The sequence below is a fragment of the uncultured Mucilaginibacter sp. genome (genome assembly GCF_913773635.1).
Classification (GTDB): Bacteria; Bacteroidota; Bacteroidia; order Sphingobacteriales; family Sphingobacteriaceae; genus Mucilaginibacter.
The window spans coordinates 1-57671 of the sequence record NZ_CAJYGQ010000009.1 but is presented as its reverse complement, the minus strand read 5'-3'; the positions used below and the strand labels follow the sequence as shown (position 1 = coordinate 57671).

The 57671-nt window shown below is 41.4% G+C and carries 41 protein-coding genes and 2 tRNA genes (1 of these 43 running past the window's edge); 25 read left to right on the top strand and 18 right to left on the bottom strand.

The annotated features are described in order from the left end of the window. Positions 1–532 carry the 5' portion of an SDR family NAD(P)-dependent oxidoreductase gene (locus QZ407_RS11390; protein ID WP_295771041.1) on the bottom strand. 272 nt of this gene lie to the left of the window's left edge, so the window shows 532 of its 804 coding nt (coding positions 1–532); the start codon lies at positions 530–532; its stop codon lies beyond the left edge, outside the window. A 174-nt stretch (positions 533–706) separates the two neighbouring features. Further along, positions 707–2086: a tRNA uridine-5-carboxymethylaminomethyl(34) synthesis GTPase MnmE gene (gene mnmE / locus QZ407_RS11385; protein WP_295771038.1), complete on the bottom strand. Its 1380-nt coding sequence runs from the start codon at positions 2084–2086 to the stop codon at positions 707–709. Between the two features lie 202 nt (positions 2087–2288). Between mnmE and QZ407_RS11380 the strand changes: the two genes are divergently transcribed. Further along, on the top strand, positions 2289–3044 hold the full coding sequence (locus QZ407_RS11380) for an SDR family NAD(P)-dependent oxidoreductase (RefSeq protein WP_295771035.1): 756 nt from the start codon (positions 2289–2291) through the stop codon (positions 3042–3044). 94 nt (positions 3045–3138) lie between these two features. On the opposite strand, the gene ssb is transcribed toward QZ407_RS11380, so the two are convergent. The 4 genes from ssb to QZ407_RS11360 form a co-directional block, all read right to left on the bottom strand. Further along, positions 3139–3471 carry a single-stranded DNA-binding protein gene (ssb, locus tag QZ407_RS11375; RefSeq protein ID WP_295771033.1) on the bottom strand — a complete coding sequence of 111 codons (333 nt, stop codon included), beginning with the start codon at positions 3469–3471 and terminating at the stop codon, positions 3139–3141. Positions 3472–3717: 246 nt separating this feature from the next. After that, entirely contained in the window at positions 3718–4368 is a 651-nt protein-coding gene (locus QZ407_RS11370) for a response regulator transcription factor (RefSeq protein ID WP_295771031.1), read from the bottom strand. 331 nt (positions 4369–4699) lie between these two features. Continuing rightward, positions 4700–4786 (bottom strand) — tRNA-Ser (locus tag QZ407_RS11365). Between the two features lie 81 nt (positions 4787–4867). Further along, entirely contained in the window at positions 4868–6931 is a 2064-nt protein-coding gene (locus QZ407_RS11360) for an HDIG domain-containing metalloprotein (protein WP_157543028.1), read from the bottom strand. A 144-nt stretch (positions 6932–7075) separates the two neighbouring features. On the opposite strand from QZ407_RS11360, the gene QZ407_RS11355 reads away from it, so the two are divergent. The 5 genes from QZ407_RS11355 (at position 7076) to QZ407_RS11335 (ending at position 11791) form a co-directional block, all read left to right on the top strand. Beyond that, positions 7076–7993, top strand: a complete 918-nt coding sequence (locus tag QZ407_RS11355; RefSeq protein WP_295771030.1) for a hypothetical protein — start codon at positions 7076–7078, stop codon at positions 7991–7993. Positions 7994–8349: 356 nt separating this feature from the next. Continuing rightward, a complete protein-coding gene (locus QZ407_RS11350; RefSeq protein ID WP_295771028.1) occupies positions 8350–10068 on the top strand; it encodes a peptide MFS transporter in 1719 nt (572 codons plus the stop codon). 114 nt (positions 10069–10182) lie between these two features. Further along, positions 10183–10917 (top strand): polyprenol monophosphomannose synthase, encoded by a 735-nt coding sequence (locus QZ407_RS11345; protein ID WP_295771025.1) that lies wholly within the window; start codon positions 10183–10185, stop codon positions 10915–10917. Positions 10918–11168: 251 nt separating this feature from the next. Beyond that, the gene (locus QZ407_RS11340; protein ID WP_295771024.1) at positions 11169–11537 is read left to right on the top strand and encodes an STAS/SEC14 domain-containing protein; all 369 of its coding nucleotides are present in this window, start codon (positions 11169–11171) and stop codon (positions 11535–11537) included. 29 nt (positions 11538–11566) lie between these two features. Beyond that, the gene (locus QZ407_RS11335) at positions 11567–11791 is read left to right on the top strand and encodes a hypothetical protein (protein ID WP_295771023.1); all 225 of its coding nucleotides are present in this window, start codon (positions 11567–11569) and stop codon (positions 11789–11791) included. Positions 11792–11830: 39 nt separating this feature from the next. Here the strand turns inward: QZ407_RS11335 and QZ407_RS11330 are convergent, their stop codons facing one another. Further along, positions 11831–12691, bottom strand: a complete 861-nt coding sequence (locus QZ407_RS11330) for a polysaccharide deacetylase family protein (protein WP_295771022.1) — start codon at positions 12689–12691, stop codon at positions 11831–11833. A 119-nt stretch (positions 12692–12810) separates the two neighbouring features. Beyond that, entirely contained in the window at positions 12811–15105 is a 2295-nt protein-coding gene (locus QZ407_RS11325; protein ID WP_295771021.1) for a GH92 family glycosyl hydrolase, read from the bottom strand. Positions 15106–15191: 86 nt separating this feature from the next. Here QZ407_RS11325 and QZ407_RS11320 point away from each other — a divergent pair, with 86 nt between their 5' ends. Further along, a complete protein-coding gene (locus QZ407_RS11320; protein ID WP_295771019.1) occupies positions 15192–15956 on the top strand; it encodes a GDSL-type esterase/lipase family protein in 765 nt (254 codons plus the stop codon). Positions 15957–15987: 31 nt separating this feature from the next. Here QZ407_RS11320 and ruvB read toward each other — a convergent pair whose 3' ends face one another. Next, on the bottom strand, positions 15988–17010 hold the full coding sequence (ruvB, locus tag QZ407_RS11315; RefSeq protein WP_157543020.1) for a Holliday junction branch migration DNA helicase RuvB: 1023 nt from the start codon (positions 17008–17010) through the stop codon (positions 15988–15990). 189 nt (positions 17011–17199) lie between these two features. Between ruvB and QZ407_RS11310 the strand changes: the two genes are divergently transcribed. Together QZ407_RS11310 and QZ407_RS11305 are read left to right on the top strand one after the other, a co-directional pair. Next, positions 17200–19155 carry a glycoside hydrolase family 97 protein gene (locus QZ407_RS11310; RefSeq protein ID WP_295771017.1) on the top strand — a complete coding sequence of 652 codons (1956 nt, stop codon included), beginning with the start codon at positions 17200–17202 and terminating at the stop codon, positions 19153–19155. Between the two features lie 156 nt (positions 19156–19311). Beyond that, positions 19312–19794 (top strand): tetratricopeptide repeat protein, encoded by a 483-nt coding sequence (locus QZ407_RS11305; RefSeq protein ID WP_295771014.1) that lies wholly within the window; start codon positions 19312–19314, stop codon positions 19792–19794. Positions 19795–19875: 81 nt separating this feature from the next. On the opposite strand, the gene glgB is transcribed toward QZ407_RS11305, so the two are convergent. Then, the gene (gene glgB, locus QZ407_RS11300) at positions 19876–22314 is read right to left on the bottom strand and encodes a 1,4-alpha-glucan branching protein GlgB (RefSeq protein ID WP_365335058.1); all 2439 of its coding nucleotides are present in this window, start codon (positions 22312–22314) and stop codon (positions 19876–19878) included. 487 nt (positions 22315–22801) lie between these two features. Between glgB and QZ407_RS11295 the strand changes: the two genes are divergently transcribed. The 4 genes from QZ407_RS11295 to QZ407_RS11280 all read left to right on the top strand — a co-directional run bounded on the left by QZ407_RS11295 (position 22802) and on the right by QZ407_RS11280 (position 28447). Beyond that, positions 22802–25273 (top strand): glycoside hydrolase family 31 protein, encoded by a 2472-nt coding sequence (locus tag QZ407_RS11295; RefSeq protein WP_295771010.1) that lies wholly within the window; start codon positions 22802–22804, stop codon positions 25271–25273. 118 nt (positions 25274–25391) lie between these two features. Then, the gene (locus QZ407_RS11290; RefSeq protein WP_295771008.1) at positions 25392–26282 is read left to right on the top strand and encodes a glycoside hydrolase family 25 protein; all 891 of its coding nucleotides are present in this window, start codon (positions 25392–25394) and stop codon (positions 26280–26282) included. A gap of 150 nt (positions 26283–26432) precedes the next feature. Further along, positions 26433–27596, top strand: coding sequence for a zinc-dependent alcohol dehydrogenase (locus QZ407_RS11285; RefSeq protein ID WP_295771006.1), 1164 nt, complete (start codon positions 26433–26435; stop codon positions 27594–27596). Positions 27597–27655: 59 nt separating this feature from the next. Beyond that, entirely contained in the window at positions 27656–28447 is a 792-nt protein-coding gene (locus QZ407_RS11280) for an SDR family oxidoreductase (RefSeq protein ID WP_295771003.1), read from the top strand. Positions 28448–28501: 54 nt separating this feature from the next. Here the strand turns inward: QZ407_RS11280 and QZ407_RS11275 are convergent, their stop codons facing one another. The 3 genes from QZ407_RS11275 to proB form a co-directional block, all read right to left on the bottom strand. Next, complete coding sequence (locus tag QZ407_RS11275; protein WP_295771000.1) at positions 28502–29008, bottom strand: SRPBCC domain-containing protein; 507 nt, start codon at positions 29006–29008, stop codon at positions 28502–28504. Positions 29009–29250: 242 nt separating this feature from the next. Further along, positions 29251–30498, bottom strand: coding sequence for a glutamate-5-semialdehyde dehydrogenase (locus tag QZ407_RS11270; protein WP_295770997.1), 1248 nt, complete (start codon positions 30496–30498; stop codon positions 29251–29253). Positions 30499–30501: 3 nt separating this feature from the next. Continuing rightward, entirely contained in the window at positions 30502–31584 is a 1083-nt protein-coding gene (gene proB / locus QZ407_RS11265) for a glutamate 5-kinase (RefSeq protein ID WP_295770993.1), read from the bottom strand. Between the two features lie 388 nt (positions 31585–31972). On the opposite strand from proB, the gene QZ407_RS11260 reads away from it, so the two are divergent. From QZ407_RS11260 to QZ407_RS11250, 3 genes are read left to right on the top strand one after another with little or no spacing between them, the layout of a single operon-like run. Beyond that, positions 31973–36118 (top strand): CshA/CshB family fibrillar adhesin-related protein, encoded by a 4146-nt coding sequence (locus QZ407_RS11260; protein ID WP_295770990.1) that lies wholly within the window; start codon positions 31973–31975, stop codon positions 36116–36118. A gap of 28 nt (positions 36119–36146) precedes the next feature. Beyond that, the gene (locus QZ407_RS11255; protein WP_295770988.1) at positions 36147–37109 is read left to right on the top strand and encodes a type IX secretion system membrane protein PorP/SprF; all 963 of its coding nucleotides are present in this window, start codon (positions 36147–36149) and stop codon (positions 37107–37109) included. Positions 37110–37130: 21 nt separating this feature from the next. Next, positions 37131–39092 carry an OmpA family protein gene (locus tag QZ407_RS11250; RefSeq protein WP_295770986.1) on the top strand — a complete coding sequence of 654 codons (1962 nt, stop codon included), beginning with the start codon at positions 37131–37133 and terminating at the stop codon, positions 39090–39092. Between the two features lie 19 nt (positions 39093–39111). On the opposite strand, the gene QZ407_RS11245 is transcribed toward QZ407_RS11250, so the two are convergent. The 5 genes from QZ407_RS11245 to QZ407_RS11225 all read right to left on the bottom strand — a co-directional run bounded on the left by QZ407_RS11245 (position 39112) and on the right by QZ407_RS11225 (position 42959). Beyond that, the gene (locus QZ407_RS11245; protein WP_295770984.1) at positions 39112–40413 is read right to left on the bottom strand and encodes a HAMP domain-containing sensor histidine kinase; all 1302 of its coding nucleotides are present in this window, start codon (positions 40411–40413) and stop codon (positions 39112–39114) included. 189 nt (positions 40414–40602) lie between these two features. Further along, positions 40603–40845 (bottom strand): Atu4866 domain-containing protein, encoded by a 243-nt coding sequence (locus QZ407_RS11240; RefSeq protein ID WP_295770981.1) that lies wholly within the window; start codon positions 40843–40845, stop codon positions 40603–40605. Positions 40846–40906: 61 nt separating this feature from the next. Then, a complete protein-coding gene (locus tag QZ407_RS11235) occupies positions 40907–41656 on the bottom strand; it encodes an SDR family oxidoreductase (protein ID WP_295770979.1) in 750 nt (249 codons plus the stop codon). Between the two features lie 290 nt (positions 41657–41946). Continuing rightward, positions 41947–42648, bottom strand: coding sequence for an SDR family oxidoreductase (locus QZ407_RS11230; RefSeq protein ID WP_295770976.1), 702 nt, complete (start codon positions 42646–42648; stop codon positions 41947–41949). A 237-nt stretch (positions 42649–42885) separates the two neighbouring features. Beyond that, positions 42886–42959 (bottom strand) — tRNA-Pro (locus tag QZ407_RS11225). A gap of 450 nt (positions 42960–43409) precedes the next feature. Between QZ407_RS11225 and QZ407_RS11220 the strand changes: the two genes are divergently transcribed. The 9 genes from QZ407_RS11220 (at position 43410) to QZ407_RS11180 (ending at position 57240) form a co-directional block, all read left to right on the top strand. Continuing rightward, positions 43410–44915, top strand: a complete 1506-nt coding sequence (locus QZ407_RS11220; protein ID WP_295770975.1) for a GAF domain-containing protein — start codon at positions 43410–43412, stop codon at positions 44913–44915. Positions 44916–44930: 15 nt separating this feature from the next. After that, a complete protein-coding gene (locus tag QZ407_RS11215; protein WP_295770972.1) occupies positions 44931–49778 on the top strand; it encodes a chemotaxis protein CheB in 4848 nt (1615 codons plus the stop codon). Between the two features lie 234 nt (positions 49779–50012). After that, the gene (locus QZ407_RS11210; RefSeq protein WP_295770970.1) at positions 50013–50552 is read left to right on the top strand and encodes an RNA polymerase sigma factor; all 540 of its coding nucleotides are present in this window, start codon (positions 50013–50015) and stop codon (positions 50550–50552) included. Continuing rightward, the gene (locus tag QZ407_RS11205) at positions 50542–51375 is read left to right on the top strand and encodes a HEAT repeat domain-containing protein (RefSeq protein WP_295770968.1); all 834 of its coding nucleotides are present in this window, start codon (positions 50542–50544) and stop codon (positions 51373–51375) included. The genes QZ407_RS11210 and QZ407_RS11205 overlap by 11 nt, the downstream gene beginning before the upstream one ends. Positions 51376–51456: 81 nt before the next feature. Continuing rightward, positions 51457–52227, top strand: a complete 771-nt coding sequence (locus tag QZ407_RS11200) for a DUF4097 family beta strand repeat-containing protein (RefSeq protein ID WP_295770966.1) — start codon at positions 51457–51459, stop codon at positions 52225–52227. 23 nt (positions 52228–52250) lie between these two features. Beyond that, a complete protein-coding gene (locus QZ407_RS11195) occupies positions 52251–52973 on the top strand; it encodes a hypothetical protein (RefSeq protein WP_295770965.1) in 723 nt (240 codons plus the stop codon). Positions 52974–53100: 127 nt separating this feature from the next. Then, positions 53101–53538, top strand: coding sequence for an energy transducer TonB (locus QZ407_RS11190; protein ID WP_295770964.1), 438 nt, complete (start codon positions 53101–53103; stop codon positions 53536–53538). 212 nt (positions 53539–53750) lie between these two features. Further along, positions 53751–56033, top strand: coding sequence for a catalase/peroxidase HPI (gene katG, locus QZ407_RS11185; protein WP_295770960.1), 2283 nt, complete (start codon positions 53751–53753; stop codon positions 56031–56033). 226 nt (positions 56034–56259) lie between these two features. Next, a complete protein-coding gene (locus QZ407_RS11180) occupies positions 56260–57240 on the top strand; it encodes a glycoside hydrolase family 43 protein (protein WP_295770957.1) in 981 nt (326 codons plus the stop codon). Positions 57241–57671: the final 431 nt, after the last annotated feature.

Below are 57671 nucleotides of genomic sequence, written 5' to 3'. Positions count from 1 at the left end.
AAACCTTTACGCTGGTTCCTTTTAGCTGCAATCGCAAGGCTTGAGTATATGCACGCACCCCAGCTTTAGAAGCGCTGTAAACCGGTGCAACAGAGAAAGGCATAAAAGCTATACCTGATGATACATTCACAACCGCTGCCGACCGTTGTTTGGTTAACTGGGGCAGGAATTGATGTGTCATTTGTATGGTACCTGAAAGATTGATATTAATTTCGCGTACAATGTTTTCTAAACTTGGCGAAGCATCCTGCAAATCAATTAATCGCATTTCGCCTGCGTTGTTGATGAGGATATTTAAATCAGGAAATTGTTGGGAAACCTTTTCGTAAAGTGTTTTGATGCTTTCGGGGTCACCTACATCGCTTTGAAAGATGTGGACTTTTGGAAATTGGCGCTGAGTTTTGTTCAGCTTCTCCAAGTCGCGACCGGTAACTATGATAGTTGCACCAATTGTCGTAAGCTGTCTCACCAGTTCTAAACCAATGCCACTGCTGCCACCGGTAATTAATACAGTGCTGTTTTGTAAATCCATGCTTGCCTTTGTATTTGATACAGCAAAGTTGCAGGATGCACACAAGCGACATGTATGCAAAAGTCGCGTCGTTGTAGCCGAAAGTCGGTAATTAGCGTAATTACGACTACTGCTTAAGAATTGTCATCAAATTGTGGAAGGTAATGCCAATAATCTCGAATGGAGGGTGAAAAATTATTTTCCGATACAGAACTTAGAAAAAATATTATCCAGTAAATCGTCTGTGGTAACGGTGCCTGTAATTTCGCCTAAATAGTGCAGGGCTTGTTTTATGTCCATGGCTAAAAAGTCTGACGTTACCTGCATGTCAATACCGCTTAAGGTTTTGATGAGAGCCTGTTCAGTTTTTTGCAGTGCCTCAAGATGTCGGATGTTAGTTACTAGCGTTTCATTGCCGTTTAAGCGACCTTGAATGGTGGTGTCATAAACCAACTGCTTTAGTTGCGAAATGTGTAGTTTCTCCTTTGCTGATATAGCTACAAGGGTTACATCTTCGGGTAAAGCTGCGTTATACTTTTGTTTATAATCAGGTACTATATCTATTTTATTAGCAACCAAGAGGGTAGGGAGTCCGGGTTTATAAAGGTTTTGAATATCCTGGCTTAACTCCTCAGGTGTAATTGATTCCACATCAAATACATAAAGAAGCAATGCTGACTGGCTTATCTTTTCCATCGTTTTTTGCACGCCAATCTGTTCAATAGCATCAGTGGCTTCGCGTATACCCGCTGTGTCAATTAAACGGAAATTTATGCCGTTTATATTCAATGTTTCCTCAATGGTATCGCGTGTGGTACCGGCAATGTGACTTACAATTGCCCGTTCCTCATTTAAAAGTGCATTAAGTAGTGTTGATTTACCAGCATTTGGGCGGCCAGCTATAACAGTGTTAATGCCTTGCTTTACAGCATTTCCTAACTCAAAGGACTGTATAAGCTTGCCTATAACACGCGTTAAATCATGTATAAGTTGTTTCAATTGCGCACGGTTAGCAAATTCTACATCTTCTTCCGAAAAATCAAGTTCAAGCTCAACCATTGATGCAAAGTGCACTAATTGCTCACGCAAATCTTTTAATTCAGAACTGTAGCCACCTCTTAATTGCTGTAAAGCCACCTGTTGTGAAGCTTTAGAATCTGAAGCAATCAAATCAGCCACAGCCTCGGCCTGCGAAAGGTCAAACTGTCCGTTAAGAAATGCCCTGAGTGTGAACTCTCCGGGTTTAGCCGATCGTGCACCCTGCCTGATAAGTAATTTTATGATGCTTTGAATAATATAATTTGAACCATGGCAGGATATCTCCACCACATTTTCGCGGGTGTATGAGCGCGGACCTATGAATATTGAAATCAAAACTTCGTCAAGTACCAGGTCACCGTCGGTAATGGTACCAAAGTGGATAGTGTGGGATGCTTGCTTAGTTAAGTTTTTTCCCTTAAATACACTGTTTGCAATTACAATAGCATCAGGACCAGAAAGCCTGATTACGCCAATTGCTCCAGTACCATTTGGCGTGGCAAGAGCTACTATAGTATCGTGCGTTAAATGATTCATTTTAAAATGCAAAAGTGCTTATAATTATCATCATTTATGTTGATGCATCGCAATAATATTGAGCGTGAAAATGACCGCTGAATCCTATGTTTAAATTACATTAATTAATTTATAATTAAAACCATCTTCACAACCTGAGTGTTTAATAACCGGTGGTAAACTTAAGCTTGCCAAAACATAATCATTATTAATCAACACTTAAATGGCTAATTTTCAAACTGAAATTCAATCACTGGAAGGTAAAAATATTCTTATTACCGGAGGTACAACCGGCATAGGCCGGGCCACAGCTTTGGCCTTGGCCGCTGCTGGTGCAAATGTTTTAATCGTGGGGCAAGACCCGCAGCATCTGCAGGATGTTTTAAGCGATGCTGAAAAGGCTGGTGTATCAAATAAAATTAAAAGCTTAATTGCCGATCTATCCGTTGAGGATGGTATTAAGGCAGTTACAGACGCTGGCAATGCAGAACTTGATACGTTGCATGTTTTAATAAATTGCGCTGCATTGGCATATCAGGGTATAAGTGATGGTAATTATGCTGAGTGGGCAAGGGTAGTGAATACCAATGTGCTGGCTTACCTTGCGCTGTCAAATTACGCTGTAAAACGCATGAAAGAGGCAAAAGGTGGACATATTGTGAACATCGGTTCGATGAGTGCTGATGTGAGGGAAAAAGATAGTTCGGTGTATGTGGCCACAAAAGGAGCGGTGCAAGCTTTTTCAGAAAGCTTACGTAAGGAGGTAAACGAATTGGGCATAAAGGTTACATTAATTGAACCTGGTGCGGTAGGTACCGATATGCAACCGGTTTCAGTTCCTGATCAGCAAAAAAATATTGAAAATTTAGAAATGCTTAAGGCCGAAGACATTGCCCAAGCTGTAATTTATGCAATTACTCAGCCGCAGCGCAGTGATGTAGTGGAGATTAAAATACGTCCTCACTTACAAATTATATAGCAGGCTCAATGGCGGCTACAAAACCATCAACAGCTTATAGAAAACTGTTGATGGTTTTATATAAGTAAATTCAAGTATGTGAATAGAACATTTACTAAGTCAACGGTTCTAATTGAAGTACCATAATCTCGGTTTTATACCTTTTTACACGATTTTCGTCAATCCAGCTTTTGGTTTGCAGTTTACCGGTAACGTGTATGAGCCTTCCTACGTACAGGTCTGTTTCTTTAACGTCAGTTGTTTCCGGACAAACAACTATTGAATGATGCTCTTCATGAGCTGAAGTTTGATCGCCTTTACGGAAATGTTCGCTAGTAACAAGGTTGAAGCAAATTGTATCGGGTTTGTTTTGATGTTTATGCCGTCGGGGTTCAGATTTAATATGTCCTACTAAAAATACCTTGTTAACGCCTGAGTTGTTATGCATGTAAAGAAATAATCAATGTAATGTTGAGTGTTGTTGACTAATAATTTTATATTAAATTATTATCTAACAAAAGGTTAGAGCATATCATAGTGAACGCGTTACTTCTTTTGCATCGCCCTTTATTAAGGGTAAAATTAAGGTAATGGATAAGTTCAAATCAGCGTATTAATACGTAATCATATCTCGTATTAATACGCTTTTTGTCGCTAAGATTAATCCCCTTAATTATTTATTAACAATAATTGATTAATTTATCACTCCAAATCTCATGGCAAAACGTATAAGAGCCACTGTATTGCGTACACCGGTACGGGTTATCATACTTTCTCGATAGCCTTCAACGGTGCGTTTGCTGGTGAAAAGTTTGTCTGCAATTTCTTGATTTGTCAGGCCGTCGGCTAAATAGTTCAACACTTCAGTTTCCCTCGCCGAAAATTTGATTTCGTTGACGTCATCACTTTTTAGGGGCTCTGATGACGTCATCATCCGATTTAAAAACTTTATAGTTAGCTCAGAACAAATGTATTGATTACCTGCCGATACATGCTTTATTGCAAACACAAGCTCATCGGCACTTGTGTTTTTCAAAATAAAGCCGTGAGCACCCGCTTTAAAGCTTTGTACTACGTAACGCTCATCGTCGAGTGCACTTAATACAATTGATTTTAAATGTGGAAATTGAACGCTTACCTGTTTGGTTAGCTCAATGCCGTTCAAAACCGGCATGTTTATGTCTGTTAACAGTAGGTTTGCTTGTACTCCCTCCTCTAGTAGCGAAACAGTCTCGGCACCGTTTCTTGCTTCAGCTACCACGTTAAGATCAGGCACAATTTGTAATAGTGACCTAAGTCCGTGTCTAACGATGCTGTGATCTTCCGCAATTATGATATCAACCATTGTTCTTAATCTTAACCCAATTTCAAATGATTTTCGGTCAAAGAGTATCGGCTATTAAAAAGACCGCCCAAAAGTTGCTTTGTTCAATTTAATACAACAAATGTACTATTGTGATTGACTCGGCAACATTGGTCAACCTGATTGGTATAGCTTCAGGTTGTGATAGATCAGAAAAAGCGCAAATATATTACAAGATTTAACTTACAGGTCATCCAAATGATAAAAAATGCTTTTAAGTGTGAAGTATATTTTAGGAGGTGAATTTAAAGCCGGTGATATTGGATAAAATAAAAAAGCCTGAAACTATTGTTCCAGGCTTTGAAGTTATTTGCGGTGAGGGAGGGATTCGAACCCTCGGTACAGTTTCCCGTACGTCAGTTTAGCAAACTGATCCTTTCGGCCTCTCAGGCACCTCACCGGTTGTTTACAATATATGTCCCCGTTTGGGACTGCAAATATAGTAATTCAACTATCTCGTCAAAAAAATATTTCAGGTATTTTAATAATCTATTCTTACATGGTAAATGCTCATCAGCATTCGTTTAAATATGCTTTTTATAGTTTCCAAATCTTTGAGCGTTATATCGCTGTCTTTCAGTTGGTTTTGGTTAAGCTTATAATTTACTATACGGTCAACCAAGTCACTTATTGATTGTGCGTCGGGTTCTTTTAGTGAGCGCGAAGCAGCTTCAACTGAGTCAGCAAGCATCAAAACGCCGGTTTCTTTTGAAAATGGAATAGGTCCGGGGTAGCGAAAAATGTTTTCGTCGATGAATTTTTCAGGAAAATTTTTCAAAAACGACTGATAAAAATAATCAACCCTGGTGTTGCCATGATGTGTGCGAATGAAATTGATGATTGTTTCGGGAAGATTAGCTTTTTGGGCCATATCAACCCCCTTGCGCACATGACTTATAATTATTTGAGCACTCTCTTCATATGAAAGCTTATCATGCGGATTAAAACCTGCCGTTTGGTTCTCAATAAAGTATAGCGGGTTTTCCATCTTGCCAATGTCATGATACAATGCACCTGCCCTTACCAGCAAAGCATTGCCACCAATGCTGTAAATGGCGTTTTCGGCAAGGTTGGCTACTTGTAATGAGTGCTGAAACGTTCCGGGAGCCTTGAAGGCCATTTCGCGTAACAAAGCAGCATTGGTGTTGGTAAGCTCAATAAGTGTTAAATCAGACGTTATACGGAAAGCCTTTTCAAATGCATAAATTAATGGGTAGGCCAGCAGGGTTAGCAATACACTTACAACAAACGGGAAAAATTCAGCCCATTCAATGGTATTGATATCACCCTCGCGTATAAACGATATACCTAAGAAGGTTGCAAGGTAGGTAAGCGTTATGATTAAGGCCGATGTTAGGAACTGGCCACGGCGCAGCAGGTTTTTAATGCTGTAAATAGAAACCATACCAGCCGTTATCTCATAAAAAGCAAATTCAAAGCTGTTTGGCACGTAAAAGCCTGCTATCATTATCACCAACAGGTGTATGTTTAAAGCCAGCCTGGTATCAAACAGTATGCGTATAATGATAGGAACAATACAGTACGGAATGTAGTAAAGGTTTGGCAGCTGTATTTTTATAGCCCACGATAGCGTAGCCAGCATAGCCGTAATTACCAGTAGAATAAGGCCTACCAAGCGGTTGTCATAATAGATGTCTTTACGGAAGAGGTAAAGAAATACAATGAGTAATGTGAGCGTTAACCCCACTAGTAAAAACTGACCTAATGACACCAGCTTACGATCACCGTTTAAACGGGCGCTGTCTTCAAAGTACTTTTTGTATGATAAGAGCTTTTGATATACCTCATCGTTTATAACCGCCCCTTTAGTGATAATTACCTCATCCTTTTGCACCATACCCAACGTAAGTGATATGTTATCAAGCGCATCGTGCTTTAGGCGGCTGGTTAACTTATCGTCATATACCAAATTATTCAACAGCCGGTTTTGCAGTAAATCAAGCAAAAAGGCCCTGTCGAGATTATACAATGCAAGCTCCTTTTCAAAAAAGCTTATTGCTTTTTCTTTGGTGTACAGGCCTGACGTGTTTTTGTTGGTAGCTACATTATTGTTGACTACTGTAATGTTATAGTTTTCGTCGGCAGGCTGGTCTTTTATACCCGGGGTAAGCAGACCAACGCTATAAACCTTATTAAGTAAAACCTTGCCGGTTTCAATGTATCGTGCCTTGAATTTTTCGGGTATTCCGGCGGTGGTCCATTTTAAATTTAAATCATCAACAAAGCCCAAAACCTGCTGGTTTTGCACATCGGCTTTAAGCTGGTAAACAGGCGAAACATTTTTAAGTGCATCAGCCTGATCGCGTTCAAGCTCGGCAGGTGTTTTAAGTATAGCAAAGCTGTGCGGAGCAATTAGTTCTTTTTGGTTCCATACTCTGCCTTTTTCAAATTCATACCTGAATTTGGTTTGCTTGGGAAGGGCCAGTATAATGAGGAATACACTGCCCACTATCATAATAAACTTTACCCAAACAGCGTATTTACGCAATAAAGCTTTTTGACGCGATATACTAAATTTTGCCATTAAAACACTTTAAATCAATATAACCGTATTTTGAATCGCTAACGGCTAATAGCTGCAATAATACTGTAAATTGCAACAATTATACAGGCTTAGCGTTTGTTTAAATAATTTGGCGCGGCACTTTAATTTGCTTTTTTAAATATTATGAAACATTTAAGCATTATTTTATTGCTTATTGCCTTTATGGTTGGCAGGGTTAACGCACAACGCTTTAACACCCCCGATCAGCTTAACCAGTTGCGCCCCTTGCAAGATAGTTTGGTGAAGATTGGCCGCCAGATGTTTAATAACGAAAACGACTTAGAACGCAAAAACGCTAACTACTCTTTTATACGTACGCTTGTTAAGGCACTTAAGGTGCCAAACTCATACGCCTTTAATTTCGATTCGCTTAAAACCATCAGCATACTGCGCTCGCCCGATAATAAGTTCAGATTACTGAGCTGGTTTATAATGAATGAGGATGGCAGTTATCGTTTCTTTGGCACCATTCAGGTAAACACAGGTGGTAAATTATTGCTTCATCCGCTTGAAGATTACTCGCCATTGCTTAAAAACCCCGAAGACTCTGTGATGAACAACCATAAATGGTTTGGTGCGCAGTATTATAAAATTATAACTGTTGGTACGGTCAATCCTTACTATGTGTTGCTTGGTTGGAAAGGCAACACCGTTAAATCAACCAAAAAAGTTATCGACGTACTATCGTTTAAAAAGGGTGAACCTGTATTTGGTATGCCCGTTTTTCAAGGCAACAAAAAAACACGAAGCAGGGTAGTATTTGAGTATAACAGGCAAGCCTCCATGTTGCTGCGTTATGTGCCTGACCAGGATTTGATTGTGTTTGATCACCTGGCACCGCCCGATGATAAGCTAAAAGACCAGCGCGACACGTACGGGCCCGATTTAACGTATGATGGCTATAAATTAAGCAACGGAAAATGGATGTACAAAGACAATCTTGACATGCGCAACATTCCCGCGCCAGACGATGTTGATATTATTGACCCCAAAAAACAAGCCCTTAAAGATAGAAGTCTTGTGCCTTTAAAAAGGAACTAAATACTCAAGCTTTGAAGCGCTTTAAAAGCGGTTAGCATATGTGCAGTTACAGTGCATAAGCTAAGGTGATTGATTTAAATAAGCGTGTCTTCTTCAATTAAAGGCTACACCTTGATGATTGCAAAAGACTGTTCATTGATGCAAATTTAATTCTACAACAAAGAATAAGTTTATATTGTGAGTAAGCTCATGAGGTTGTAAATCAACATAGTATTTTCATATTATGCCAAAATTTATTTGGCAAGTGCGAGTTATATGTATCTTAGCCGCTTTTAATGTTGCAGCCCTAAAAGATTTCAACACAACATTTGGCATTAATGGAGAATGCCTATTTTTAGATAATTTTAATTTAAACTATGAGTACTGAACCTGAAATTTCTTTAGACTCGTCTCTTGCCGCACAGCAGAGTAAAGGTCATCCAAAAGGTTTATATGTTTTATTTTCTACTGAAATGTGGGAGCGCTTTAACTTTTATGGTATGCGTGCCCTGCTTACATTGTTCCTGGTAAATGCCCTTGCTTTTTCTGATAAGGATGCGTCTCTAGTTTACGGTGGCTTTTTAGGCTTGTCGTATTTAACGCCAATGCTTGGCGGTTACATATCTGACCGTTATCTGGGTAATCGTAACTGTATTATTTTAGGTGGTTCGGTAATGGCCTTGGGGCAATTTTTGCTTTTTGCCAGTGGTTACACTTATGCTGCTAATCTTGACCTTGCAAAAGGAATAATGTGGCTGGCATTAGCGGTTATCATTTTCGGTAACGGCTTCTTCAAGCCCAATATTTCATCAATGGTAGGCCAGTTGTATAAAAAGGGAGATTCGCGGTTAGATGCTGCATTCACCATATTTTACATGGGTATAAACGTTGGTGCCTTTTTGGGTATGAGCATTTGTCCGTTTTTGGGCGATGTTAAAGTAGGAGAGGTGCGCGTTGTTGAGGCATTTAAGTGGGGTTTCCTTGCAGCAGGTATAGGCATGATGTTAGGCGTGCTTCTGTTTATCTTCCTTAAAAACAAATACGTAACCGACCCTGATGGTAACGCCGTAGGATCAAAGCCCGACTTTTCTAAAGCTACACTCAGCCCTACCGGTGAGGCCGAAAAGGCAAACTTTTCTACTGCCTCAATTATTGGTGTGGCTGTGTTAATGGTAGTATTGTTTTTCGGTATTCACTACATATCTGTAGATCCTAATCCCATTAAAAGCTGGGTATATCCGTTTATATATGCATCAGGTATTAGTTTAGCTGTACTTATTTTAACCGATAAGTCTATTACTAAAATAGAGCGTGAGCGTATTTTAGCGTTGTATACCGTAGCATTTTTCGTAATATTCTTTTGGTCGGCATTCGAGCAGGCCGGGTCATCTTTAACTTTTGTTGCCGATAAGCAAACCGACTTAAACTTGTTTGGCTTTCAACTGCCTCCAAGTTTTGTACAAAATGCCAACTCCCTGTTCATTATTATATTTGCATTTCCGTTTAGCTGGCTTTGGTTAAAGTTGCAAAAACGTAACCTTGAGCCAATTTCGCCGGTTAAGCAAGCTATTGGCTTATTGTTGCTGGCTACCGGCTACTATATCATTGCCATGCAGGTTAAGGGTATAGGTACATCAGGTAAAATTGGGGTTATATGGTTAATCATCATGTACCTGTTCCATACCTTGGGTGAGCTTTGCCTGTCGCCAATTGGTTTATCTTTGGTTTCTAAACTAGCTCCAAAGCGTTTTTCATCGTTATTAATGGGAGTTTGGTTTATAGGTAACGCTGCAGGGTACGCTCTTGCCGGTACGCTGGGTGCCATTATTCCGCCCACGGGTGATAAGTTTGAGTTTGCTGCTTCCAAGGGTATTGATTTGCAAGCCGTTCTTGATGGTAAAATACAGGCAAGTGCATCACAGCTTGCAATTTTAGCGCAAGAGAAGATTGATGTGCATTACCCTACGTTTGTTGGCTTTACCATTCATAACCTCTATGAGTTTTTTATGGTGTTTGTAACGCTGTCTGGCGTTGCTTCCATATTACTTTTCTTAATATCGGGCCTGCTTAAAAAGATGATGCACGGCGTAAGATAACCTATTTAACAACTTTTAACTAAAAGCAGGGTGGTAGTTATCACCCTGCTTTTGTTTTTTAAGGGCCGAATTGCGTACTTTTGCCCGCTCATACATTATTGAAACAGTAACTACGTGCCCGATAGCATAGTCATTATACCAACCTACAACGAAAAGGAAAATATTGAGCGTATGATACGCAAAGTGTTTTCGCTGCCGCATGATTTTCATTTACTGATTATAGACGATGGCTCGCCCGATGGTACCGGTAACATAGTTAAAAGCCTGCAAGCGGAGTTTTCAGGCAGGTTGTTCATCGAAGAGCGAAAAGGCAAGTTGGGCTTAGGTACCGCTTATATACATGGTTTTAAATGGTGTATAGCGCACAAGTACGATTACATTTTTGAAATGGATGCTGACTTCTCTCACAATCCAAATGATTTGCTGCGCCTGCGCGAAGCCTGTGTTGAGGGGGCAGATATGTCGGTTGGCTCTAGGTATGTTAGAGGGGTAAACGTTGTAAACTGGCCTATGAGCCGGGTATTGATGAGCTACTATGCCTCCATGTACGTGCGTATTATTACAGGAATAAACCTGCATGATGCTACCGCGGGTTTTGTATGCTACAAACGTAAAGTGCTTGAAACCATAAGGCTTGATAAAATTAAGTTTGTTGGCTACGCCTTTCAGATCGAAATGAAATACACCACCATTAAACACGGCTTTAAGGTAATTGAAATTCCCATCATATTTACTGATCGTACTGAAGGTGTTTCAAAAATGTCTACCCGTATTTTCCGCGAGGCTTTTTTTGGCGTTATACAAATGCGCATCAACAGCATTTTCAGAAAGTACCCGGAAGGCGATTGAGCAGTCTTATCATTTGGGAAAGCAGGAACTTCACCTGTCAATTTCTTCGCTCCCTTATTGAAAAGTGAGCCTGTTTGCTGAGCAATAGCAGTCAAGCATTATTGGGTATCATCCGGAATTAATCGGTATAAATTAGGGAATATCGGGTGCGAAATAAAAGCCGCTATTTTTCTTGCTGGCTAAATTTGTATGCTTTAAGGAAAACAGTATAAGGCAATAACCGTTGTATTAACAACTAAAATTTGCCTCTTATGCTTCAATTCATAAACGATTTACCAGACAATGTTGTAGGCATCCATGCCGTTGGCGAGGTTACAAAAGATGACCTCGAAAAAGTGCTTATCCCTAAGCTTGACGACCTGGTTAAGCGTCAGGGTGAAATCCATTATATACTCGTGCTTGAAACTGAGGTGCAGAACTTTACAGCAGGAGCGTGGTGGGATGATATCAAGGTTGGCCTTAAACATTTTACCAAATGGAAAAAAATTGCCATTGTAACAGATCAAAAAGCCGTTGAATGGTTTACCAGTAACGTATTCAGGTTTATGGCTCCTGGACAGTCAAAAGGATTTCCACTGGGTCAGTTAGACGAAGCCGTTAAGTGGGTGACTGAAGAATAATCAAATATCAATTTATAAATACAATACCTATGTCTACCGAAGAAAACAAAAATATCGATCCGCATGAGGATCAATTAGGAGAAAACACAGGTGATTCGTCACTTGAAAAAGGTAATACACCTACCGAGCATACTAAAGATGATGAGCATCGTGTGGATACCGTTGTGCCCGATAACGATAGCGGCGTACCAGGACCACCAAGCGATGAGGAGTCATCAAACAAAAATGAAGGTCCGGCCAACGAAGATTTATAACAAAAAAGCCTTTCTCTTAATTGAGAAAGGCTTTTTTTATTAAAAGCTGTTCTTGATACTATTGTGTAGCGTTTTGGCGCTCCAGTAACCGCTGTCTAATATACGGCGCACGGTCATCAATGGGTCGTTCGCATCGCGCTTTTCAGCCAGTTGGAAGGCCATTTTAAATCCGCGGCTATGGAGTTCAGGTAATCCCTGCGCGTTCCATAAACCAAAAGGATAGGCAAAATATTCAATTTTTTTACCGGTAATTTCCTCTAATTTTTTGGTTGGTTTATCTATTTGTGTCTTCCAGTCGTCGCCGGCAAATTTCTTGAAGTTATGGTGATCCCAGGTGTGGCTGCCAATTACGTTGCCTTCATCAGCCAGCTGTTTAACTTGCTCCTTATTCATGTAATTAGGTCTGCCAATTGATACCGTCATTATAAAGTATACGGCCTTAAAACCATACTTTTTTAGCTCAGGGTTTGCAATGGTAAACTGGTCAAGGTCGGTATCATCAAACGTTAGCATAATAGGCTTGCTGGGTAAAGCTGCGCCTGTTGTAAGGTAAGCGTATAGCTGATCGGGCAGTATAGTATGATAACCGCTATCAGCCAGCATTTTAATTTTTTCTTTGAAGCTGGCAATCGGAACTATGTAATCTTTAGCCGTTTTAGAATCTTTTGGTCGCCAATCGCGTATTTGGTGGTAGCATAAAATCGGCACCTGCTTGCGTGCAATAATCTCAGCATTCGAAGCTTTCTTTCCAGGCTTCTCATTGGCTACAACCTCAGTACTGGTGCTTGTAGTCACCGTTTTTGTCGAAGTACTATCGGTTACCGTGCTGGTTTTGCCCGATTGGCATGAGATAACACTTAGGGCTAATGCGGCTGCAACTGCCGTGTATGATTTAAGCATGGGGTTTAAAATGGTAAAATGTTAAAGCGAGCGAAAATAAAATAAATAAGAGGACTTAAACAAAAAAAGTGTGGTTTGATGTGAACCAATAAACCACACTTTTTAACAGTAAGTTTTAACTATTGGCGGGCCGACATAGAAAACGGATAATCGGTATCCTTAGTTCCTTTGGTTTTATTGGGTGTGGCCTGCATGCTAAAATCAAGCTTTGCACCGTTTAACAATGCTTTATGACTTAGCCAATTGTAGCTATGCGGCTTGCCGTTGTACATTAATTTGCTAACGTATTTATTAGATGCGCTGTTGGCAGGTGCATTTATATTTACAGTTTTTCCATTCTCAAGGTTTAAAGTAACCTTTTTGAATAAAGGAGCACCTAAAACATACTGATCACTTGCGGGGCAAACGGGGTAAAAGCCCAATGCACTAAATACATACCACGCCGATGTTTGGCCATTATCCTCGTCGCCGCAATAGCCATCAGGAGTAGCTTTATACAGGCGGTTCATAACCTCGCGCGCCCAGTATTGTGTTTTCCAGGGTTGGCCGGCGTAGTTATACAAGTAAATCATGTGCTGTATGGGCTGGTTTCCGTGAGCGTACTGGCCCATGTTCATAATCTGCATTTCGCGTATTTCATGAATCACACCGCCATAGTAGCTATCATCAAATATCGGCGGTACACTAAACACGGAGTCTAACTTGGTTACAAACTTATTTTCGCCGCCCATAAGGTTAATCAGTCCCTGCACGTCATGAAAAACCGACCATGAGTAATGCCAGCTGTTACCTTCTGTAAATGCATCTCCCCATTTAAACGGGCTAAAGGGTGATTGAAAACTGCCATCCTTGTTTTTGCCCCGCATAAATCCTGTTGACTTGTCAAACAGGTTACGATAGTTTTGGCTACGCTTTTTATATAAATCAACTTCAGCCTGGGGGCGATTCAATTCTTTTGCCAACTGGTAAATGGCAAAGTCGTCATAGGCATACTCCAGTGTTCGTGCAGCGTTTTCATTGATCTTAACATCGTAAGGTACGTAACCCAACTCGTTATAGTATTTAACCCCATAACGTCCAGTGGCTGAAACCGGACCTTCGTTATTTGCGCCATGCAACAACGCCTCGTAAAGTTTGTTAATATCGTAGCCACGCGCCCCTTTCAGATAAGCTTCGGCAACTACAGATGCGGAGTTGTTTCCTACCATTATATCCGCGTAACCCGGGCTGCTCCACTCGGGCAGCCAGCCGCCCTCTACATAATCACTGATAAGGCCTTGCTGCATCTCTTTGTTTATAGATGGATACATCAGGTTTAAAAATGGATATAGCGCACGGAATGTGTCCCAAAAACCGGTACCTGCAAATTTATAGCCTGGCATGGTTTTACCTGTGTAGGGGCTGTAATGCACTACTTTGTTTTGGGCATCAACCTCGTATAGCTTATTTGGGAACATAACGGTACGGTAAAGGCATGAGTAAAATGTACGGGTTTGGTCTACCGTTCCACCTTCCACCTGCAGGCGGCTTAATACTTTGTTCCACGCAGTGTGTGCTTTTTGTTTTGTAGCTTCAAAATCATCACTACCTAGTTCTCGTTTAAGATTTAACTCGGCCTGCTCAAAACTAATAAGGGATGAAGCAACGCGTAAGTGTACCTTTTCGCCACGTGTAGTCTTAAAACCAATAATAGCACCTGCATGATTATTGGTGAGCTCTAATGAGTCGCCGCCGGCTAAGGTTTTGCCGTGCCACGTTTTGGCAATTGAAAAGGCCTTATCTGTATAAATTACAAAATAGTTTTTAAAGTTTACAGGCTTACTGCGCGCTGCACGGGTGGTATAGCCTATGATCTTATTTTCGGCAGGAATTACCTTAATGTATGAACCTTTGTCCAGCGCATCAATAACTATAAACGAGCTATCGCTTTTAGGGTAACTAAATTGAAATTGAGCTGCACGTTCCGTAGTAGTCAGTTCGGCCGTTACATCATGGTCGGCCAGGTAAACGCTGTAATAATAAGGTTTTGATACTTCGGCTTTGTGGCTAAACCAGCTTGCGCGGGCGTCCTGATCAAATTTCATTTTACCGGTTACCGGCATAATGGCAAACTGGCCGTAATCATTCATCCAGGGCGATGGTTGATGCGTTTGCTTAAATCCCCTGATTTTATCAGCAGCGTAAGTATACATCCACCCATTACCCATGTTGCCTGTTTGCGGCGACCAATAGTTCATGCCCCATGGCAGGCCTATGGCCGGGTAAGTGTTGCCGTTAGATAAATCGGGTTTTGAATCGGTACCCATCAAGGGGTTAACCCATTCGGCAGGGTCGGTTACCCTGGTTACTTGTTGAGCACAAGCGGCAGCTCCAAATAACAGAGCCACAAGCGAGAGCCAGATATTTTTGTTCATCTGCAGTAGTTAGTTAAACAAATATATAGCATTGCCTTTTGCGTTGTACTATAAATCACAAAATGCTTATGTTTACCAGCACAATTATGAAGTTTAACAAGCTGCCTTATTACTTACTGCTGCTTTTTGTTGCTTGCAGTGCCTTTATTTATAAAGATGATCAAAAAGTTAACGTAGTTTTTATTGGCGACAGTATAACGCACGGCACTGTAGCCAAAGATCAATCGCCACCTGTTTTTACCGGTAATTTTTTAAGAGAGAAGCTTGGACCTCATGTGCAGGTATCAAATCAGGGAGTAAGTGGTTTTACAACGGTAGATTTCTTGCCCGCAACCAAGAAAATGTTTCCAAAAGTAAAGGCTGCTGCCAACAATTTTTATGCAGACAGCACGGCACAGCTTGTATTTTCAATAATGCTGGGTACTAATGATAGTGCTATAAAGGGTCCTAATGGTTCACCCGTTTCGCCCGAAAACTACCAGGCAAACTTAAAGACCATAGCAGATAGTCTGTTAGCCGCCTATCCAAAGGCCAAAATTGTTTTAAACTATCCTTTGTGGTACAGCGATAACACGCACAATCGTTCATCGTACTTAAAGGAGGGTCAACAACGCGTACTGTCATACCATCCGCAAATTCATGCGCTGGTTAAGCAGTATAAAAAAAGCAATCCGCATCATGTATTTGAAGGTGACAGGAAATCGTTTAAATCCTTCGAGAAAAATTACCTTACTTATCTGAAACCTGAAAATGGAACGCAGGGTACGTTTTACCTTCATCCTAATACACAGGGAGAACAGGTGCTGGCCAAATTGTGGAGCACTGCCATATTAAAAGCACTTAAAAATTAATTATCTTTTAGGTTTGTTGCTCTACTTGGTATTAAAATAAGGTTGGTAGTTGCCCCGGCCGGTGAATGCCCAGGTGTTTGTATGCATTTTCGGTGGCTTCGCGTCCGCGGGATGTGCGCATGAGATAGCCTTCCTGTATAAGGAACGGTTCATAAACCTCCTCTATAGTGCCCTCATCTTCGCCAACTGCTGTAGCTATAGTTTTAACGCCAACAGGGCCACCCTTAAATTTCTCAATAATGGTAAGCAGTATTTTGTTGTCCATTTCATCAAGGCCATGCTCATCAACATTAAGTGCATTTAAGGCATACTTTGCAATGGCGGTATCAATACTGCCGTTTCCTTTTATTTGGGCAAAATCGCGTGTGCGGCGTAGCAATGCATTAGCAATACGTGGCGTACCACGGCTGCGGCGCGCAATTTCATAAGCACCTTCATCAGTAATAGGCGTATTTAAAATGGCTGATGAACGTAAAACAATAGTGGTTAGCAATTTGGCGTCGTAATATTCAAGTCGTGAATTTATTCCAAAGCGTGCTCTTAGTGGGGCAGTAAGGAGGCCTGAACGGGTTGTAGCGCCCACCAGTGTGAACGGGTTTAATGATAACTGTACAGAGCGCGCATTAGGTCCGCTCTCTAACATGATATCAATTTTAAAATCTTCCATGGCAGAGTACAAATACTCTTCAACCAACGGGCTTAAACGATGTATCTCATCGATAAATAAAATATCCCCCGGTTCAAGGTTGGTTAACAAACCGGCTAAATCACCAGGTTTATCAAGCACAGGGCCGGAGGTGATTTTAATGCCAACACCCATTTCATTGGCAATAATGTGCGATAGCGTAGTTTTACCCAATCCCGGAGGCCCGTGAAGAAGTACATGGTCCAAAGATTCGCCGCGCTGTCGAGCAGCCTGAACAAAAATCCGCAGATTGGCTAAGATTTTATCCTGGCCTGTGAAATCTTCAAAAGCCTGCGGGCGCAAAACTTTTTCAATATCACGTTCAGTTGTTGTCAATTTTTCAGCGCTTGGATCTAAGTTTTCGTTCATTGCCAACAAATTTAGCATTTATATTAAATGGCTGCAATAACAAGCTTGTTTTGATGGAGATGTTTTGTAAATCGGCATTACTGCAAAATTATTTTATAAATGTATAATTAACACTTATTATTGTAGCATATTAACCCCGGCTTGTATGAAATTGCCAAAAAATGTTAATGAACCAATAAATCTATAATAATGAGAAAGCTCATACTTTTCATCACCTTATTTACAGTTGTTGCTTTAGCTGTTTGCGCACAGGTTGGTGCTGGCAATGGCGTAGTTACCAGCCCCGATAAAAAGCTTGTGGTAACAATATCGCTCAACTCTACAAAAGGTTTGCAGTATACTGCTGCATATAACGGTAAAACTGTTGTAGAGAGTTCACCCTTAGGTTTGGTAACCGACGTGAGTGACTTTAGTAAAGATTTGCGTTTTATTGAACAGAAAGCCGCTGTAATTAATGAAAACTATGAAGAGAAGCGTATTAAAAAAAGCAAAGTCAACTATACTGCTAATGAAGTAGTTTTTACTTATGAAACAGCTAAGAAAGGAAGAATAAGTTTGGTTATGCGTGTAAGCAACAATAACATTGCATTTAAATACCAGCTTGCTCAAACAGGTGAAGCGGCACGCTGCACAATTGAAAAAGAATTAACAGGCTTCGACTTTCCGGCAGGTACCACTACCTTTTTAACTCCACAGGCTACACCAATGAGCGGATGGAAACGTACCAAACCAAGCTACGAGGAAGAGTATGTTGCCAATGAAGCCATAGGCACGAAATCAAAATATGGTATTGGTTATACCTTCCCTTCTTTATTTCATATTGGTAACAATTGGGCTTTAGTGTCTGAAACTGGGGTAAGTAGTTTGTATTGTGCAAGCAAGTTAAGCGAAGCATCAAACGGCGGTTTATATACAGTAGCTTTTCCGGAGGCAGGGGAAAATAATGATTTGGGAAGCGCTAAACCAGCTATAAGTCTTCCGGGTGAAACGCCGTGGAGAACCATAACTATAGGCGATAACCTGAAGCCTGTTGTTGAAAGCACTATTGCTTTTGATGTGGTTAAACCTTTATACAAGCCCTCTAAAGATTACCAGTTTGGCCGCTCAACCTGGAGCTGGTTGTTGTGGCAGGATAACAGTATAAACTATAACGATCAAAAAACATTCATTGATTTATCGGCACAGTTGGGTTACGAGTTTACACTTATTGATGGTTGGTGGGATACTACAATCGGCTACGCTAAAATTGAGGAGCTTGTAAAGTATGCACAATCTAAAAACGTAGGTGCTTTTTTATGGTATAACTCTAATGGTTATTGGAATGATGCACCGCAAGGTCCTAAAAACAAAATGAGTACTTCCGTAGAGCGCAAAAAGGAAATGGCGTGGATGAAGAGCCTGGGCGTAAAGGGTATTAAGGTGGACTTTTTCGGCAGCGACAAGCAGGAGACCATGAAACTTTACGAAGACATACTTTCTGACGCTAATGACTATGGGCTATTGGTTATATTTCATGGCTGTACACTGCCGCGTGGGTGGGAGCGCATGTACCCTAATTTTGTGAGCAGCGAGGCTGTGCTTGCGTCAGAAAACCTCATATTTGGACAGCGGGCAAATGATATGGAAGCTTATAACGCCAGCTTGCACCCGTTTATCCGTAATAGCGTGGGTTCAATGGATTTTGGTCCGCTGCTGTTAAATAAGCGCCATAACCGCAATAATAACGGCGGAACTACCCGCAAAACATCAGATATATTTCAATTAGCTACTACAGTGTTGTTTCAAACATCTGTTCAAAATTTTGGAATTACCCCTAACAACTTAAACGAGTTTCCAAACTTTGTGATAGACTTTATAAAAACTGTTCCTACCACATGGGATGAGACGGTATTTATAGATGGTTATCCAGGTAAATATTGTGTGCTGGCACGCCGTAACGGTAGCCGCTGGTATGTAACCGGCATAAATGCCACTAAGGAAGCAAAGAAGCTAAAGTTGAAACTGCCTATGCTTGCTAACCAAAACCTTAACTACTATTCAGATTCGAAAGAAAGAAAGCCTCAGCTAAATAAAGTAAAAGCGGGCAAAGCCGGAGAAATGCTTGTAGAGATGCAGCCGGACGGCGGAATTATCATAACTAATTAAACTAGAAGAGGCCCTTACTCAGGACCTTTTTCATTGCCAGGCTTTAAGCGTGAATTTAACATAGTAGCTAACATCAATCATTATTATTTGACGTTAGCATGCCAATATGAGTTGAATTTATTGCGTATCTTGCAGTTTTACCCAATTAATTTTACTATGCATAACTGGGAAGATATATATCTTGAGGCTGAAGAAGCAATTAGGAACGCTAATTACCTGCAGGCTAAACAACTGCTTGAAAATATAATTTTAGAAGAACCTTCAACAGCGCAGGCTCATAATTCATTGGGCTGGTTATACCGTACACAATTTGATGATTATTCCCGTGCCGAAAACCATTATAAGGCTGCCATTAAAAGTAATGCACAGTACCCGCACGCTTATATAAATCTAATAGTTTTATATACCAACTTGGAACAATGGGATAAAGCACGTGATATTGCCGCAACTGCATTGCACAGGCCACTGGTTGATAAAGCATTGATCAATTATCGCTTAGGTATACTTGAGGAGTACAATCAAAACTTTGATGAGGCAATAATATTTTATAAAAAAGCTATTAAACTTTGCCTCAATTTTGATTCAATTGAAGATTATAAAAGAGCAATTAGCAATTGCGAATACAAGGCAACGTTATAAACAAAAAGCCGGAGAATCAGATGCAGGCATTGCCAAACATGCATCTGATTCTCCGGCTTAAAACTTTAATTAGATTTAAGGTTATTTTTGGGCAAACACCACTGCGCTTAACGGCGGTATTGTAATTTCAATAGAGTTCTCCTGCCCGTGCCACTTATTGTTTTGTGATTTAAGCGGGTACGGATTATTTACACCTGTCCCCCAAAAGTTCTTATCATCCGAATTGAACACTTCGCGCCACTCGCCGTGCTGGGTTACACCTATACGGAAGTCATAATGAACCAGCGGTGTCATGTTAAGCACAACTACCACATCATTTTCGGCATCATGTCCTTTACGTGCATATACTATAATAGAGTCTTTGCTGTTACCGCCGTCTATCCATTCAAAGCCGTCTTTGCCAAATGCTTTTTCATATAAAGCCGGGTAACTTTTGTACAGCTTATTCAGAGCTTTTACCGTTTCTTTCATACCCAGGTGGCAATCATATTGAGAAATCCACCAGTCTAACGACTTTCCAAAATCCCATTCGGCATTTTGCCCAAATTCAGCACCCATAAACAAGAGTTTTGCTCCGGGATGGGTAAACATGTAGCTGTATAGTAAGCGCAGGTTGGCGTAGCGCTGCCACTCGTCTCCAGGCATTTTGCATAGCATGGAGTGCTTGCCGTACACCACCTCATCATGCGAAAACGGCAGCATAAAGTTTTCTGTAAAGGCATAAATAAGACTAAACGTAATCTCATTATGATGGTACTGGCGGTGAATAGGGTCGAGCTTAAAGTAATTTAAACTGTCGTGCATCCAACCCATCATCCACTTCATGCCAAAGCCAAGTCCGCCAAGGTAAACCGGTTTGGTTACGCCGTTAAAAGAGGTAGATTCTTCGGCAATGGTTTGAACGTCGGGGAAGTGGCTGTAAACAGCCATGTTAAACTCCTTTAAAAAGTCAATAGCTTCTAAGTTAAAGTTATTGCCAAACATATTGGGTTCCCATTCGCCTTGCTTGCGTGAATAATCAAGGTAAAGCATTGAGGCTACTCCATCTACGCGTATACCGTCGGCGTGGTAACGCTCAAGCCAAAACATGGCGCTGCTTATTAAAAACGCTTTAACTTCGTTACGCCCGTAATTAAAAATGTATGATGTCCAGTCGGGGTGGTAGCCTTTGCGTACATCTTCATGCTCATAAAGGTGTGTGCCATCAAAGCGGTACAGCGCATGTCCGTCTCCCGGAAAGTGCGATGGTACCCAATCTAATATAACGCCAATACCCTCGAGGTGAAATCGTTCAATAAGCTCCATAAGCTGTTGAGGCGAGCCGTATCTTGAGGTAGCTGCAAAGTAACCCGTTAACTGGTAACCCCAGCTTGGATAAAATGGGTGCTCCATAACAGGCATAAACTCCACATGCGTAAAGCCCATCTCTTTTACATAAGGTACCAGCTTATCTGCAAGTTCGCTATAAGTCAGGAAGCTGTCCGGACTCTCGGGGCTACGTGCCCACGAGCCCAGGTGAACCTCATAAACTGAATACGGACGGTCTAAAGCATTGTGCTCGTACCTGTTACGCATCCAGTTTTCATCCTTCCATTCATAATAAGTGTGGCTTACAATCGAAGCCGTTTGCGGTGGCTGCTCACTTTGTAGTGCATACGGGTCACTTTTTTCAAGCTTTTCGCCACTGTGTGAGTGTATAAAGTACTTGTAAATTTCGCCATGCCCAACGTGAGGCACAAAACCTTCCCATATGCCTGAGGCATCCCAGCGGTGATATAACGCATGACTGCCCCTGTTCCAACCATTAAAATTACCGATAACCGATACGTATTGAGCATTTGGTGCCCATACGGCAAAGTAAGTGCCTACTACATTTTTATGAGTAACCACATGCGAGCCTAACTTTTCGTAAAGCTTGTAATGCTTGCCACCTTTAAAAAGATCAATATCAAAATCGGTAAAGCGGCTATAAGCTTCAACTGCTTCAAAACCCTCACTTAGCAAATTAGTTTCAGGAGAGCTATGTATTACAGGTAACGCCTTGGCATCTTTGTTATGCGCTAACGATGATTGTTCAGTAGCGGCATACTGCTCATTGGCTACGCCAGCCTCAATTGCCACGGCAGGTTGTTTTTTTGCAACCTTTGCGGCAGATTTTTTCACCGCCTTAACAGGAAGCGACTCCGGAAAGGTTTGGCCATCTGCAATACCTTCTGTTTTGCGCGACGTTCTTTTTGCCTTCACCGGTTGCGACTCAGGAAATGTTTCTGCAGAAGATGAAGTTAATGAGGCGGCATCTTCAGCCTTGCTTTTTTTTGCCTTTGTACCTTTAACAGGTTCATCGGTATTAGTGGCTTTTTTTGTTGATTTTGGTTTTTTATCCTTATCTGCTTTTGTTTTAGCCTTGTCATTCAATAACAATGCATCATTGGTAGTGGGGATATCAGCAGATAAGGGGTTGTTAGCCTCATTACCTTCTGCAATGTTCAAAGGTTTAGTTTTCTCGGTTTTTTTTGCCATGGTAGATAGTCTGTTCAGAACGACGGTAAATCAAGATGAATGCGTTAAGCAATCGGTAAAGATTTTGTTGAAAGCAAATTATGCCTTAGATGTCCAACATATGCTACCTGTTGCTTGTTTTACCTGTGCGCACAATACTAGTAAAATTTATTTAACATAAGCTGCTATTTATAGCATAAGATATTAACGGTGAGACTTATGAGTTGCCAGCGTTTTCTTTATAAAAATGCTGTAGAAACCAAACTCATGTATGATGCACCCAATGCCTGGTCAAGTTGGGTTAATATTTCCCCGAAAACCGTATTCAAATCATTCAATAGCAAATTAAGTTAGGCTAATGGTAAATTTCTTTTTACTTTTCGGTCGGTAATTACGTATAAGTAAACGCAGGTTGCATTTATGGTGTAACATGGCTTGGTTATTGAAACTATTTGTTTAATACCAGCCTTAAAAAGCAATACTTAATTAATCAGAACTAACTAACTCAATGGAACAAAACAATCCATCAAACGATCCGATACCTGAATCGCCAGCGGTTAAACTTATTGAACAGGAAGAAGAAGTTTTTCAGCACGTTAATAACCCGGTTCTTGGTTTAAAGCCAATTGTAAAAAAGTATCTTACCGCACCCGAAAGCGTTGAGCAGAAGGGTAACAAGTTTTTCTTTCGCGACACTGAGGCTACTGTTGAAGTAACCATTGTAACCGACGAAATAATAAGGGTGCGCATGGCGCCTCACAGCGTTTTTTTAGAAGAGTTTTCATACGCTGTACCAAAGCTTGAAGTTAAAGTATCGGTATTTCATTTACATGAAAACGAAGACGAATACCGTATTTCAACAAGTACAGTAAACTGCCATATCAAGAAAAAAGACTTCCTGGTTTCTTTTTCTGATAGCCAAAATCATGTAACCAGTGCTGATGCAACCCCAATGCACTGGGAAGAAAACGTTCAGTTTGGTGGTTACTACGTATTTGGTACAAAGGTTTGTCATCCCGAAGAAGCCTTTTATGGCTTGGGCGATAAACCTACCGACTTAAACTTGCGCGGTAAACGCTTTGTAAACTGGAATACCGACGCTTACTCATTTGCCTGGAACCAAGACCCAATATATCGCAGTATACCGTTTTATATAAGCCTTAACGAAGGTATTGCACACGGTATATTTTTCGATAATACCTTTAAAGCTCACTTTGATTTTGGTTCTGAAGATCGTAACAAAACGAGTTTTTGGGCCGATGGGGGAGAGCTGCAATACTATTACATACATGGCCCAAATATGATGGACGTTGTTAAACGTTACCATTTATTAACGGGTACTCACCCAATGCCGCCATTGTGGGCGCTTGGCTATCATCAGTGCCGTTGGAGTTATTACCCTGAGTCAAAGGTTAAAAAGGTAGCTAACGGTTTCCGCGAAAATAAAATTCCGTGCGACGGCATTTACCTTGACATAGATTATATGGACGGGTACCGCTGCTTTACCTGGAACCGTAAATATTTCCCTGATCCTAAAAAAATGATTAAGGAATTGGCGGCAGATGGATTTAAAACAGTAGTGATTATTGATCCGGGTATAAGGGTTGATGATAATTACTGGGTTTTTAAAGAAGGCAAGGAGAAGCGTTATTTCTGTCGCAGATGCGATGATTACTTTATGGAAGGCCACGTATGGCCGGGCCGTTGCCAGTTTCCTGATTTCACCAATCCAGAGGTGCGTGAATGGTGGGGAACTTTGTTTGACGAGTTGGTACAATTAGGCGTAGCGGGCGTTTGGAACGATATGAACGAACCTGCTGTATTTGGCGCCGGTACCTTCCCTGATGATGTACGCCACCAGTATGATGGTTACCGCGGATCGCACCGTAAGGCACATAACGTGTACGGCATGCAAATGGTAAGAGCTACATATGAAGGCATGCGTAAGCTTATGAAAAATAAGCGTCCTTTTACCATTACCCGCGCGGGGTATTCAGGCGTGCAACGCTTTACCTCTGTTTGGACCGGCGATAACGTAGCGTCATGGGAGCATTTGCGCCTTGGTAACGTACAGTGCCAGCGTTTGTCAATGTCGGGCATACCGTTTTGCGGTACCGATATTGGTGGCTTTAGCGGCGAGCCTGATGGCGAATTGTTTACACGCTGGATTCAAATGGGAACATTTTCACCCTTTATGCGCGCACACTCGGCCGGTGACACTAAAGAACGCGAGCCCTGGAGTTTTGGCGAGCCATATACTGCCATTAACCGTAAATTTATTGAGCTTCGCTACAAGCTTATACCATATTTGTATTCAACATTTTGGGAACATCACCGTTATGGTTTCCCTATACTGCGCCCGGTTGTAATGCAGGAGCAAGGCGAGATAAATAACCAGGCCCGCCAGGATGAGTTTACCTACGGTGACAAAATACTAGTTTGCCCTGTTATGGAGCCCGGCCAAACAAGCCGGAAGGTTTACCTGCCTAAGGGTAATTGGTTTGGCTACTGGGACAACCAATTAATAGAAGGTGGCCGCGAGGTTGAAGTTGCAACACCACTTGAAACCATTCCGCTGTTTGTAAAAGCAGGTTCGGTAATACCCGAATACCCAGTAATGCAATACGTGGGCGAAAAGGAAATTGAAGAGGTTAAGCTTAACGTTTATTACAGCGAAGCACCTGCAAACTCGTTCTTTTTTGAAGATTATGGCGAAACATTTGCCTACGAGCAGGACATATACTCCGAGAAAAAATTTGTTGCAAGCGGTAAGCCAACAAGTTTCACGCTACAGCAAAGCATGGAAGGTTTATATACACCTCGTTATGAAAATTACCACTTCAATGTGGTTGGCTTGCCTTTTAAACCATCAAAAATTATTGCTGATGGTAAAGAGGTTACCGACTTTGTTTTTGATGCCGAAAAGCTGATACTGGACTTTAAGTTCACTAAAAACTTTAAGCAAATTGAAATAGCTTAATTAGTTATAGAATAAGAAAGCAACCTGTAAATGGTTGCTTTTTTTATGCATTTAAGTGTTTATATTATTTGTTAAGTAAAATTTATTTACCTGTTTATATAGTGCGTAACTTTGCAGCGTGACTACGCCTAAAGAGTTAAAACCTATTAAGCCCCGAAAGGTACCAGCGGCAAAACCGCGTGCTAAAACAGCCAGAAAGCCCCCCGTTAAAAAGAAAACCCAAACATTTTCATGGAAGCCCTTGGTTATCGGATCGTTACTGGTATTGCTTTCGCCGTTTTACTATGGGTACGTTGTAAGCTTTTTTTCGGCAAGCTGGCAGTGGGTGAAAAACATAGGACAGAATCCGCATTATCGCAATTATAAAAGTTTTGGTATAGATATTCCTACGCGTTACAAAATTCATGGAATTGATGTTTCTTACGCACAAGGGAAGATTGACTGGCCAAAGGTACGGGCAATGGAAGAAGATAGCGTACGCATAAGCTTTGCCTTTATAAAAGCTACGGAGGGTTTGCTTACGGTTGATCCGTATTTTAAACGTAACTGGCGCGAAGCCGCCAAAAACGGTATACGGTGCGGGGCCTACCATTTCTTCAGGCCATATAAGGATGGTTTATGGCAGGCCCGCTTTTTTCTGCAAAATGTAAATATTGAAAGTGGTGATTTACCGCCCGTAGTTGACATAGAACGGCTGGATAACGTAACACCGGAGGAAATGCGAAAGCAATTAAAAACGTTTTTAAAGCACGTTGTAAGTAAGTTGAAAACCAAACCCATTATTTACACCGGGCTCAGCTTTTATAAAGATTACCTGGAAGGCGACTTTGATGACTACCCGCTATGGATTGCACACTATAACAAGCCCGAACTTAAAGCCGGTAAAAATACCAATTGGTGGTTTTGGCAGCACTCAGAAACTGCTCATATAACTGGTATAAACCACACGGTTGATTTCAATGCATTTAAGGGTGATAGCCTGCAGTTTGAGCAGATGCTCATCAGGTAAATATCATCTTGTTTTAATTTAATACACTGAAATATAGACAAATTCAAAATCTGTAGTTGTCGGTTTTTAGTATTTAGAAAAAACCTGTCTTTGGTATTTCTGTTAGTGTTATGTGATTTAATTATAAATTAAAGTTACTTAACACTACCTATGAAAGCAGCAGTATTTCACAAACCCGGAGACATCAGCGTAGATACCGTTGAAGATCCAAAAATTCAGCATCCAAATGATGTAATTTTAAAAGTTACATCAACAGCTATATGCGGTTCTGACTTACACATACTAAGTGGCGGCGTACCACAACCTAAAGACCTTGTATTAGGGCACGAGTTTATGGGTATTGTTGAAGAGGTTGGCGCAGGCGTTACCAAACTAAAAAAGGGTGATCGCGTTGTGGTTCCTTTCCCAATATCTTGCGGCCATTGTTTCTTTTGTACGCACGGAGCTTCACCTCATTGCGAAAATTCAAATTACGAACACTACGGGCCTGACGGCGACTTAACCGATAAAAAAGGTGGCGCCCTATATGGTTATACCGATTTATATGGAGGTTACTCGGGTGGTCAGGCCGAGTACGTACGTGTGCCGTATGCAGATATAAGTCCGCGTATTGTGCCTGATAATTTAACGGACGAGCAGGTGCTGTTTTTAACAGATATTTTTCCTACAGGATGGTCGGCCATTGATTGGGCGCAGCTTAAAGGTGGCGAAACAGTAGCCATATTTGGCTCTGGTCCTGTTGGAATGATGGCACAAAAAGCAGCCTGGCTTAATGGCGCCGGACGTGTGATTGCCATTGATGTACTTGACTATCGCCTGGAGAAGGCAAAAGCCGTAAACCATGTTGAAACCTTGAATCCGCATAAGGTTGATGTTGTTGAAGCCATTAGGCAAATGACAGGTGGGCGTGGCGCCGATGTATGCGTTGATGCTGTAGGCTTTGAGCCGGAGCGCGGCGTGATGGATAAAATTAAATCGGCCGTAAACTTTGAAGTAGGCAGTATGAAAATACTCGATCTGTGTTTTGAGTCGGTACGCCGCAGCGGTACGGTTAGCATTGTAGGTGTATATGGCTCTCCGTATGATAACTTCCCAATGTTCAGAATATTTGACAAGGGTATTACCATTAAACAAGGTCAGGCTCCCGTACTTAATTACATTGACCATCTTATTGACTTGGTAAAAGAAGAGAAGGTAGTGCTTGATGACATTATTAGCCATACGCTTCCATTAAGTGAAGCGGCGAAAGGCTACGAGATGTTCCAGAAAAAGCAGGATGATTGTACCAAAGTGGTGTTAAAACCATGGAGTTAATTTAAAAAGTATAAACCAAATTTTTAATCCGGTTTTAAAACCGGGCAAACTCAATAATTATGAATAACAGACCATGTGCATTAATAACCGGTGCCTCAGAAGGTATTGGTTTTGAATTGGCTAAGTTATTTGCTGCCGATGGTTACAACCTTATTTTGGTAGCCCGTAATGAGCAAAAGCTTGATAATTGTGCGGCACATCTTCGCCAAAGTGGCATTGAAGTTAGCACTATTGCCAAAGACTTATTTAGCCGCCAGGCTGCGTTTGATTTGTATGACGAGGTGAAGGCCAAGGGCATGCAGGTTGATGTATTGGTAAATGATGCAGGCCAGGGACTATATGGTGAATTTAAGGATACGGATATCAATCGCGAGTTGAGCATTATTGACCTCAACGTTGCATCATTGGTCATTTTAACCAAATGCTTTTTGAAAGATATGGTGGCCCGAAATGAGGGTAAAATTTTAAATCTGGCGTCTATTGCCAGTAAGGTTCCGGGTCCGTGGCAGTCGGTTTACCATGGTACCAAGGCATTTGTATTATCATTTACCGAAGCTATACGCGAAGAGTTAAAAGATACAGGCATAACGGTAACAGCATTAATGCCGGGTGCAACCGATACTGACTTCTTTAACAAAGCAAATATGCAGGAAAGCCGCATAGTTCAAGATAAAAGTTCATTGAGCAACGCTGCCGATGTAGCCAAAGATGGTTACGAAGCAATGCAGGATGATAAAGATAAAGTTATATCGGGCTTTAAAAATAAGGTGCAAATTGCAATGAGCAATTTAACACCTGACAGTACTGTTGCTCATATGATGAATGAGCAACAAAAGCCGGCTAACGAATAAGCAGGTGATGTAAAACAACAAAGCCCAATCAATTAGATTGGGCTTTGTTGTTTATTATGCGTTTTGCATACCAGCCAGTAAATCATCAAGGTTATTCAGGCCCATGGTAAAACCTTCTTTAAAACCCATGCCAACAATTTTATTGAGCGCGGCTTCATTTTCAAAGGTAATCTCTGTTAATAGACTCATGCTTTCACCGTTTGCCGAAAAGTTGTTGTCCCAATGCATAGGCGGAAAGCTGGAATCTACATTACCGGCTTCATCACAAAAGTAAGCTGTTGCGGTAAACCGGTTAGGTTCTTCAATTGATTTAAAATCAACCTTACACCAACTGCATTCACCTTTGGGTCCGCGCATGGCGTAAAGCCAGGAACCACCATCAATAAAGTTTAATTGCTTAGTTTCGGCTTTCCACGGTTTGGGTGCCCACCATTTGTCAAGCAAATCTGTTTTGGTCCAGGCATCCCATACCTGTTGTAAGCTTGCATTAAACTCCCGGGTAACTATTAGCTTTTTTCCCGAAGGGTCTTGTGTAATGGCTGTTTGCTGTGCGTCTATCATCTTTTATACGTTCTTTTTAAATTGAAATTTTGAAGCATTAATTTGCAGTACTTTACTCGTAAAACCTTTTTAAGGCTTCTGAAACAGCAAAAAGTTTAGTTTGAACGGAAAAGAGTGGTTGATGTTAAGCTAGTAAATGCTTCAAGGTTTGTTTCACCGTTAATCACGAAACAAATTTATATATACAACCCGCTGACCTAACGTTTGTTTGTGTAATTGAACTGCCTATTACATCTGAAACACTAAGATCTTGTTTGGCCGTGTCCTTTTACAATCCACTTGTAGCTTGTTAATTCGGCTAAACCCATTGGCCCACGTGCGTGCAACTTTTGTGTGCTTATGCCAATTTCGGCGCCCAGGCCAAATTGTGCCCCGTCAGTAAATGCCGTTGAGGCGTTTACATAAACCGCAGCTGCATCAACCTTATTCAAAAAGCGTTCTATGATGTCGGCATCTTCCGATATAATGGCTTCACTATGTTTTGAGCTGTGATTTGCAATGTGGTCTAGTGCTTCCTGTAGGCTATTCACTGTTTTTACCGCCATCTTCATGGCTAAAAATTCGGTACCAAAGTGTGTTTCATTTGCCGCTTTTAACAGGTGTTGTGGATAGTAGTGCTTTAATTGTTCAAGTGCTGCATCATCAGCAAATAGCTCAACCCCTGCATCACCACACTTGCTTAGCAGGTAAGGAAGCTGCGTTAAACGGCTTGCATGAATAATAAGACAATCCAACGCGTTGCACACGCTTACGCGCCTGGTTTTGGCATTGTATATAACAGGAGCTGCAATCTCCACATCGCCAAATTCATCAAAGTAAGTATGTACAATTCCGGCTCCTGTTTCAATAACAGGCACTTTGCTGTTTTCACGTACGGCGTTAATAAGAGCCTGACTACCGCGCGGAATAAGTACATCAACATAACCAACAGCGTTGAAAAGTGCTTCTGTAGCACTTCTTTCGGCAGGTAACAATATGGCAGCATTTACATCAACGTAAAATTTTTGCAACGCTTGATGGATAAGGCTGATTATGGCTTGATTCGAAAAATCAGCATCGCTGCCGCCCTTCAGTAAGCTAACGTTACCAGTTTTAAAGCATAGCGCAAATACATCAAAAGTAACGTTGGGACGGGCTTCATAAATTACACCAACCACACCCAGCGGAACGCGTACCTTGCTTATATGTAAACCATTGGGTCGTTCAGTTTGTGAAAGTACCTCGCCCAGCGGGCTATCCAGCTGTGCAACATTCCTTATATCAGCAGCAATACCCTCAATACGCTCGTGAGTGAGCATAAGGCGGTCGTACTTCGGATCGGTTGAATCCATGCGGTCCAAATCTTTTTGGTTTTCGGCCAGTAAAGCTTCAGACTGTTCAACGGCAATATCGGCCAGATAATATAATACCTTATTTATAGTGTCGGCATTTAAACCTGCAATGTTATAACCAGCCGCAACGGCATTTTCAAAATATGCTTTGTAGCTCATAACTTAAGCTTGTAAATAGAGGTAATCATAATGTACGAGGGCTTTTTCGTTCTTTTTGCCAAGTCGCTCCCGGGCCTTATCAGCTCCGTATTCTGCTATGCCCTGACCAATCAGGTTTTGTTGTTCATCAACAATGCGTATAATATCCCCCTTTTTAAATTCAGTGTTTATGGTAATTAAACCTACGGGCAGCAAACTAGTGGCGCGGGCAGATGTTAGCGCTTGTTTAGCGCCATCATTAATGGTAACCATACCCGTGGCAAAATTGCCCGAGTGAGCTATCCATTTCTTCTTGCTTGATGCTGATTTTTTTGGAATAAAGCGTGTATGCTTTGCATTTCCACTTAATATAAGGTTTAAAATTCCATCTTTAGTTCCGTTGGCTATATGCACATTTATACCTAAGCGGGACACCTTTTGGGCCATATTGGATTTTGTGATCATACCACCCCGCCCAAACTGCGACTTTACAGTACTGCTGATGAATGAAGAAAAGTCCAACCCGTCGTGGGTTATCTCTTCAATGAGTTTTGAACCGGACAATTTGGGGTCACCATCGTAAATGCCGTCAACATTGCTCAGTATAATTAAAGCCTGTGCATTTAGCATCGATGCAATAAGTCCGGCCAGTTCATCATTATCAGTAAACATTAGTTCGGTTACGGATACTACATCGTTTTCATTAACAATGGGCAAAACCTTATGCTTTAATAAAATATCAAGGCAATTTTTCATGTTCTGGTAGTGCGTTTTGTCTCTGAAATCTTCACGCGTTACCAAAACCTGCGAGCATACCATATTATATTTTTCAAGCAGCTGTGCATAAGTATTAATAAGTTTAACCTGCCCAACCGATGCCAGTAGCTGGCGCGTTGCTATGGCATCAACCTTTTCGGGTAGTGAAATTAAACTCCGGCCCGATGCTACCGCCCCCGATGATACAAGTATAACTTCCTTGCCTGATGCCTGTATCGCAGCAATCTGATCAACCAGGTTAGCAATGCGGTGCGCGTCGGGCAGGCCGTTTGCCTTCGTTAACACATTCGATCCTACTTTAATAACTATACGCTGGTATAATGAGCTCATAAAATATTGCAGACTGTAAATACAGCCGGTATTGTGATTAAGATTGCTAAAATAGTCAACCCTATTAATTAAGTAGACTTTTGTTTCAAAATAAACTGATGATTTTTGGCCTGTTAACTATCAATTAATGTTGCTGCTAATTGTGAAAAAATAAATATTAAAATTCCTTTTAATAACTTATATCTTCGGTAACCTTTAAGGTGATTATACGTAAAAGGCAGAAATTGGCTGTCTTTAATTCTGAAATAAATTATAATAACTAATATGATAATAACTTTACGAGACTTATTTAAAAGAGCGCATAGTATAAATTTTAGCAAAAGATAATAGCCGGTTATTGCTTCTTATAGCTGAAACAGACTTTTGTTACGCCTAAACATTATACCTAATGCTCAATAAATACTTACTCAGGGTTGCCCTGTTATTTATTTTTATATGCGGTGCCTTTAGTGCATCAGCCCAATATGCCATTGGAGGCAGTGCCGGGGTAAAGCTGGCCAATTCTGTTTACTGGCTTACCTGGGATCGTAGCGCGCCCGGTTCAACATTGATCGAAACGCCGGTTGGCTATAGCTCTTCAAACATTATAAGTGGTACTTACGTTTGGCAGTTTTCGCCAACGGTGCGTATCACTGCAGTAATCAACAATCAAACATTTTCGGCAGGGGCAGGCATGACCTCATATACACCGGGCAGCTACTTTGGCGATGGGTTAGATTTGATTTATTCAGGCAACAATCTACCTAAGCCCGATTCGCGCGGTGTGCCAAATTCAGGTATAGCTACTACTAATGGCGGAACAGTTACTTTTGATATTGATATAAAGGTTGCCATACTCATCAATAACGTATGGACAAATATTTCGTACCCGGGTATGATCATTGCCGATGCAGAGTCAATTGATTCGGGAGGTGAGTACATATCGGGTAATACGCCTAATACTGTTGCCTGGCAATTGTTAAATAAGCGCACGCAAGGCAACGTGGCCGATATTCATTACAAAATGGATTTGAGCAACGGTGGAAAATCTTTCAAGCTTTATGCCGATTTGCCACCCGGCAACTTTGGAGTCCAGGCGGTTATGTTTGCCCGTGGTGCAAGTAGCCTCAACAATGTGTCAATGAAAGGGTCGGGCATTACGGCTATGGCCATTGGTTTCGTACTACCGTTTGATTTGGGTGACGTGCCGTTATCCTATGGTGTAACCGGGCACTATATTGATGACTTTGAGCAAACCACTTATTACCCGGGCGATGGTACCTATGAAGTTGTCAATTATAACACATCGCCTTTAACACCTAAAGCGCATGTGTACATTGGCGCTAATAACCTCGACCCTGATGGACAACCTAAAGGTGGTGTTAATGCCGATAGTGACGATTTAATTGACAACCCGGATGAAAGTACACTGAGCCCTGCCAGCCTGCCAACTGTAAAGGTTAACCAGCAGGGTGATGTGGTTTTAAATTTGACGGCCACTAATGAAAAAGCAGTACCTGCAATTTTGTACGGTTGGATTGACTTTAACGGTGATGGAATTTTTGGAATAGACGAGTTGATACGGGTTACCGTTCCGGCAAATACCATAAATCAGCCTTTTACCTTAACTTTTCCAAACGCCATGTTTGCCGGTAAGGTTAAAGTGGGGCCACTTTATGCCCGTTTGCGCATCACCACTACTAATTTGTTAGATGATGCCAGTACTCCGGCCGATGACCGCAGCATATCGTTTGCAGCCGATGGCGAGGCCGAAGATTATCGCTTAAAAGACATTGTAGGGGTAACAATATCAGGATCGGTTGTAAATGATGGAAACGGTGCAGCCGATAATGCAATAACAGGCAATGGCTTACAGAGCGTAGGAGGTAAGCAGCTATTTGCTTACCTGGTTGATGCTGCGGGTGTGATTGTAAACAAGGCAACAGTTGCTGCAAACGGAACCTATGCACTCGCAAATAACAATAACGGAAATTATACCGTAGCTATATCAACCAATGACGTTGCTGTGGGTGGAAATCTGGCAGCTGTGGCTGCTAATCTTCCTGCGGGCTTTGAAGCTTCGGGCGCATTTTACGGTAATAATAATGCCGGCAATTCGGGTATAAAGCCGGGTACGCCCAACCTGCAAATTGCAGTATCAACACCGGGCACCAGTTTAGATGTAACCAACGTAAACTTTGGAATAAACCAGGCTCCCGTTACAGTTGCAGATGCTGGCACAACAGGTATTGGTCAGCCCATTACCCTCAATATAACCAGTAACGATACGGATGCCGATGGTACCATAAACCTTGCTACGGTACAACTTATTGATCCGGCCGATAACTTAAAGAAAGCCAGTGTAACCATACCAAATCAAGGTACATATACCGTAAACGCTACAAACGGCAGAGTAACTTTTACGCCATTGGCAACCTTCACAGGTAAAGCAACACCTGTAGCTTATACCGTGCGTGACAATTATGGAACCGAAAGTGTTAGCGCCCTTATCAGCATCAGTATAAAACCAATTGGCGCCGCTGATACCGATGTTGCGCCTATAAATACGCCTGTTACCACAACAGTAAAAGCAAATGACGGGCCGAGTGCTACCGGTACAACGGTAGCCGCAACTAATGGGGCGCATGGCACTACTACGGTTAATGCAAACGGGCAGGTAATTTACACACCTAACACAGGCTACGCCGGTATTGATACTTATACTTACACCTTAACAACTCCGGACGGTATTGTATCAGACCCTATTACAGTTACTATTAACATTAAGCCGGTCGGCGTAAACGATGCCGACGTTACCCCGATAAATACGCCCGTTACCACCATAGTAAAAAGCAATGATGGCTCAAGTGGTATTGGCACCACGGTAACGCCTACCAATGGTTTGCATGGTACAACGGCAGTTGATGCTACGGGCAGGGTAGTTTACACCCCGGTAAATAATTACATAGGTAAAGACACTTATACTTACACGTTAACAACGCCTGACGGTATTGTATCTGACCCTATAACGGTTACTATAAACATAAAGCCGGTTGGGGTAAATGATGCAGCTACTACGCCGTTAAATACGCCTGTCAACATCACTGTTAAAAATAATGACGGACCAAGTGCAAACGGAACAACAGTAACGCCTACAAACGGAGCACGTGGTATTACAACAGTGGATGCAAACGGACGGGTAACTTATTCACCAATTGCGGGGTATGTAGGTAATGATACTTTTACCTATACACTTACCACGCCTGATGGGGTTGTGTCAGACCCTATAACCGTTGACGTAACTATATATGCGTCGTCAATAAATCTTACCAAGGTGGCAACTAATGGTTATAGTAAAGTTGGAGACGTAATTAATTATACGCTCGTAGTTACCAACACCGGTAGCACAACGCTTAGCAACGTAACAGTAACAGATGCCGGTGCCGATGCTGGTTCAATTTCACCTGCAACTATTGCCACCCTGGCACCAAATGCCTCGGCAACGGTAACAGCAAGGCACACGGTAGTTCAGGCCGACGTTGCAGCCCGCTTTTACAGCAACCAGGCCACAGCCAGCGGAACCGATGCTAACGGAATAGCCGTAAGTAAACGTTCAGATAACCCGGCAACCGGTCCTGCTGAAGATCCAACAGTTGTTGCAATAACTGCAGCTCCGCCAACAGGAGCAATCAGCTTAACAAAAACCGGTGTGTTCAATTCCTATTTCATCACTTATACATTTGAAATCAGGAATACAGGCAGTTCGGTTATCAATAGCGTAAACCTAACTGATATAAAACTTGGATTAAACAACTCAACCATAACACTTCCTGTTGGCGGACTACAGCCTGGAGGAGTAGTTAATTACTCACTTAATTATACGCTTACACAAGCTGATAAAGATGCAGGAGTAGTACGTAATAATGCAATTGTAAACGCGGTTGATGCCGGCGGTAACCCGCTTACATCACCTGCCTCTGTTGAAACGTCGTTCCCTAAATCGCCGGTGGCTACTAACGATGCCGACTTTACAGGCGTTAATACACCGGTTACCGTAAATGTTTTAGGTAATGATAATAGCGGAAACAGCACCTTTAACCAGCAGTCAATTGAAATCGTATCGCAGCCTGCCAACGGCAGGGTAGTAATTGGTGGAAACGGAACCGTTACTTATACACCTAACACGGGCTACGCCGGTACCGATGTATTCACTTACCGCGTGCGCGATTTAAATGGCTACTACACCAATGTGGCAACAGTTACCATCAACATAAGCGCAACATCATTACTTAAAATACCAAATTTGTTTACGCCAAATGGCGATGGTATAAACGACGTATTTGAAATACGCGGATTGGAGAAGTTTTCACAAAACGAATTGATTATTGTAAACCGCTGGGGTAACGAGGTTTTTCACCAAAGCGGCTATAAAAATACCTGGACAGGAGAGGGGCTCAACGAGGGAACGTATTACTACATACTTAAAGTTAAAACTACCGATTGGCAGGTACTAAAAGGTTATATCACTTTAATGCGTACGCTAAAAAACAATTAAGCATTGCGGATGCAATAAACAGGCTGATATGAAAAAAATTCTAACACTGATATTATTACTTACTGCCGGGCACCTATACGCCCAGCAGGATGCCCAGCAAAGCCAGTATATGTTTAACGGCATATACATTAATCCGGCCTATGCGGGTTATAAAGAAAATTTAAACGTGCACAGCTACTTCCGTTCGCAGTGGACAGGTATTGAGGGTTCGCCCAAAAGTATGTCACTGGCTGTTGATGCTATTGCCAATAACGGTAACGTGGGCCTGGCGCTGCAGGTATCACATGATAAACTGGGCGCACAAAGCAACCTTTCTGCGTATGCCAATTATGCATACAGGTTACGCATGAACAATGATGGCAGCTCGAGGTTGGCTTTTGGCCTGGGTTTAGGTGTGCAGCAATTGGGTATTGATGGCAGTTTGCTTAGCCCCAATGACCCAGAACCTTACATGCCCGTTGGTATGCAAAGCACCATAGTGCCCGACGGACGTATAGGTATATTTTACTCGGATAATAAATACTACGCCGGTGTTTCAGCAGATAACTTAATATCGCAGTACATCAACGTACGCAACCGGGGTTACATAGCACAGCCCAAACCACATTATTATTTAACGGGCGGCGCATTGTTACCTGTATCTGAAGATGTGTTGCTTAAGCCAAGCATCTTGTTGAAGGATGATGCCGCCGGCCCTACAAGTTTAGATTTGAATGCATTTGTTGCCTTTGGCGAGCGTTTTTGGATAGGTGGTTCGTACCGTACTGCTGTCAAACTATATAATAAAAATCACCTGCAAAATGATTTAAGTTATCTTAACTCATTTGTTGGGGCCGTTGAGGTTTTTGCACTTGAAAATCTGCGCATTGGTTATGCATATGATGTATCCATTGGTCCGCTTAAAGGCTACAGCAGTGGCACACACGAAATTTCAATTGGTTTCTACATCAAAACACAGAAAGCAAGGATGTTAACCCCTAGGTTCTTTTAATTACCATCTACCAGAACCGGCATGAAAAAGATATTATTTTCCATTTCTATCGTATTGGCTGTTGCATATACAGCCAGCGCGCAATACGTTCATAAACTGGCTGATGAGCAGTACGCATTATACAACTATAGTAAGGCGGCAGAACTTTACTTGCAGGCTTATAAAAAGAAACCTGCACTTTATACTGCCGAGCGTTTAGCTAATTCGTACCGCATGATGCGTGATTATAAGGAAGCCGAAAAGTGGTATGCTACAGTAGTTACTCTGGAAAATAGCAAGCCCCAGAATATGTTTACTTACGCCGAAGTGTTAAAAAATAACCTGAAGTATAACGAAGCAAAAGAACAATACACCAAATACTACACCCTTACGCCTAATGCCGATTTAAAGCAGTTGAATTACTGGGTGTCGTCCTGCGATTCGGCAATTAAGTGGATGAAGAAGCCGGTTGATGTGGATATACGCAACCTTACTACATTAAACTCACAGGAATCAGACTGGGGGGCTGTTAAGTACAATTCTAACATTGTTTTTACTTCAGACCGTACTGAAAAAAAAGATCAGGCTGAATTGCGTAAAAAACGCCCACTTATTTGGTTTGACAGCAATGTAAGTCTTGATAAAAATGTTTACGGGTGGACAGGTAATAAATACCTGAACCTGTACGAGCAGCCTGCCGCTAATGCCTCAACTGATGCTGTAAAGCCGTTTACATTTATTGCCGGTACCGATTACCATATTGGAGCCGCCAGCTACACCGCCGATGGGAACGAGATGTATTTTACTCTCACCCGCCTTCCTAAAGAGAAGGTTAAGGATACGGCCAAAATAGCCACTATTAATTTAGGTGTATATTCCAGCAAACTCGTAAACGGTAAATGGAGCAAGCCCGAGCCGTTTACTTATAATAAAGAAGAAGAATATTCAGTTGGCGATCCGTTTATAATGCCCGATGGCAGAACACTATATTTTGTATCAAACATGCCTGGTGGCGTTGGGGGAACTGATATTTATTACTGTACCAAAGATGCCGGTGTTTGGAGCCAGCCCATCAATGTGAAAAGTATCAACACTACAGCCAATGAGCGTACGCCATTTATTGATGTGCAAGGCAATATGTATTTTTCAACTGATGGTGATAAGGGGATGGGCGGCCTTGATATTTTCAAGGCTATACATACAGCCAGTGGCTTTGGCAGCAAGCTTAATTTAGGCTATCCGGTTAATTCGGCGCAAGATGATTTTGCATATGTAATATATGATAATGCTTCGGGCTATCTTTCATCAAACCGTACAGGTGGTGTGGGCAGTGACGATGTTTATAGCTTTGCATACAATATACCTGTTGCTTACAGGCTCGAGGGTGTTGCTTACGACAAAAACACCCGCAGGCCTCTTGCTGATACTTATATTACCCTAACACCTGCAAAGGGATCACCCATTAAGGTGCGCACAGGTAGCAACGGAGCATACGCATTCACAGTTTACGCCAATGCCGGTTACCAGTTAAAAGGGGAGAAGAACGGCTACCTCACCGATAGTCAAAAGCCGTTTTCCACCGCGGGCATAGGCCCTAATGAGGTGCTTAAGCGCAACTTGTATCTGGATAAAATTGAATTGCAGAAGCCTATCCGCCTGGAAAATATTTATTATGACCTGGATAAATGGGACATCAGGCCCGATGCAGAGGTTGAACTGAACAAGCTCATCAAGATTATGAAAGATAATCCCACCATAGTAATTCAGCTATCATCACATACTGATAGCCGTGCCGATGATGATTATAATATGAATTTATCGCGCAAACGAGCAAATGCCGCGGTTGAGTATATCATCACTGTAGGAGATATTGATGAAGACCGGCTTATTGCACGTGGCTACGGTGAAACCCGCCTGCTTAATAAATGCAGTAATGGCGTAAAATGCAGCGAGGCTGAGCATCAGCTAAATCGCCGTACAGAGTTTGCTATTTTGAAGTTTTAAGAGTTACTAATGAGTGATCTCATGCGTGCATGGCAACCACATTGCCATCGTATTGTGGTAACTCAACAAAAAACGTAGTGCCGCTTACGGAGTCGCATTCAAACCATATGTTGCCGTTTTGTACTTCTGTAAACTCCTTGCAAAGTACAAGGCCCAGGCCTACGCCTTTTTCGTTGGCAGTGCCCTTGGATGATTCGTTATTGAGATAAAAGATATTATTGGAAAGCTTTATAGGTTTGCCCGCTCCGCTGTCTTTTACCAGCAGCAGGGCGTAATTGTTTTGGCTCTGTGCACTTACAATTATACGTCCGCCGGGAGCTGTAAATTTTATAGCGTTATTAATTAGGTTACGCATAATTAGTTGTACCATGTCGCCGTTGCCAATAATCTTTAGCTCATGATCTATTGATATTTCAATTTTGATGTTTTTGTTTTGCGCAATGTTGGTAAACAATAGCAATTGAGGTAAAAGCAATTCATGCAAGTAAAGTTCTGTTGAACTGAACTTTAAACCGCTCATTTGTGATTTTGACCATGACAGTACATTATTGAGCATATCAAGCGTGTTGCGTGTAGAATCAAGCAGTTTCGCCTTAATGTTCTGTTGTTCATCGGCACTTAAGTCAACCTCGCTCAGCAGCTCCAGGTAGTTTTGAACGTTAGTTAACGGGGCGCGCAAATCATGTGATATGATGGAGAAAAGCTTGTTTTTCTCTTCATTAAGCAACTTCATCATTGCTGCCTTTTGCTCAGCTGATTTTTTCTCCAGGTCATAATTATACCTGATGAAATAAAAGCAAAGCAAAATGAGCGATACAACTACCACGTAAGCTGATGTGATATCACTATACCTAAACTCTGTACTGTTATAAGTGTATGGCACCCAGTCAGCATTTATATATTGAATGCCATGTAATGATAATACTATAGTAAAATGTATAGCTATAAGTATCCAGTAGTATTTTACCGGTATTACAGCAATCATTACCACCATGGTCAAGATGAAAAACAAGTCTGTTGGCCCGTCAATGCCCGAATTAAGAAAGAAGTTGACAATAAACAATACGTTACCTGTAATGCAAAAGAGCAATACAGCTATCGCCTTTTTTTGTGCAACCCTTGATAGGTAGTATACAATTGCAAACAGTAGAAAGCTAACAGCGCTTAAAAGGGCTATATCATGTAAACCAACAATATAATTAAACGGAACATTGTAACCCAGTGCTGCAAGTATAAAAATGCATATGGAATGAAAAACACGCGAAGTAAGGTCAAACCGCGTCTCGGGCCCAACCAGCCAGCGCCACGTTCTAAGCCGCAAAAAAAGTTTAAATTTAGTTAGGGGTTTCAAGGGGATTCTGTTGTGAATATACTGTATTTTAAGAGCATAAATGCGCTTTAAACAAGATATTTCCTTAACAGAAAAGCCTGTAATTATTGATTACAGGCTATATAAACTAAAAGTGAAAAAAGGTTTTTTGCGGGCTTAAATTCGTTAAATTGCTAAAATCTAGCTCTCGCGATAAAATACATAACCACCGTGTTGAAGGGTGTCGTTATCTGTAAAATTACCGTCGGCAGTAAAGCCTGTATCGTCCCAGTATTCAATATAATCCCCGGTTATTTCATACCGGCCGGTATAGGCGCTTTGTCGTTGCCCTCTTGCTTCATCATATCTGCCATTGGGTAAAAGCTCTTGCCTGATGTAGCCATCGGCGGTTACCCACATGCCAACATATTTATTATTACTCATAAAATTGATTTTAAACCAGAGGGTTTGTTACCCACTGGTAAATAAATAAGTGCCTGCTTTTTTAAAACGACTTTTGAGCAGTTGGCCTTACCACAATTTCGTTCACATCAACGTCTGATGGTTGTTCAATAGCGTAGGCAACGGCTCTTGCTATGGCATTTGCCGGTAACAAGTTTGTACGGAAGCGCTCCACCAACTGATCTTTCAATGCAGGATCTGATATGGTATTAGGAAGTTCGGATTCGGTAGCGCCCGGTGCAACCAGGGTTACCCTGATGTTGTTGCTAACTTCCTGACGCAAACCATCTGATATGGCCCGAACGGCAAATTTGGTTGCGCTGTAAACGGTAGATGTCGGACCAACCCAGCGGTCGCCCACAGAGGTGATGTTTACAAACTGACCACTGTCTTTCTTTTCAAAAATAGGTAGTGCTGCTGCTATACCATGTAATACACCTTTAATGTTTACATCAATCATTTGATGCCATTCATTCACCTTGTAGCTGTTTATCATTGAAAGCGGCATAAGGCCGGCGTTGTTTACAAAAACATCAAGTGTCCCAAATTCATCAACTGCAAATTTTGCAAAGTCGGCTACATCATCTGGATTGGTTACATCAAGAGTTTTATAAGCCGCTTGTCCGCCCTGGTTGGTTATAAATTCAGTAATAGTTTTAAGATTATCAGTACGTCTGGCACCTAAAACAACCTTTGCGCCACTTTTAGCTAAATGCTTGGCAATTGCCTCGCCAATACCGCTGCTTGCACCGGTTATGGCTACAACTTTTCCTTCGATCTTAATTTGTTCCATATTGTTTTTTTGTCAAAATTAGTGCTCAATAATGGGACACAGGCTGCTAAAAACAAACCAATAACTACAAAAATCAAACATCTTCGTTTATAACAATTTTCTACGTATTAGCCAACTGGCCAGCTCTATACCCATACATCCGCGTAACCTAACCTAAAGTTTTTTTAAAAGTTTAATCAATATTTTGACTAAACGTCTCAATAACTAAGGGAACCTATACAACTATATGCGAGGGTTTCTCATGTATTAAAAAGTGAATTTTCTGCGCTTATCGAAATTCAATATATAGCTTACCATGGATTGGTAGCCCAAACCGAGGCATCAGGTATAAACCCTACATCATCCATACTTAGCATGCTTACTGCTAAATGAGCAATCTGCTCTGGTTTGAGCTTATTGTCTTCATTCTTTATTTCCATGCCGGCCTTGGCAATAAAATCGGTTATTACTTCACTAGGATTTATCTGCATTACCCTTACATTGTGCGGGCGCAGTTCTGCACGCCAGCATTCGGTAAGGCCCGATACGGCAAACTTGCTGGCAACGTATGCTGATCCATTTGCATAACCCCGAAGCGCTGCAGTTGAACCAATGTTAATGATGTTGCCATGCTTTTGCGCTATAAAATGCTTTGCCGCTTCCTTGCCCGCCAGGAACAGGCCTTTTACGTTAACTTCCCATGCTTTTTGAAAATCCTCCGCCGATGTATCGGCTAAAGAGCCAAAAACACCAATTCCTGCATTATTGACCAAGACGTTAATACCGCCCATTTGTTCAATAGCAAATCTAAACAGTTCAATTACGTCGGTCTGTTTACTTACGTCTGCTTCAATGCCAAATACATCAAGCTCACCAGTAGCATTTTTTAGCTTACCCGCATCACGACCACAAATAACTACTTGTGCGCCCGCCTTGCGTAATGCTCTTGCAATTTCGTAACCTATGCCACCGGTTGCGCCGGTCACAATCACTTTAGCTTCCTTTATATTCATAAGTGTAATAGCTTGTTAACATACCAATACAAAAGTGTACGAGGGTTGGTTTGCAACAGATAGGCGTTGCAGTAAAGTCATGAAAGAAATGAATGCTCAACTATGGCTTGGGGTTAGCTGATACTTGAGGCTAAAGTTGCTGCTGGTATAATATGTATCGAAAGGAATTATTTATAAAACGAAAAAACCCTGTATAGGTTATATACAGGGTTTAATACTTTGTGGTATCGCTTGTTGTCGGGATGGCAGGATTCGAACCTGCGGCCTCCACATCCCAAATGTGGCGCGATACCGGGCTACGCTACATCCCGTTTGGGTTTGCAAAGGTAAGTTTTTATTATTTGTTTGCAAATTTATTTTTAAGAATTTTAATTCTCTTTTCTGCAATCGTTACCCTTGCCAAGCGCGCTATGTTGTTGCATACATCTGCGCTTTAACGTGGCGCAAATATAGGTGCTGTATATTTAATTCCAAATCAAAAATTCATCAAAATCCTTTTTGTGTAAGGATAACGTGCTATTAGCTTCTAAATCAGTCACAAAATTTATGTTTGGCTTTGAATATTTGCTTAATAGAATTTATAGTATTTAACTAATGCAATTTCGCCTATAAAGGTCCATAACTAGCACGTAAAGTTGTACAGTCTTTAATTGCTGATAATTTCTTTACTTTAGCATTCCCTAAAGTACTATCGGTTATAATACTTAACTAAGAAAGGCTATGCCTTTTGCACATTGCAAGTGTTATATAATTTTATTTTGATGGCATCTAACTACGATTCAGAATTTTGCGGCAATTTGCCTTTGCATAACGTTAACATGATCCAGCCCCATGGCTATTTGGTTGTGTTAGAAAAAGAATCTTTAAATATTATTCAGATCAGTGAGAACTTAAGCGATGTATTGGGAATTAGTGCGGTGGAGATTATCTCGTCCAACTTTTCAGATTACGTTCCGCAGAAGCAAATAGAAGAACTGAAGGCAAAAATTGAAACCGGAATTAAAGATAAAATACCTGTTAGCTTAACGCTTAACAACATTGAGTTGCTTGCGTTGGTGCATGCCAGGCAAGAGTATTTTTTGTTGGAGCTTGAACGAGTGCAGGCTGAGGATGAGCGTACGTTTATAAACGTTTTTCAGGAAATTAAATATGTAATGGCTGCTGTAGATGTAGCTACTTCGGTGCAGGATGCATGCGAAATTGCTATCAGGGAGCTTAAACGTATATCAGGTTTTGATGGTATAATGATGTACCGTTTTGATGAAAACTGGAACGGAACCGTTATTGCCGAAGATAAATCGGATGCTCTTGAACCTTACCTGGGCGTTACGTTTCCGGCATCTGATGTGCCGCGACAAGCGCGTGAGCTTTACCTCAGAAACCCGTACCGTCTTATTCCCAATCGCGAATATACGCCGGTAAGGCTTTATCCGGTACTTAACTCGCTCACTAACTCATTTACTGATTTATCTGACTGTAACCTGCGTAGTGTTGCCGCCGTGCATATTGAGTATTTAGGAAATATGGGGGTAACGGCTTCAATGTCGGTAAGGGTTATTCATAATGAGCAATTATGGGGCTTAATAGCCTGCCACCATACCAAGCCATACTATCTAAGCTTTGAGTTATGTTCGATATTTGAGTTGTTATCAAGCGTGGTATCAAACAAAATATCGTCTATTATTAATAAAGAAGAATATGGCCGGGTTGCCGATTTGCAATCACAACGCAACAGCATTATTGATCACATCTACAGCGATCGTAACATTGAACAAGGTTTGCTTGAGCACGACGAAAATATATTAAAGCTCTTTAACTCAAAGGGCGCCGTTATATTCAATAACAGTAAAATAACAACTGCGGGCGAGGTGCCGCATAACGACATGCTCGAAAACTTGCACCTGTGGCTGCATGCTAAAGAAATAGGTAAAGTTTTTTCAACAACCACGCTGCCTGATATTTTTGACGAAGCGGCCAGCGAAGCTCCAATTGCAAGCGGTGCCCTGATTATACCTTTGGATAGCCATAACGGCAATTACATTGTTTGTTTCAGGCCAGAGGTTGTCCAAACCATTACTTGGGGCGGAGATCCAAACCAAACTATAAATTTTGCTGCTGATGGTAAAACCTATCATCCGCGTAATTCATTCAAAAGCTGGCTCCAAACCGTTAAAAATACGTCATTGCCATGGCATAAGGATGAGTTAGGGGTAGCCGATACATTGCGCAGTTTTGTTTACGAATTTAAAACCAAACAAGCTATTTAATTTTTTAGAGGCTAAATGAGTAGTAAAGCACCCGAGATTAAGAGAAATATGGGCATAGCCGATAATTATGTTGTTGCAATAGGTGCATCGGCAGGTGGCCTGGAGGCCATTCATGAGTTTTTTGACCATATGCCCGGCAACTCCAATTTCTCTTTTATTGTAATACAGCATCTCTCGCCCGATTATAAAAGCTTGTTGGTTGAGTTAGTATCAAAGCATACGCACATGAAGGTGTTTGAGGCCGAAGAAAATATGAGCCTTCACCCTAATTGTGTTTATATCATACCAAATAATAAATTAATGACGGTAAGCCACAACCGTTTAAAATTGGCCGATAAACAGCAGGATAAATCACCGAATACAGCCATCGATACCTTTTTATTCAGTCTTGCGAGCGATAAAAAGGAAAAAGCAGTAGCCATTATTTTATCAGGAACCGGCACCGATGGCACGCGCGGTATTGAAGCTATAAAAGAGAATGGTGGCATGGTGCTGGTACAGGAGCCCGAAACAGCAAAGTTTGATGGCATGCCTAAAAGTGCTATTACATCAGGTAATGCCGATAGCGTTCAACCACCGTCGCAAATGCCCGACGAGTTGTTTGGATACATGCGCCAGCAACCTGTGAAAATTTTTGAAGGCGGGTATGACAATGAAGGCCTATTAAATGAGCTTTTTCAGTTGGTGCACCACCAAAGCGGTCATGATTTTAATTTATATAAAACACCAACCATTATAAGGCGTATTACGCGCCGCATGGAGCATAATAAAATTAGCAACCTTGAAAGCTACATTGAGTTTTTGCGACAAAATGAAGAAGAAGTTAAATTACTAGGCAAAGACTTTTTAATTGGAGTTACGCGTTTTTTCAGAGATAGAGCCGCTTTTGAACAACTGGAAAACCACGTCATTCCACAGATAGTTGACGAAAAGGCGCACGAGGAAATTTTGAAAGTATGGGTGTGTGCCTGCAGCACGGGTGAGGAAGCGTACTCCATAGCTATATTAATAGATAAGTATCTTAAAAAGGTAAACAAAGATCTAGATGTAAAAATCTTTGCCACCGATATTGACGAAGCAAGTTTAGATGTAGCATCGCACAATAGTTATCCGGAAACTATTGAGAAAGACATTGATGCTGATATTTTGCAGCGTTATTTTGTAAAAGACGGTAAATATTACTCCGTTATCCCGTCAATTCGCAAGCAAATTGTTTTTGCCAGGCATAATGTTGTAAAGGCTCCGCCTTTTATAAAAAACGACTTGATTGCATGCCGCAACATGCTCATTTATATGAATGTTTTGTTGCAGCAAAAGGTGTTATCTACATTCCACTTTTCACTTAACCAGGGCGGATTTTTGTTCCTTGGTTCCAGCGAAACAGTATCATCAATTAAGGAAGGGTTACATGAGGTTAGCGGTAAGTGGAAGCTTTATCGCAAAATAGGTCCTATCAGCCAGCAACCGTCAAATAACAACAGCTACTATAGCCACAACTTTTCAAGCGATTTGCGCAAGCCCTTTATCAAAGCCGAAAAAGTATCGAGGGATAGCTTCAAAGAATTTCTTACTGATGATTTAGGTTATGTAGGCGTGTACGTTGATAAAAACGGTGAAATAAAGGAGACCGTAGGCGATTTTAAAAAATACTTATCCTTGCCCGATAAAAAGCTGGAGCTCAATATCTTAAAAATGGTGCCTAGCGAGCTTTCTTTTATCATTAACACAGCCTTGCGTAAGGCTGTGAAGGAGGAGCTGCCTACAAGGTTAAAGCGCATACGCATAAAGCGCCGTAATAACGATGTTTATGTAAACATAAATGTAAAACCGGCAGATACACAGTCGACTGTTCCATATGTATTGGTAGTCTTTAATGAGGTTGAGCTGGAGTTTGGCCTCAACAGCGATGATATTATTGTTCCGCATAATTCTGATGAGCAGCAGGCGGTTTACGTTAACGAGTTAGAGAACGAACTCAGTGAGGTGCGTGGTAACCTGCAAATGGCCGTGGAGGAGATGGAAACCACCAACGAGGAGCTGCAATCAAGTAATGAGGAGTTGCTTTCGGCCAATGAAGAATTGCAATCAAGTAACGAAGAGCTGCAATCACTCAATGAGGAATTACACACGTTAAATACAGAGCATCAGCTTAAGATCAAAGAATTGATTGATCTTAATGATGATTTGAACAACTACTTTAAAAGCGTTGATATAGGGCAGATATTTGTGGATCAGGATATGCGAATCCGCAAATTTAATCCGGCTGCTGTGATGATGGTTAACTTGATAGAGGCAGATATTGGCCGGCCTATCAAACATATATCTAACAATATAAAGTACGAAAACTTTTTAGCCGATATTCAGGAAGTGCTTAACAACCCGGCACATTTGGTTGAAAAAGAAGTTGAATTGAAAGACGGAAAGCATTGCTTGCTCAGAGTGCTACCTTATATCAAAAAAGACAAGGAACGTGATGGCGTAGTAATCAGCTTTGTTGACATAAGCACTATTACCGAACTTAACAGCATCGTTTCGGGCGTATTTAGCACAAGTTTAAGCGCTATAATGGTATTTGGGGCCGTTCGTAACAATAATGGGCAACTGTCCGATTTTAAATGCTTGATGGCCAACCGTATGGCTGCCCAGCTATTAAGTAAAACAGATACCGAATTAAAAGGACAGCTCCTTAAAAAGCACTTGCATTTTTTGCTGCAGGACAATGTATTTGAGCGCTTGAAGCAGGTAACGCAAAAAGGAGGGACGCTGCAACAAGAGGTGTACTATGAAGATAAAGGATGGTACATACTTATGGCAAGCCAGGTTGCTGATGGCTTTGCAGTAACACTGACAGACATTACTGAACGTAGGCAAAATGAACAAAAGCTGCGTAAAAACTATAATGAGCTGGTAAGTGCCCGCGAAAATTTGAAGAAGCTTAATACCGAACTGGAAGATAAAATTTTAGAGCGCACCATGAGCTTAACTCAAAGTGAGGAGCGCTTTAATTTAGTATCGCAGGCAACAAATGATACCATATGGGATTGGAACCTGGTGACCAATGAAATGTGGAGAAGCGACAATTTTACTTCCATGTTTGGTTATGAAAATAACAGCGAGAGCAGCAACATTGGCTATTGGTTTGATAAGGTGCATCCCGATGATAGAAAACGCGTTGAAAAGAGCGTACATGAAGCCATAAACAAAGGCAAGCACAATTGGTCGGCCGAGTATAGGTTTAAGAAAGCTGATGACAGTTACGCTATTATTTTAGATAGGGGTAACATACTACATGATGCCTATGATACGCCTTATCGTATGGTAGGATCGATTGTTGAAATAACCCGCATTGTAGAGGCTGAAAAACGTTTGAACAAAAGCGAAAGCCGTTTCCGCAAAATTTTTGAATCAGACATGATCGGGATGTTATTTGCCCGGTTCGATGGTCAGATTATTGAAGCTAACGATGTATTTTTAAACATGGTGGGCTACACCATTGAAGATTTAAACAAAGGTGCATTAGGATGGGATAAGCTAACGCCTGTTGAATATATGGGTATTAGTCGCAAAGCGGTAGAGCAGCTAAATAAGAACGGTTTTTGCCCGCCTTTTGAAAAGGAATACATTCGTCGTGATGGAAGCAGGGTGCCTGTATTAATGGGTGCAGCTAGGCTTGAGGATGATATAGAAGCAAATTCGGTTTGTTATATTATTGATCTATCCCACCAAAAGGAAATTGAGCGAAACAGGCGCGAATTACAGGAGTTTATACGTAAGCAACAGGAAGAGTTTTACGGTATCTTCTTAAATGCACCCGCCCTAATCAGTATAAGGCGTGGGACCGAGCTGCGTTATGAATTTACAAACAAAGCCTTTGATGCGTTCTATCAGCGCGATAATATGATTGGCTTGCCGACAAAAGAGGCACATAGCGGGCTGAATACCTCGCGCTTGTTTGCGAATGATGAAAAACTTTATCACACAGGAGAATCTAAATCGGGAAAAGCTTACAACGTAAAAAAAATCAATCCTGAAACAGGGCAACTTACTGATGCCTGGCTTGATTATTTGTTTATTCCAATTTATAACGAGCGCGAGCAGGTTGATGGTATAGCTTTTTTTGGTTTTGAGGTTACTGAGCTTGTTAAGTCGCAAAATGCAACCCGCGAGCTAATGCAGCAAAAGGATGAGTTTATGAGTATTGCAAGTCATGAACTTAAAACACCTATTACAAGTTTAAAAGGATCATTGCAGATAATGCAGCGTATTGCCGGCAGAGAGGCAGATGCTTATGAAAAAGTATATCCTTTTATTGAACGTGCAAATAAACAAACAGGTCGTTTAACCGCAATTGTTGATGATTTGCTTGATGTTACAAAGATACATGCTGGTAAAATGCAATTTAACTTTACGCGGTTCAACGCGGGTGCGGTTATCAAGGAATGTATTGACGATAGTCAATCGCACATTAGTACGCACCGGCTAGTATTGCAAGGCAACGCCGATGTAGAAATTGAAGCTGACAAGCATAGATTAGAGCAGGTCTTAAGCAATTTTGTATCAAACGCAGTTAAATATTCCCCAGATGCCAAAGAGATCATAATTACGCAAAAGATAACAGATAAAAACACGCTTCACCTATCTGTACAGGATTTTGGGATAGGCATACCTGATGATAAAAAAGAGCAGGTATTTGACCGTTTCTTCCGTGTGCAAGAGTCATCTCAAAAGTTTTCGGGCTTAGGTTTGGGTCTATACATTACGGCAGATATTATTCACCGTCATGGTGGAGAGATTGGCGTTGAAAGCCACGAAAATGAAGGTTCTGTGTTTTGGTTTGAAATTCCGTTAAGCCAGGTGGATTAAATGGAATAAAATTTATATCAAATCATAATTGTTAAAGGAATGCTTGTAGCATTCCTTTTTTTTGTAGGTTATTACAATAAATTAAGAGCGTATATCTATCCTTATAAGTGACATTGCAAAGCTTGTTACCACCGTAACCGACAATTTTTAAAATTCTTTTAATTTGTTGTAACATTCCAATCAACATTACGACATTAAAGTAGCTGACCAGAAATTTTAGGATTACAACTGTAAATGATATCACAACAAGACCTCGTAGCAATGTGTAAAAACGGCGATCCGTACGCTTACACAAAGTTATATGAGCATAATGCAAAGTATGTGTACAATGCTATATGCCGGTATGTAGAACACACCGGCGAAGCAGAGGATATTATGCAGGAAGCTTTTGTTGATGCTTATCATGCTATAGCCAAGCTTACTAATGCTGATAGTTTCAGGCCGTGGATTAAAAGGATTGCTATAAACAAAGCCATAAACTGGCTGCGAAAAAAACGACTTGAACTAACCGAGCTTGAGCCGGAAACAACCGTGATTGTTGATGAAATTGTAGATGAGGAGGAGTTTGAATATAATATGAACCGCATAAGTCAGGCAATTGAAGAGCTGCCTTTGGCTTATCGCACAATATTTCAGTTGTACGCGGTTGAAAACATTCCGCAGGTTGAAATTGCGCAAATGCTGGGAATGTCAAATAGCACAGTTAGGGTTCAGTACTTCAGGGCTAAGGCCAAGGTTTTAGAAATGTTAAAAGAGGGGCATTATGAAAGGTAAACTGGAAGAATTTATAAGCAAGCATAACGAAGAACTGGATACACGTATGCCAAATCCGGCGGTGTTAAACCGTATTCTCGAACAAATGCAGCAACCGGTTCATCAAATTAAACCGGTTGAAAAGAAAACGGGCATTGTAGTAAGCTTCACTGCCATGAGGTGGGTTGCTGCCGCTTGCCTGGTTATAGGTTTAAGTTTCGTTTTGTGGCTTTATAACCAAACAAATAATGTGGCGCAAAGCGTAGTGAAAACATCGCCTAAACCGCAGGTAATTCAGCAGCCAATTGCGCCAAACGCTACTGAGCCGCAGCAAGAATATGCAGCCGGTCCGGCTCCTCAGCAGCATCGTTTTGATGATGTTGATCAGGATATAGCCCAACGTAAAAGCCGTTTATCTAAAAGCTTTTCCGAAACAGGGCAGAGTTCATATAAAAAGGTTTTGTTTGATAAGTTGAATGACCAATCATCGCCTGCCAGCCGTTTAAAGGCGCTTTCACAAACAGGTGAATTTAAAAACCTGAGTAACGATGTGGTTGACGTTTTGGTAGAAACCATGAATAACGATCCTAACACCAATGTAAGGATGGCGGCGCTAGATGGATTGGCTAAGTTTTACAAGGAAAGCTACGTGCGCAAACAGCTGGTAAAGTCTCTAAAGAAACAACAGGACCCTATGGTTCAGATAGCACTTATTGAACTGCTAACGCGCATGAAAGAATCGGCAATATTAACCGAACTGGAAGGCATGGTAAAGGATGAAAGTAAAATGGATGCTGTGCGCGAAACCGCATACTCCGGTGCCTTTCAACTACGCGGATCATGATCATTTGTTCACTTTGAAATCGAAGGTATACGTCGACTATGCCATCACTATAAAATATAAACTTATAAAAACTTTGTTAAAATGAAAATCAGGTTATTAACTATAATGGTTCTATTAACGGCAATAAGCCATGCTTTTGCTCAGGAATATAAGGTTGCCAAAGCAACAGGAAGATTGTTAATCAAACTGCCATCGGTTACCATAGAGGGCTATGATGGCAAGGAAATCATTTTTACCTCAGAGGATAAGAAGTATGCCGATGAGCGCGCGGCCGGTTTAAGATTACTTAGTGGCACCGGTGTTGTTGATAATACAAACATAGGCATTAACGTTGCCGATAAAGGAACAACTATAGAAGTAAATGAGGTAGCCTCAAACATAGGTAAGGTTAAAATTAAAGTTCCACGCGGCGTGAGCGTATCTTATAATTGGCAGAACATGATCAACGCCGGAAAGGTTATTTTTAAAAACATCAATAAAGAGATTGATATATCAGTACGTACTAACTCTGTAGAACTGGAAGACATTACTGGCCCGGTTACAGTTAACAGTATATATGGTAACGTAAAAGCAAAGTTTAAAGACAAAATTGCCGGTCCAATAACCATTTCTTCGATGTACGCTACAGTTGATGTTGCTGTACCGGGTACTACAAAAGCTAACCTAAAACTCAATACAACACATGGTAATGTGTTTGCATCTTCTGATTTAAACATTGAGCTTAAAAAGCGCGCTCAAGATGATGAAATGGTAGAATATACAGGCAATATAGCCGGAACGCTAAACGGTGGAGGTACTGAGTTTAACTTAACCTCAACCTTTGGCAAAGTATACCTTCGTAAAGCAATTTAGTTATCAAGCCTAAGTTTAAAATCATGAAACATTTATTAATGCTGTGGTTGGGTTTAGTTGTGGCCAACGTTGTCGGCGCACAAACTGTAATAAACAAAAGTTATCCAATCAAAAAAGGTCAGCCATTGGAGTTAAAGTTTGATTATCCGGTAGTGAAAATTACCACGTGGGATAAAAACGAAGTATCAGTAAATGCTAAAGTAAACATAAATGATGGCGAAAACGACGACGCATTTACCTTGTCAGACCGGATTAATAACGGTGTATTACAAATAAGCAACAAGCTAACCGATTTGGATAAACTGCCGCATAGGTATACAGTGCAGGAAGCCGGTAAAAAGATTGTATTTAAAACTGAGGCCGACTTTAAAGCTTATAAAAGTAAAATGGGCGTTATACGCTCATATTCCAACGGTGTTGATATGGATGTTAGTATAGAAGTGAAAGTGCCGGTAAATACACCAACCACTGTTAAATCTACCTACGGAATGGTTCAACTGGTAAATTGTAACACACCTGTTATTGTAGATGCTGTTTACGGCGGAATTGACGCAACATTGAATAAAGCCCAGGTAGGTCAAATTAAGGCTACCACAAGTTACGGACATATTTATTCAAACCTCGACCTGGTTTTGACAGATAATACCAAGCGTGACTTCTTTACTTCCATTACTGCCCAGCCGGGTAAGGGCCCGGCATATGATTTGAAATCAACTTACGGGAAAATTTATATGCGAAAGCAATAACTAAAAATAAATGTTTGATGCCGCCGGTGATTCATCGGCGGCTTTTTTTTAAAAAAATTTTCAAAAGAACCAATAACTAAATATTTAGTTATATTTGAGTAAAGCTTATAAACTAAATTTTAGAAACATGAATTACAAAAAAATCACTAAGGCGTTGGCACAAAAATTAGCTAAGACCGCACTATTAACGCTGATGGCAACTTCGGTTTGTTCGGCCTCATTTGCACAGGCAAAAACAGATGATGAACCGGTATACACCACGGTAGAAAAACTACCGCGCTTTCCGGGTGACATGTCTGGCTTTATACAGTATTTAAAAGAAAATTTGAAATATCCTGAAGCGGCCAAGAAGGTAAAAAAAGAGGGAAGAGTTAACGTGACTTTCATTGTTGAAAAAGACGGAAGCATAACTGATGTACATTCTGTAGGCCGCATAGAGCCGTTATTAGTTGACGAAGCCGTACGTGTAATAAAAGCATCACCCCGTTGGACCGCCGGAAGTCAGGATGGCAAAAAAGTACGCGTAAGGTACACAGTACCTGTAGTTTTTGCCTTGAAAAGTTAACCATTACAGTTAACTTTCAGAGTTAGATAATAGTTTCAACAACAAAGGCCCTCAATATGGAGGGCCTTTGTTGTTACAAACGCACAAATATAGTTTCTGGCTATAATCAATAGAACTAATCGATTGTGAAGATGTTGTGTTAACTCATACTTTTACATTGTTTATCAGCCGATAAAACTTAATATATAAGCATCAATTATAAACAAACAGCAATGGAAAGAGATTCAAATGACATTAGCAAGTGCCCTTTTCATAATGGCACCATGAAGCAACAAAATGTAGCAGGTGGCGGTACCCGTAATAAAGATTGGTGGCCAAAACAGCTAAAGCTTAATATACTTCGTCAGAATTCATCACTTTCGAATCCTATGGATGATGGTTTTGACTATGCAGAGGCTTTCAAAAGCCTTGACCTGGAGGCAGTGAAGAAAGACCTGCATGTACTCATGACAGATTCGCAAGACTGGTGGCCGGCAGATTTTGGCCATTACGGTGGGTTATTTGTTCGTATGGCCTGGCATAGCGCCGGTACTTACCGTGTGTTTGATGGTCGTGGCGGCGGTGGTGCCGGCTTACAACGCTTTGCGCCGCTAAACAGCTGGCCTGATAATGTTAGTTTGGATAAAGCCCGCAGGTTGCTTTGGCCAATAAAGCAGAAGTACGGTCGCAATATATCCTGGGCCGATTTAATGATACTCACCGGAAACGTTGCTCTTGAATCAATGGGCTTTAAAACCTTTGGCTTTGCCGGGGGGCGTGCCGATGTGTGGGAAGCTGATGAATCTGTTTACTGGGGTTCCGAAACAAAATGGTTAGGCAGTGATTTGCGTTACGCTCATGGTTCTGAAGGTGCCGACAATCAGGTTGGTACATTAGTTTCTGATGATGATGCCGATGGCAAAGTTCACAGCAGAAACCTTGAAAAGCCGCTTGCAGCAGCACATATGGGTTTAATTTATGTTAATCCTGAAGGGCCTGACGGAAACCCCGACCCGGTTTTAGCTGCCAAAGATATACGTGACACTTTTGGCCGTATGGCCATGAACGATGAAGAAACCGTAGCTTTAATTGCAGGCGGACACTCATTCGGCAAAACTCATGGTGCAGCTTCGTCTGACCATGTTAGCGATGAGCCCGAAGCTGCCGGTATTGAGCAACAGGGTTTTGGTTGGCATAACAGTTTTGGAACAGGAAAAGGTGCTGATACCATTACGAGTGGTTTAGAAGTTACCTGGACTAAAACGCCAACACAATGGAGCAATAATTATTTTGAAAACCTTTTTGGTTTTGAGTGGGAATTGACCAAAAGTCCGGGTGGTGCACACCAGTGGGTGGCTAAAACGGATGAAGCCATTATACCAGATGCTTTTGACAAAAACAAAAAGCATTTGCCAACCATGCTTACTACCGATCTTTCTTTAAGGTTTGATCCGGAATATGAAAAAATTTCCCGTCACTTCCTTGAAAATCCTGATGCATTTGCAGATGCCTTTGCCCGTGCATGGTTTAAGCTGACACATCGTGATATGGGCCCTCGTGATCTGTATCTTGGAGCTGACGTTCCGCAGGAGGTTTTGCTTTGGCAAGACCCTATCCCGGCAGTTGATCATGCACTAATTGATGAAACTGACGTAGCTTCTTTGAAGTCAAAAATCTTAGAATCGGGCTTAAGTATATCAGAGCTGGTTTCAACAGCATGGGCATCAGCATCAACCTTCCGCGGTTCTGATAAACGCGGTGGCGCCAATGGAGCACGGGTACGTTTAGCTCCTCAAAAAGATTGGAAAGTGAATAACCCTGAGCAATTACAAAAGGTGCTCAACGTGCTGCAAAACATCCAGAATGATTTTGACGGCGCTCAAACAACCGGCAAAAAAGTATCACTTGCCGATTTAATTGTACTGGCAGGTAATGCTGGTATTGAGAAAGCCGCTAAAGATGGAGGCCATGATATTACCGTTCCGTTCAACGCCGGTAGGATGGACGCTTCGCAAGAAAATACAGATGTTGAATCATTTGGATATCTTGAACCCGCTGCCGATGGTTTCCGTAACTACCGCAATCCAAAATTGCATGTTTCAACAGAAGAGGTTTTAATTGATAAAGCACATTTACTTACGCTTACCGCTCCGGAATTAACGGTATTAATGGGTGGCTTAAAGGTAATCAATATCAACTTTGATGGCTCGAACAAAGGCGTGTTAACATCACGTGCCGGGCAGCTAACCAACGACTTTTTTGTAAACCTGCTGGATATGACTACCTCATGGAAAGCTGCATCAGACGATAAGGAAGTTTACGTGGGTACAAACCGTTCAAATGGCGATATCAGATGGTCGGCCACACGCGCCGATCTGGTATTTGGCTCTAACGCTGAACTTCGTGCCATTGCCGAGGTTTACGCAAGTGCCGATTCGCAAAATAAGTTTTTAAACGACTTTGTTGCCGTTTGGACTAAGATTATGAATTTAGACAGGTTTGACCTGAGGAAATAATTATTAATTAATTATTTATAAGCAAGAGGCTGCCTTAACAAGGGCAGCCTTTTGCTTATGTGCATTGTTGTATAACAAAAGTTATTGCGTTACAAGTGTGCTTATGACAATTAATCTTTATTTTAGCTTTCTCAACCAATTATTCTCCGTAATGACAAAGACCAGTTTTCTTAGCATAGCGCTTGTGCTATTATCTTGCTGTGGTGTATTAGCTCAAAAAAGCAAAGTGCCCAAAGAAAAAGCAATGGGTGCTTACCTTATGGTTTACTTTAAAGATGATACGCATGGGCTTTATATGGCCTTAAGTAAAGATGGCTATAGTTTTACTGATGTGAACCAAGGCAAGCCGGTTATAGCCGGCGATACGATTGCCGAACAAAAAGGTATACGCGACCCATACATTTACCGTGGAGCCGATAATATGTTTTATATGGCTTTGACCGACTTGCATATTTACGCACAAAAAGAAGGCTACCGAAACACGCAGTGGGAACGCGATGGAAAGCAGTATGGATGGGGGAATAACAGGGGATTGGTACTGATGAAATCGGCAGATTTACTTCATTGGTCGCACCAGGTTTTGCGCGTTGATAAGGCATTCCCCGAGTTGGCTGACATTGGCTGTGCGTGGGCACCCGAAATGATTTATGATGAGGTGAAGAAAAAGCCGATGCTTTACTTTACCATGCGTTTTGGCAGTGGTAAGGAAAAAGTTTACTACACGTACATGAATCAGAGCTTCGACCGCATGGAAACCCTTCCCATGCCTTTGTTTGAGTATCCAAACGGGGTTGCGTATATTGATGCCGACATTACAAAAGTTGGAAACAAGTTTCATATGTTTTATGCTTCGCATGATGGTGCTTCGGGCGTTAAGCAGGCGGTATCTGACTCGGTACATACGGGCTATGTATATGACCCAAAATGGTACGACCCTGAACCGGTTGGATGTGAGGCACCAACTGTGTATAAGCTAATAGGGAAAAATAAGTGGATTTTAATTTATGATATATATCGTATCAACCCTCACAATTTTGGCTTTAGCGAAACAACTGATTTTGTAAACTTCAAGAATTTAGGCCGTTTTAATGATGGTATTATGAAGTCCACTAACTTCTCCGTTCCTAAGCATCCTGCTGTTATACAAATCACAAAAAAAGAAGCGCAAAAACTTGCCAATTATTGGAAGATGGATATGAAGTTTTAAGTGATAACCAAAGTAATGCCTCCTAAACAGGAGGCATTGTCGTTTCAAATGGGGTCATCACATTCGCATCATAAACTGTAAAGGCGCAATTCCCCAATGGTTGAGTAAAGTTGGGGAAAACTTAACCACAGGTTAATCGCTGTTTGTCTTGCTTAATGCTTTTGGCACGATGTGAAACATGCGTTTTTATAGGTGCCAAGGCCGTTTTTGCTTCGTTTGCTGTTTTTGAGCGGCTGCTGGTACAGCAGTTGCCTATTACTTATCAAACAACAACAACAAAATAAGAACACACCCTTTCCCCTGACTGATTGATATGAAAACTAACTTTACCTTCGCCGCCATCATCCTTTTCGCTGCTGCTTTCCTAACCAGCTGCCAAACCCAGAATGTTGCCTCACGCTTTACCTCAAAGTACGCTAAAGCCAACACAG

Bases quoted from the DNA above. Each gene is read 5' to 3' on its own strand.
- mnmE (WP_295771038.1), bottom strand. From the start codon at position 2,086: ATGAATCATTTAACGCACGATACTATAGTAGCTCTTGCCACGCCAAAT.
- QZ407_RS11380 (WP_295771035.1), top strand. From the start codon at position 2,289: ATGGCTAATTTTCAAACTGAAATTCAATCACTGGAAGGTAAAAATATT.
- ssb (WP_295771033.1), bottom strand. From the start codon at position 3,471: ATGCATAACAACTCAGGCGTTAACAAGGTATTTTTAGTAGGACATATT.
- QZ407_RS11370 (WP_295771031.1), bottom strand. From the start codon at position 4,368: ATGGTTGATATCATAATTGCGGAAGATCACAGCATCGTTAGACACGGA.
- QZ407_RS11360 (WP_157543028.1), bottom strand. From the start codon at position 6,931: ATGGCAAAATTTAGTATATCGCGTCAAAAAGCTTTATTGCGTAAATAC.
- QZ407_RS11355 (WP_295771030.1), top strand. From the start codon at position 7,076: ATGAAACATTTAAGCATTATTTTATTGCTTATTGCCTTTATGGTTGGC.
- QZ407_RS11350 (WP_295771028.1), top strand. From the start codon at position 8,350: ATGAGTACTGAACCTGAAATTTCTTTAGACTCGTCTCTTGCCGCACAG.
- QZ407_RS11340 (WP_295771024.1), top strand. From the start codon at position 11,169: ATGCTTCAATTCATAAACGATTTACCAGACAATGTTGTAGGCATCCAT.
- QZ407_RS11335 (WP_295771023.1), top strand. From the start codon at position 11,567: ATGTCTACCGAAGAAAACAAAAATATCGATCCGCATGAGGATCAATTA.
- QZ407_RS11330 (WP_295771022.1), bottom strand. From the start codon at position 12,691: ATGCTTAAATCATACACGGCAGTTGCAGCCGCATTAGCCCTAAGTGTT.
- QZ407_RS11325 (WP_295771021.1), bottom strand. From the start codon at position 15,105: ATGAACAAAAATATCTGGCTCTCGCTTGTGGCTCTGTTATTTGGAGCT.
- QZ407_RS11320 (WP_295771019.1), top strand. From the start codon at position 15,192: ATGAAGTTTAACAAGCTGCCTTATTACTTACTGCTGCTTTTTGTTGCT.
- ruvB (WP_157543020.1), bottom strand. From the start codon at position 17,010: ATGAACGAAAACTTAGATCCAAGCGCTGAAAAATTGACAACAACTGAA.
- QZ407_RS11310 (WP_295771017.1), top strand. From the start codon at position 17,200: ATGAGAAAGCTCATACTTTTCATCACCTTATTTACAGTTGTTGCTTTA.
- QZ407_RS11305 (WP_295771014.1), top strand. From the start codon at position 19,312: ATGCATAACTGGGAAGATATATATCTTGAGGCTGAAGAAGCAATTAGG.
- glgB (WP_365335058.1), bottom strand. From the start codon at position 22,314: ATGGCAAAAAAAACCGAGAAAACTAAACCTTTGAACATTGCAGAAGGT.
- QZ407_RS11295 (WP_295771010.1), top strand. From the start codon at position 22,802: ATGGAACAAAACAATCCATCAAACGATCCGATACCTGAATCGCCAGCG.
- QZ407_RS11285 (WP_295771006.1), top strand. From the start codon at position 26,433: ATGAAAGCAGCAGTATTTCACAAACCCGGAGACATCAGCGTAGATACC.
- QZ407_RS11280 (WP_295771003.1), top strand. From the start codon at position 27,656: ATGAATAACAGACCATGTGCATTAATAACCGGTGCCTCAGAAGGTATT.
- QZ407_RS11275 (WP_295771000.1), bottom strand. From the start codon at position 29,008: ATGATAGACGCACAGCAAACAGCCATTACACAAGACCCTTCGGGAAAA.
- QZ407_RS11270 (WP_295770997.1), bottom strand. From the start codon at position 30,498: ATGAGCTACAAAGCATATTTTGAAAATGCCGTTGCGGCTGGTTATAAC.
- proB (WP_295770993.1), bottom strand. From the start codon at position 31,584: ATGAGCTCATTATACCAGCGTATAGTTATTAAAGTAGGATCGAATGTG.
- QZ407_RS11260 (WP_295770990.1), top strand. From the start codon at position 31,973: ATGCTCAATAAATACTTACTCAGGGTTGCCCTGTTATTTATTTTTATA.
- QZ407_RS11255 (WP_295770988.1), top strand. From the start codon at position 36,147: ATGAAAAAAATTCTAACACTGATATTATTACTTACTGCCGGGCACCTA.
- QZ407_RS11250 (WP_295770986.1), top strand. From the start codon at position 37,131: ATGAAAAAGATATTATTTTCCATTTCTATCGTATTGGCTGTTGCATAT.
- QZ407_RS11240 (WP_295770981.1), bottom strand. From the start codon at position 40,845: ATGAGTAATAATAAATATGTTGGCATGTGGGTAACCGCCGATGGCTAC.
- QZ407_RS11235 (WP_295770979.1), bottom strand. From the start codon at position 41,656: ATGGAACAAATTAAGATCGAAGGAAAAGTTGTAGCCATAACCGGTGCA.
- QZ407_RS11230 (WP_295770976.1), bottom strand. From the start codon at position 42,648: ATGAATATAAAGGAAGCTAAAGTGATTGTGACCGGCGCAACCGGTGGC.
- QZ407_RS11220 (WP_295770975.1), top strand. From the start codon at position 43,410: ATGGCATCTAACTACGATTCAGAATTTTGCGGCAATTTGCCTTTGCAT.
- QZ407_RS11215 (WP_295770972.1), top strand. From the start codon at position 44,931: ATGAGTAGTAAAGCACCCGAGATTAAGAGAAATATGGGCATAGCCGAT.
- QZ407_RS11210 (WP_295770970.1), top strand. From the start codon at position 50,013: ATGATATCACAACAAGACCTCGTAGCAATGTGTAAAAACGGCGATCCG.
- QZ407_RS11205 (WP_295770968.1), top strand. From the start codon at position 50,542: ATGAAAGGTAAACTGGAAGAATTTATAAGCAAGCATAACGAAGAACTG.
- QZ407_RS11200 (WP_295770966.1), top strand. From the start codon at position 51,457: ATGAAAATCAGGTTATTAACTATAATGGTTCTATTAACGGCAATAAGC.
- QZ407_RS11195 (WP_295770965.1), top strand. From the start codon at position 52,251: ATGAAACATTTATTAATGCTGTGGTTGGGTTTAGTTGTGGCCAACGTT.
- QZ407_RS11190 (WP_295770964.1), top strand. From the start codon at position 53,101: ATGAATTACAAAAAAATCACTAAGGCGTTGGCACAAAAATTAGCTAAG.
- katG (WP_295770960.1), top strand. From the start codon at position 53,751: ATGGAAAGAGATTCAAATGACATTAGCAAGTGCCCTTTTCATAATGGC.